Origin of the sequence: Streptomyces roseus (assembly GCF_001044425.1) — a bacterium.
Taxonomy (GTDB): domain Bacteria; phylum Actinomycetota; class Actinomycetes; order Streptomycetales; family Streptomycetaceae; genus Streptomyces; species Streptomyces roseus.
The window spans coordinates 1-48540 of the sequence record NZ_LFML01000061.1; the positions used below are offsets into that span (position 1 = coordinate 1).

Sequence of the window (48540 nt, forward strand, 5' to 3'; positions counted from 1 at the left end):
TTCGAGGAAAGGCGACAGACCCCGGCATGTCCGCATCCCGCACCACCTTCCTCCAGGGCCAGGCCGGCCAGGGCGCCGCACTCGCCCGGATCGCCGACCGCGTCCGCACCCGGCTCGCCTCCCCGGACTGCGCGGCCCTGCGCACCGCCCGGCGCCCCCTGTTCACCGGCATCGGCGCCTCCTACGCCGCCCTCGCGGTCCCCGTGCACCAGCTGCGCACGGCCGGGGTCGTCACCCAGCGCGTGCTGTCCAGCGAGATCGATACCGGCACCGCCGGCTTCGACACCGACTGCCTGATCGCCGTCTCCCAGGGCGGCCGCAGCCGCGAGACCGTCGCCGCCTTACGCAGCGCGGCACCCGGCATCACCAGGACCGCGCTGCTGGGCGTCGTCGCCTCGCCGCTCGGCGAGCTCGCCGACCTGACCGTCGACCTCGGCGACGAGCCCGACTCGCACGCCTCGACCGTCGGCTACACCGGGGCCGTCGTCGCCCTCGACCTGATCGCCGGGGCCCTCGCGGGCCGTGACCGGGACCCGTGGGCCGACATCGCCGAGCGGACGGCCGCGGTCCACCGGCAGGCCGCCGAGGTGGTCACGGGCCTGCGCGAACGCGGTGCCCGCTGCGCCGCCTCCGACGCGGTGGCGGCCGGGGCCTCGCGGGCCTCGGCCGAGGAGGGCGCGCTGCTGCTGCGCGAGGTGGCCCGGATGGCCGCGGCCGCCTGCGCCACCCGCAACTACCTGCACGGGGAGATGGAGTCCGCGGGCAACACCCTGCACCTCGTCCTCGGCGCCGGCCGGGAGATCGAACTGGCCCGCTCGCTTGCCGCCGCCGGGCACCTCACGCTGCTGGTGACCACGGCCCCGGCCCGGCCCTCGGACAGCCTGTTCGTGATCCGCCTCCCCGAGGTCCCGGACGCCGTCCGGGCGGTGCTGGAGGCGGTGGTGCTCCAGGAACTGGCCGCCCAGCTCGCCGCCGAGCGCGGCGTACCGATCGAGTCGTTCGTCTTCGCCCACGACGACACCAAGCTGGGCGGCCTCGACACGGCCCGCTTCCAGGTGGCCGCCTACGCCCCGGCGGGCGACGCCGCAAGGGCCCCGAGCCCCTGATTCCGCCATGGTCGGAAGTCAGGGGTGCTGCGGGGAATGCCGGGTCTGCCAGGCTGGTTGCCCCGTCACGAGATCGAAACCAGGGGAGCCCGGCATGACCGAGACCGTCACCCGCATCGAGTACACCCTGCCCGTGAACGATCCCGTGGCCGAGGACCGGGTCCAGCTCAGCCGGGACGAACTCTGGACGGGTCTGGTGGCCAAGGCCACCGACCCGCGCCCCTACGTACCGGCGATCACCGAGTGCACGGTCCTGTCGGAGAACCCGCAGGGCCTGGTCCGCGAGATAGCCCGCGACGGCGACCGCTTCCGGGAGACGGTGGTCTTCGACATCGGCCACCGCGTCAGCTTCCGCCGCGAGGACGAGAAGGCGGTCTGGACGATCGACAACGTCATCGACGAGGACCCGACCGGCGCCCTCACCCTGACGTTCAGCGGCGCGTTCGAGCGCGAGTTCGCCCCGTCCCGGCTCGCGGCGATGCGTGCGTCCATGGCGGAGACGGCCGCCCGCACCCTCGCCGTGATCCGCGAGTCCGCCGCCGCCTGAGACCGCCCCGGACCGCCTGAGATCATCCGCACATGGACTTGGTACTGAGCCGGCTCGCCGCCGTCGGGCCCTTCTTCACCGTCCCGTACGGGACGGAACCGCCGGGGGAGGGGTTCCGGCCGCTCAGCGAGCTGTACGGACCGGCGCTGGAGCCCTACGTGGCCGAGGTCGGGCGCCGGATCGGCAGCGGGCCGGGGCGCGTCGCGGCCTCGACCGCCCAGCTCGGGATCGCCGCCCGGCTGTGGTCGGTCGGGCTCGGCTGCGCCGCGCTGGGCGGCCGGGTGCCGGACCTGGGCGCCGACCGCGTGTGGTGGCGGCTGCCCGGGGCGGGGTCGCTGGAGCTGTGGCTGCCCGAGCCCGGCCGCGGGGACCTGCCGGCCGGGGCGCTCGGGGAGACGGTGCTCGGCAACCTCGCGGGCCTGGACGTGCGGCTGCGGCAGCGGTACGGGGTCTCGCCCAAGGTGTTGCGCGGCAACGCCGCGTCGGGTCTGGTCGGCGCGCTGCGGGTGCTGCTCGACCGGGTCCCGGGCGGCCCGGCGGTGTCCCTGGCCGCGGAACTGCTGGCCGAGGAGGGACCGCTGGGTGACGCCGGTGCCTTCGTCCACGAGGAGGGGCTCGGGGTGGCCTTCGTACGCCGCAGCTGCTGCCTCTACTACCGGGTCCCGGGCGGCGGCCTCTGCGGGGACTGCGTGCTGCGCACGCGATAGCCGGACGGGCCGCCGGGGAGCGGTCGGCTCCCCGGCGGCCCGTCCGGGTCGGTGCTTCAGGTCGTCGAAGCTCAGAACGTGAGGTTCCAGGCGTCGATCTTGCCGGTGTCCGCGCTGGCGTTGTCGTTCACGCGCAGCTTCCACAGGCCGTTCGCCACCTCGGAGGAGGCGTTGACCGTGAAGGTCTGGACGATGTTGTCGGTGCTGCCGCCGGACCGGTTGGTCAGGTTGTAGACGGTGCCGTCGGGGGCCACCAGGTCGACCCTGAGGTCACCGATGTAGGTGTGCTTGATGTCCACGCCCACCTTCAGGGTGGCCGGAGCGTTGCCGCTCACCCCGCTGACGGTGATCGGGCTCTCCACGGTCGCGTTGTCGTTGATCGCGAAGTCGGCGAGGTTCTCGAAGTACTTCCCGGGCGGCGGGGAGGAGCCCACCGCCTTCAGCGCGTCGACCTGGCCCTCGCCGAAGAACGAGTTGTTGGCCGCGGTGCCGGTGCACCGGCTGTCCGAGGGGCAGGCGATGTCGTTGGCCTGGGTGGCCAGCTTGTCGCGCAGCTGCGCCGGGGTGATGCCGGGGTTGGTGCTGGCGAGCAGGGCCGCGACGCCGACCACGTGCGGGGTGGCCATCGACGTACCGCTCTTGGTGCCGTACTTGCCGCCCGGAATGGTGGAGTAGACGTCGCTGCCCGGGGCGGCGACGTCGATGACGCCGGATCCGAAGTTGGAGAAGGAGGCCTTCGAGGTGCCGGAGCCGTTCGCCGCGACCGTGACCACGCCGGGGAGCTCGGTCGGGATGTCGAGGCAGGCGTTGGTGATGGTGCGCGTGACCGGCGTCGAGTCGTTCGGGCTCGCGGAGTCGGTCGTCTTGTGGGCGAGGTCGTAGTCCTCGTTGCCCGCCGCGGCGATCTGGAGGGAGCCCTTGCCCTCGGCGTACTCCTGGGCGCGCTTGACGCCCTCGATGATGGCGGCCTGGTCGATGTTGTCCGGGCAGTTGAACTGCCACGGGTCCGTGTAGTAGCTGTTGTTGGTGACCTTGAAGCCGTGGTCACCGGCCCAGACGAAGCCGCAGATCGTGTTCTCGGCGAAGAAGAACGAGTTGCCCGGCTCGGCGACGCGGACCGCGGAGATCTTCACGCCCGGGGCCACGCCGACGACGCCCTTGCCGTTCTTGGCGGCCGCGATGGTGCCCGCGACGTGCGTGCCGTGGCTGTCGACGTCCCGCCAGGCGCCGGCCCGGGTGTCCGGCTTGCCGTACGCGCACGAGACGGAGTCGGCCGCGTTGAAGTTCGGCGCCAGGTCCTGGTGCTGGTCGTCCACACCGGTGTCCAGGATGCCGACCTTCACGGAGGGCGAACCGGTGGTGACGGCCCAGGCCTGGTCCGCCTTGATCTGGCTCATGTCGGCGCGGACGGGCTCGCCGGCCGGGGTCGTCGACTGGGCCGGGTTGGCGGGCAGCGCCGGGTTGTAGGCGTCGGCCGGGACGTCCGAGGTACGGGTGGCCCCGACCTGCTGGACCCCGCTGACCCCGCGCATCGTCGCGGCGAAGCCGGCCGAGGCGGAGTGGGCGACGATCACGCCGATGGAGTCGAAGTTGGAGAAGACGGTGCCGCCGTTGGCGGCGACGGCGGCACGCACCGCCGAGCTGTCACCGGGGGCGGTGATCACGAGGTAGGCGCGGGTGCCGGCGGCCCAGGTCGCACTCTGGGAGGTCGGCGCCGCGGCGGCCTTGCCCGCAATCTTGGCGGGCGCGGCCGGGATGACCTTGCCGGAAGGGGAGACGGGGGCGGTGCCGGCGAGCGCGGCGGGGGCCCCGAAGGCGAGTGCGGCGCCGAGCGTGGCGGCGAGCACGAGGGTACGTCGGGGTCGGCTGGATATGTGGGGTATCAATGCGTCCTCCGAAGACGGCCCGGAGGTGCTCATGACACCTACCGGGCCGTACGAAACGAGTGGTGGACGCAAGATGTCAGACGCGTGCCCCGCTATGGAAGTACCTTTTACCGCACGACACTTAACGGCCCCGTGGCCGAAAACAGACCACGGGACCGTGTGGGGGCCGCGTGAAGGCGGTGTGAGGGCCGGCCGGCCCGGGCACCGTGGGGGCGAGCCCGGCCCGGCCGGCCCGTGACGGGCGCTCCGCTCAGACCGGTACGCCGTCCTTGGCGCCGGCCGGCGACGGCGCGGGCACGGTGGGGAGCTCCGCGCCGTGGCTGTCGTCGACCAGCGTGGTCTCGTCGAACTCCAGCCGTCCCGCGAGGACTTCGGTGGCCCGCTCGCGGTCGAACTCCTTGGTCCAGCTGCCGATGAGCACCGTCGCCACCGCGTTGCCCGCGAAGTTCGTCAGCGCCCGGGCCTCGCTCATGAACCGGTCGATGCCCACGATCAGCCCGACGCCGTCGACGAGTTCCGGCCGGTGCGACTGGAGTCCGCCGGCCAGCGTCGCGAGCCCGGCGCCGGTCACGCCCGCCGCGCCCTTCGAGGCGATGATCATGAACAGCAGCAGCGAGATCTGCTCGCCGATGGCCAGCGGCTTGCCCATGGCCTCCGCGATGAACAGCGAGGACATCGTCAGGTAGATCGCGGTCCCGTCCAGGTTGAAGGAGTAGCCCGTCGGCACCGTGATGCCGACCACCGGCTTCGAGACGCCCAGGTGCTCCATCTTCGCGATGAGCCGGGGCAGCGCCGACTCCGAGGAGGAGGTCGAGAGGATCAGCAGGAACTCGCGGCCCAGGTAGCGCAGCAGCGAGAACACGTTGAGCCCGGTGCACACCCGCAGCAGGGTGCCGAGCACCACGAACACGAACAGCAGGCAGGTGGTGTAGAAGCCGATCATGATGACGGCCAGTGACTTCAGGGCGTCGATGCCGGTCGCGCCGACCACCGCCGCCATCGCGCCGAACGCGCCCACCGGCGCCGCCCACATGATCATCGCCAGTACGCGGAAGACCAGCTTCTGCACGTGTCCGATCCCGCGCAGCAGCGGCTCGCCCGCCGTGCCCATCGCCTGGAGCGCGAACCCGCACAGCAGCGCCACGAGCAGGGTCTGGAGCACCTGCCCGCCGGTGAAGGCGGAGACCAGGGTGGTCGGGATGATCCCGAGCAGGAACTCGGGCGTGCTCTGCGCCCCGCCCGCCTTGGCCTGCGCCTCACCCGCGTGCTTGACGGCCTCGGTCAGGTGCAGTCCGCTCCCCGGCTCCAGCAGGTTCCCGACGAGGAGCCCGATGGCCAGGGCCACCGTGGACATGATCATGAAGTAGCCGAGGGCGAGGCCGCCCACGGCGCCGACCTTCGCGGCCTTGCGGACCGATCCGATGCCCAGCACGATCGTGCAGAAGATCACGGGCGAGATCATCATCTTGATGAGGTTCACGAAGCCGGTGCCCAGCGGCTTGAGCTCGACGGCCGTGCCGGGCGCGGCGAATCCCACGGCGATGCCGAGGAGCACCGCGGCGATCACCGCGATGTACAGGTAATGGGTCTTGTCGCGTCTGCCGGCCACGGCGTCCTCCTGGTGGTGAATACGTCCCGGGAGGACCATCGCCCGAGCCTGTGACCCCGGTCACCCTTGCGTTCATTGAGTTCACGGCCCGGTGCACACTGAGCGTTATGTTCCGTTTCCCCCGACCGCCGCGCAGCCTCGCCGGCCAGCTCTTCGCCATGCAGGTGCTGCTGGTCGCCGTGGTCGTGGCGGGCTGCGCGGTCTTCGCGTACGCCACCGCCCGCGGGCAGGCCGAGGAGGCCGCCCGGCGCCAGGCGGGGGCCGTGGCGCGCGCCGTCGCCGACTCCCCGTCCGTACGCGAGGCCGTACGCGGGGCCGCGGCCGGCCGGGACCCCTCGGCCGCGCTCCAGCCGTACGCCGAGCGGGTCCGCGTGGACTCCGGGGTGGACTTCGTGACGATCATGGCTCCCGACGGGCGGCGCTGGACCCACCCCGACCCCCGACGCATCGGCGAGCCGTTCCTCGGGAACACCGCCCCCGCCCTGCTCGGGGAGACCTTCAGCGAGACCTACACCGGCACCCTCGGGCCCTCCATCCGCGTGGTCACCCCGCTCATGGACGACGGCCGGGTCACCGGCATGGTCAGCGCCGGCATCACCGTCCGGGCGATCAGCGCCCGCCTCGCCGAGCAGCTCACCGTCCTCGCCTGGGTCGCGGCCGGTGCGCTCGCCCTCGGCGGAGCCGGTACGTACGTGGTCAACGCCCGGCTGCGCCGGCACACCCACGGCATGAACGCGGCGGAGCTCAGCCGGATGTACGACTACCACCAGGCGGCCCTGCACGGGGTCCGCGAGGGCCTGCTCATGCTCGACGGCCAGCGCCGCATCACCCTCATCAACGACGCCGGACGGGAGCTGCTCGGCCTGCGCGGGGACGTCCGGGGCACCGGCGCCGCCGACCTCGGACTGCCCGCCCCGCTCACCGGCGCCCTGCTCGCCGACCGGCCCCGCGTGGACGAGGTGCACCTGACCGCGGACCGGGTGCTCGTCCTCAACAGCTCGCCCGTCGCGGGCGGCGGCCGCCGCGGCACCGTGGTCACCCTCCGCGACCACACCGAACTCCAGTCGCTCACCGGCGAACTGGACCAGGAGCGCGGGTTCACCGAGGCGCTGCGCTCCCAGGCCCACGAGGCCGCCAACCGGCTGCACACCGTGGTCTCCCTCATCGAACTCGGCCGCGCGGACGAGGCGGTGGAGTTCGCCACCGCCGAACTCCAACTGGCCCAGGCCCTGACCGACGAGGTGGTCACCGGAGTCGGGGAGCCCGTCCTCGTGGCACTGCTGCTCGGCAAGGCCGCCCAGGCGCACGAACGCGGGGTCGAACTGGTCGTCACCCCCGACAGCCGCGCCGTCAGGGCCGGCACCGGGAACCTCCCGGCCCGGGACCTCGTCACCGTGCTCGGCAACCTCCTCGACAACGCCGTCGACGCCCTGACCGGCGTCCCCGGGGCCCGGATAGCCGTCACCGTCCGGCCCGACAAGGACGCACTGCTGCTCCGGGTCGCCGACAACGGCCCCGGGCTGCCCGCGGGCGCCGCCGCCGACGTGTTCCTGCGCGGCTGGTCGGGCAAGGGAGAAGGGCGCGGCCTCGGCCTCGCCCTGGTCCGGCAGGTGGCCCACCGCCACGGCGGGAGCGCGGAGGCCACCGAAGGACCGGGCGGGGGAGCCGAGTTCACCGTACGACTGCCCATGCGAAGGGAGCCGACGCCATGAGCGACGCGCACGGGGCGCCCGCGGGGCCCGCGGTACGGGTGCTGGTGGTCGAGGACGATCCCGTCGCCGCCGACGCGCACGCCCTCTACGTCGGCCGGGTGCCCGGCTTCACCGCCGTCGGCGCCGTCCATTCGCTGGCCGAGGCCACCCGCGTCCTGGAACGGACCCCGGTCGACCTGCTGCTGCTCGACCTCACCCTGCCCGACGGGCACGGGCTGCGCTTCGCCCGCCGGCTGCGGGCCTCCGGGCACCCGGTGGACGTGATCGTCGTGACCTCGGCGCGCGACCTGGCCGTGGTGCGCGAGAGCGTCTCGCTCGGGGTGGTCCAGTACGTCCTCAAACCGTTCGCCTTCCCGACCCTGCGCGAACGGCTGCTGCGGTACGCGGAGTTCCGGGCGACGGCGGGTGAGGCCGCCGGCCAGGACGACGTGGACCGGGCGCTCGCCGCCCTGCGCGCCCCGAGCCCCGCCGAGCTGCCGAAAGGACTGAGCGCGCCGACCCTGGAGCGGGTCGGCGCGCTGCTGCGGGCGGCGACCGCGGGGTTGACCGCCGCGGGGGCGGCCGAGGCGGCCGGGATCTCCCGGATCACGGCCCGCCGCTACCTGGAGCACCTGGTGGACACCGGCCGGGCGGACCGGACCCCCCGCTACGGGCAGGTCGGCCGCCCGGAACTGCACTACCGCTGGCTTGCCGCGGCGGCCGGGACCGGTTCCGTGTCGAAGGTGTAGAACTTCCGGTGGTCCAGCAGGTCGGCCGGGGTCACGTCGTTCCACGGCCGCATCGTGTCGTTCAGGTCGATCACGTTCGCGGTGCCCGCGGCCGGCAGGTACGTGGACTTCGGGTGGCGGGCCTGCCACTCGGCCCACAGCTTGTCGACGTAGGCGTGGTGCATCCAGAACACCGGGTCGTTGGGGGAGACCCCGGTGCCCATCTGGCCGCCGACCCAGACGTGCACCCGGTTGTGCAGGTTGGCGCCGCGCCAGCCCTCCAGGTGGTTGCGGAAGCCGTTCGAGGAGCTGTTCCACGGAGCCATGTCGTACACCGGCATGGAGAGGACGGACTCCACCTCGGCCTTGGTCGGCAGTTCGGCCACGCCCGAGCCGAGCGCGCGACGCAGGTAGGCGCGCCCGTCCACCCGTACGTTCACCTCCCACTTGCCGCCCGCGTAGGCGAAGGGCCCGTCGGTGACCTGTCCGTCGCGGGCCCGGCCGGTGCCGCCGAGGAAGTCGGGGGCCCAGAGGGAGGAGCGGGAGGTGCGGTCCGCGGTCCAGTCCCAGTAGGGGAGCGCCACCTTCGGGTCCACTTTCTGCAGCGCGGCCTCGAACTCCAGGAGGAAGCGGCGGTGCCAGGGGAGGAAGGAGGGGGAGCGGTGGCCCACCCGGTCGCCCGAGTCGGTGTCGCTCATGATGAACCCGTTGTGCGTGGTGACGAACCGGTCGTAGACACCGGTCCGCTTCAGTTCCAGCAGCGCGTTCGTGAAGGCGCGCTTCTCCTCGGGGGTGAGGGCGGCCTGGTTCTTGCGGACGGTCATGCCGTGCCTCCCATGGGCGCGAAGGGGGCGAGGACGGCGCCCTGGAGTTCACGCACCGCGGCGCGGGCCAGCGAGGCCGGATCGGCATACGTCTCGTAGTGGTTGACCACGCTGATCCAGGTGCCGTCGGCGTTGCGCATGACGTGCAGTTCGCGGCCGTCTATCCGGACGGTGGGCAGGCCGTCGTGGCCGCCCCCGTGGTGGCCGCCGTGGTGTCCGCCCCCGCTCTCGGCCGGGGTGATCCGTATGCGGCGGCCCTGGTACACCTCGTCGACCGTGCCGGCGGGTATGGAGGCGCGGGAGTCGGCGGCGGCCGCGTGCGCGGTGGCGCCCGCTGTGCCGAGGGCTGAGAGTGCGCCGGCTGCGGTGCCCAAGGCCTGCCGGCGGGTGATCTTGTTCATGGGCCGAAGAACTATCAGGGTGGCGCGAGCCGTTGACCGATATCCGGACATCGGCGGATAAGTTGCCCATAGAACCAATTGGTTGATCTTCCCGTCCGCACCGGCTCCGGCGGCTCGGACGGGAAGATCTTCGAGCGAAAGTCTACTCGACAGTAATTTATCCGGTCGCGCGCGGTCCCCTTCTCGTAACGATCAGTCACTTATAGTCCGAATATGGCTCTTCACGAGACGAAAGACGTAGGCGCCGGCGACGCGGACGAGGACGTGTTCACGACCGCGCTCAGCGGCGAGGTCCTCCCCAAGTACCGGATGCCCGACGAGCACGCGCCCACCGAAGTGGTCTACGAGCTGCTCAGCAACGAGCTCCTCCTCGACGGCAACGCGGCCCAGAACCTGGCCACCTTCTGCACCACCTGGTCCGACGACGGCGTGCACCGCCTGATGAACCAGTGCCTCGACAAGAACATGATCGACAAGGACGAGTACCCGCAGACCGCGGAGATCGAGGCCCGCTGCGTCAACATCCTGGCCGAACTCTGGAACGCGCCGGCGGGCGGCGCGGCCACCGGCTGCTCCACCACCGGCTCCAGCGAGGCCGCCATGCTCGGCGGCCTCGCCCTCAAATTCCGCTGGCGCGCCCGCCGCCAGGCCCAGGGCCTGCCCGCAGACCGGCCCAACCTGGTGTGCGGACCGGTCCAGGTCTGCTGGGAGAAGTTCGCCCGCTACTTCGACGTCGAACTGCGCCAGGTCCCGGTCGAGGCCGACGCCACCGGTCTGCGGCCCCACCAGCTCGCCCAGTACGTCGACGAGAACACCATCGGCGTGGTCGCCATCCTCGGGGTCACCTACACCTGCGACTACGAGCCCGTCGCCGAGATCGCCGCCGAACTCGACCGGATCCAGGCCGAGCACGGCTGGGACATCCCGATCCACGTGGACGGGGCCAGCGGCGGCTTCGTCGCACCCTTCCTCCACCCCGACGTGGTGTGGGACTTCCGGCTGCCGCGCGTGGCCTCCGTCAACGCCTCCGGGCACAAGTACGGGCTCGCGCCCCTCGGCGTCGGCTGGATCGTGTGGCGCACCGCCGACCTGCTGCCCAAGGAGCTCGTCTTCGACGTGTCCTACCTCGGCGGCGACATGCCGACCTTCGCGCTCAACTTCTCCCGCCCCGGCGGCGAGGTCATCGCCCAGTACTACCTGTTCCTGCGGCTGGGCCGGGGCGGCTACCGGCGGGTCCACGAGGCCTGCGTCGCCACCGCCCAGTACCTGGCGGGGGAGGTCGCCGCCATGGGCCCCTTCACCCTGCTCTACGACGGCCTCGGCGGCCTCCCCGCCGTCTCCTACCGGCTCACCGACCAGGCCGCCGCCGGGTTCAGCCTGTACGACCTCTCCGACCGGCTGCGGATGCGCGGCTGGCAGGTGCCCTCGTACCCGCTGCCGGCCGACCGCGACGACACCGTCATCCAGCGCGTGCTGATCCGGCACGGGGTCACCCGCGACCAGATCGCCCTCCTGGTCACGGACCTGCGCAACGCCGTGGAACACCTCACGGCGGCGCCCCCGCCGCCCCGGGCGACCGAACCCCGCTCGGGGTTCCACCACTAGAGGGTGTCCGCTCGGGGGGACCGGCCTCAGGCGTGCGCCGACCAGCGCATGCCGAGGGCGTCCAGGGCGGCGATGCGGTCCGGGGCGAGGGCCGAGGAGCGGGAGCGCTGGTTGGCGATCCAGGCACCGAGGCGCACCTCCCGGCCGCCGACCCGCTCCACATGCGTGCGCGGGACGCGCAGGTGCTGCTCGCGGCTGTGGAACTGGCGGGCCGCGGCCAGGTGTTCCGCCCACTTCTCGGCCTGCGTGCGCCGGGGGCGCGGCCGCTCGGCCTCGCTCGCCCCGGTCACCCCCAGCGTGTGCTCCAGCAGCCAGCGCTGCGCCCAGGTCAGCCGCTCCCACGCCAGCCGCTGCGTACGCACCCACCGGCCCAGGTCCTCACCCTGGACGACCACCTCGCCGGGGGCGAGCGGCAGACCGCCGCCCGCGTCGAGGTGGACGCGGGTCAGGTGGAAGGCGCGCTGCCAGGAGATCTCCCAGGCCGGGCACCAGGACGCGTCGATGGCCTCCAAGGCCTCCCTGCGCTCCTCCGGCAGGGCGCCGGGGCCCTCGCGGCGGGCGGCGGCCCGCTGGTTCTTGACCCACACCCCGACCGGCGCGCCGCGCCAGGTGGCCTCCGCCGGCGGCAGCAGGTGGCCGTGTTCCGCCGCCCAGCCGCGGGCCGCCGCGAGCCCCTCCTCGTACGCCACGTCGAAGTGGCTCCACACCATCCCGAGCTCGTCGAGCTGAGCGACCCGCTCACGGCCGAGGGCGCCCCGGCGGTGGGTGCGCCGTACGTCCGCGATCCACTGGCCGAGCGGGAACCGCTCGAGTCCGGGGGGCCAGGCCCCGGCGGCGGGCTCCGTACCGGTCCGGGCCTTCCCGGCCGGCACCTTGAACGCGAACGGCACCCGCAGGTCCCCCGCCCGGGCCGCGTAGATCCGGGCCGCCTCCACTCCGCGCCGCCAGTTCTCGTGCTCCGGATGCAGCACCCGCAGCCGGATGAACGCCGCCAGCAGGGCCGGGTCGCGCGGGGTGGAGAAGCTCAGCAGGGACCGCGCCCCGCTGCGCACCCCCGTCCCGGCCACGGCCTCGCCCCCGGCCCACGCCCGGCTCGGCGCCTGAGGCTGGGCCAGCGATTCGACCAGCCGGGTGTCGTGCGCCCGCAGCGCCTCCAGCAGCCGGGCCAGGTCACCGTACGCGCGCGAGGTCAGCATCGACTCGGCCGTCTCACCCGGCCCCAGCAGTACGGGGACCACCAGCGAGGCGACCTTCCCCTCGCCGGGGCGGATGCGCAGCGCCCGCCCGACGGCCTGGACCAGGTCCGGCATGGACCCCCGGACATCGGCCCAGAAAACGGAATCGCACTCCTTGGTGTCCACGCCCTCGCCCAGGACCCGCACACTGCCGAGGAAGGCCTTGTCGGCACCGTCCTCCGCCGCGAACCGCTCCAGCACCCGCCGCCGGTGCACCGCCGTGTGCTGCCCGCACAGCCAGTCCGCCCAGACCGTACGGGGGTACGCCGGCCCCGCCGCCCCGCCGGCGGCCCGCAGCCGCCCCGCGACCGCCGGCAGCCCGGCCGCGAAGGCCTCGGCCTCCCGCGTCAGATGGTGGAAGACGAGGGTCCGCCGGAACCCCTGGTCCGCGGCAGCCTTCACCAGCGCCGCCTGGAGGGCCGCCAGCCGCGGACCGCGCACGGAGTCGGAGCGCGCGTCGGCGCCCAGGAGCACGGCGGCCTGGAACCCCGGATCGCTGACGTCCACGCACACCACCCGGTACGGGGCGCAGATGCCGCGGTCGATGGCCTCCGCGAGGGTCAGGGTGTGGCAGCGCGCGCCGAAGGGGCCGGCGGGGTCGTCCTCCATCGACGCGACGAGCCCGCCCCGCCCGGGGCCGCCCTCCTCGCCCTCCTCCTCCGTGCCGTCCTGCCAGATCCGGGGCGTGGCCGTCATGTACAGCCGCCGGATGGAGGGGATCCGGGTGTTGTCGTGCACCACGGCCCAGGGCTTCCCGGTCCGCCCGGAGGTCCGGTGCGCCTCGTCGACCACGATCAGGTCCCAGCCCGGCAGCCCGGCGAGGTGGGCCTGCTCGATCGTGCCGAGCCCCAGGGAGGCGTACGTGGCGTACACCGTCACCCGCTGCCCCGACGGGCCGGCCAGGCGGGCCAGTTCGGCGGGGTCGGTCGTGGTCGGCATGCCGGCGTCGGCGGGGCGCAGGGAGCACACCGCGAGGGCGGCTCCGGTCCGGCCGCCCTCGCGCCAGGCCGCCGCCGTCTGTACGAGCAGGTCCAGCGAGGGTACGAGGACCAGGACCCGCCCGGCCCGCAGTTCCTCGGCGGAGCGGACGGCGACCAGGGACTTGCCGGAGCCGGTGGCCATGATCACCTGGGTCCGCAGTCCGGTCCCGGGCACCCGGCCGCCGGCGGGCAGTTCGAGGGCCCGCAGCACGGCGTCGACGGCCTCCCGCTGGTGCGGACGGAGCTCTTTCCTCGCCATGCCACGCTCCGTCCGCCGCTCCGTCCTGATCAGCCCTTTCGGCCCCAGACTCCATCCTGCACGAGGTATGAGGCATCCGGGGCCCTGGACGCGGAGGCAGAGCGGATCACATCTTGGCCCCGAAGTTCTGCGTCCACCAGGGGCCGCCAGGTCCCGAGTGGATGCCGACGCCTATGTCCTTGAAGGAGCAGTTGAGGATGTTGGCGCGGTGGCCCGGGCTCTTCATCCAGGAGTCCATGACCGAGGCCGCGGTCTGCTGGCCGCGCGCGATGTTCTCCCCGTACGTCGACCAGCGGTATCCGGCGGCCGTCGTCCGCTTCCCCGGGTCGGCGCCGTCGGGGTTGGTGTGGTCGAAGAAGTTCCGGGCCGCCATGTCGTCGGAGTGGCCCTGGGCGGCGTTCCGCAGCTGCGGGTCCTCCTTGAGGGGGCCGCAGCCGGCCGCCGCGCGCTCGGAGTTGACCAGCGCGATGACCTGGCCGGCGACACCCGAGGGGGCGGGTCCCGGCGCGGGCGCCGACGGGCGCGGGGCCGGCGCCTTGGACGTGGCCGGCTGGGCGCTCGGCGTCGGGCTCGCTGCGGACGGGCTGGGCGAGGCGGAGGCCGAGGGGGACGGGGAGGGCGAGGCCGAAGCGGAGGGCGAGGCCGATTCCGAGGGGGAGGCGAGGGGGGAGTCGGACGCCTTCAGCGCCGACACCGGGGCGGCGGGCGCGGCGCCGGTGTCCTGGTCGCCCGAGCCGGGGAACCCGCCGAGGTAGGCGAGGCCGCCGCCCGCCACGCACGCGGCGAGCACCGCGCCGCCGATCGCCCGGCGGCGGCCCCTGCGGCGCTTGCGCAGGGCGCTGCGGCCCCCGCCCGGGCCGGCGTCCGGTATGCCGCCCTGCCCGGAGACCGTGGGGGTGAGCTGCGTCGCGGTGTCGGCGAAGTCGGTGCCGGAGAAGCCGGTGTCGGAGAAGCCGGCGCCCTCGAAGCCGCCGCCGCCGCCCGTGCCGGCCGCGCCGTCGTACCCGTACGCCGGGGAGGCCGTGCCCGCGCCGCCGTCGTACGCGTACGCCGCGTCGGCCGGGGCGAAGCCCGCACCCGCCGCGACGGGGCCGGCTGCCGCGGCCGACCGTATGCCCGCCAGCAGCGCCATCGAGACCGGGACCAGGGCCAGGCCCGCCAGCAGCCCCTCCGCCGGAAGCAGTCCGTTCCACAGTCCCGCGCACCGCAGACACTCGCGCGCGTGCCGGGCTATTCGCTTGCGCCACAGCGTCGACGGCGCCCCGTCCCAGGTGCCCGTCAGCGCCCGCAGACCCTCGCACGGGGGCTGCGCGCCCAGCGCCCGCTCCACCACCCGGGCCGACTCCAGCTGCGCCTTCATCCGCTGCACCCGCACCGCCGTGTGCTGCGGGGACAGTTCGAGGGCCGCGGCCACCTCGGCACGGGTGAGCTCCCCGGCGCACTCCAGCCACCACAGCGACAGCAGCGCCCGGTCGTCTGTCTCCAGCCAGCGGGTGGCGCGGGCCGTCTCCCGCTGCTGGCCTTCGAGCTGGAGCCGCAGGACGGTCAGGTCGACGAAGTCGGCGCCCGGGTCGGCCAGTTCCCAGGCGGCTTCGAGCCCGCTCTCGCCGGGGGCGCTGTGCCGCGCCTGCCAGTGCGCCCGCACCCGGTTCATCGCGATCGCGACCAGCCAGGACCGGAAGCTGTCGTCCGACCGCAGGGTGCCCAGCCCGTCCAGCGCCCGCAGCATCGTGTCCTGCACCACGTCATCCACGTCGACGGAGCCGTTCAGGGCGCGTCCGACGACGTTGTAGACGAGCGGCAGATAGGTGCCGACCAGCTCGTCCTGCGCGCGGGGATCGCCCGCGCGGGCCGCTGCCACCAGCGCTGCCGTGTGCTGTTCAGTCATGTGAGGTTCCCTGTCCGTACCGGCGGTCGATGATGCCCGATACCTGGGAGACCGTCGAGCGCGGCCCGGATAACGGTTATCCGGGCGAAGACCCGAAGAGATTTCCCGGAAAGCCGGTGGGGGCGGTGTCGCGCCACTGTTTCACAGCAGCGGAGCGAGCGCCTCCGTGGCCGCGAGCAGGGCCGGGGCGTACGCCTCGATCTCCTCCCGGGAGACGAGGAAGGTCACGGTGGTGACGCTGACTCCGCCGATCGGGTGGCCGTCGGGGCCGAGGACGGCGGCGCCGATGCACCGGATCGTCGGCTCGTTCTCCTCGTCGTCCACGGCGAAGCCGCGGTCCCGGACCGCCTCCAGCTCCGCCAGCAGCGCCCCGGGTGTGGTCAGCGTCTTCGGCGTGCGGCGCGGCAGGCCCGCACTCTCGATCAGCGCCCGTACCTCCTCCTCGGGCAGGTGCGCCAAGATGCTCTTGCCGATCGCCGTGCTGTGCAGCGGCATCCGCATCCCGACCCGGGAGGCCGTCCGGAACGGCTGGTCGCCCTCCAGCTTCCGGATGTAGGTGAGCGACTGCCCGCTGTGCAGGGCCAGGTGGACCGTCTGGCCCACCGTCTCGCGCAGTACGCCGAGGATCCGCCCGATGCTGGCCGGCTCGCCCCCGCTGACCAGGGCGGACAGTGCGCGCAGCCGGGGGCCCGCCCCGTACCGCGATCCGCTCTGCGGGCGTACGAAGCCCTGCTCGGTCAGCGAGGCGAGGATCCGGAAGGCGCTCGACTTCGGCACGGCGGCGGCCGCCACCACGTCGGTGAGCCGGTGCGGTCCGCCCGGCGCGGCGACGGCCTCCAGGATCCGCATCGACTTCTCCAGCGCCGTGCCGGCGGCCGAGGTCCGGCCGCCGCGCGCGGGGCTCTCGGGTGCGGCCTCGGTGGGCCCGTCATCGGGCATGAGCTCTCCCGAGGCAGGGCGGGTGGGGGTAGGGTCTGCGACAGTGGTTCCACTACACGGTACCGCGTTCCACTACGTGGAACAAGTGGTGGATGTGACGCGGTGGAACCGATGGAGAGGGAGGGGTCCTTTGTCCTGCCACCCGTACGACGCGATAGCGGCCCAGCGGCTGCTGCCGGTCCTGCGCGAAGCCGACGCGGACGGAGCCGTCCGCCGGACCGCCGGCCTGCTGGCCGCCGGCTGCCGCGTGGTCGAGCTGACCACTTCCACCCCCGGGTGGGCGCAGGCCCTCGCCCGGACCGCGCCGCTCGCCGACGCGCACGGCCGGCCGGCCCTGATCGGCGTCGGCACCGTCACCACGGCCGGCCAGGCCGAGACCGCCCTCGACGCGGGCGCGGCCTTCCTGGTCTCCCCGTACCCGGCCCCCGGGGTCCGCGCGCTCGCCGACCGGCGCGGGGCGGTCTTCATCGAGGGCGGCTTCACCCCGGGCGAGATCGCCTCCGCCGTCCGGTCGGGGGGCGCTGCCAAGGTGTTCCCGGCCCACGTCGGCGGCCCGCAGTTCATCCGCTCCCTCAAGGCGGTGCTGCCCGGGGCGCTGTTCCTGCCGACCGGCGGCATCCGGCCCGCCGAGATCCTGGAGTGGCTCTCCGCCGGGGCCGCCGCCGTCGGCATCGGCGGCGGCCTCCCCGCCGATCCGGCCGAACTGGCCGCCGTGTTCGCCGATCTGGCCCGGCCGTGCTGCACCGGCTGCGCCCCCTCGGGGCGCTGAGGATGGCGCCCCCGGAGCCCGCGGCCCATACCGGGCAAGGCACGGGCCGCGGGAGCGGCTACGACGTGCTCGTCCTCGGTGAGGTCCTCGTCGAGATCCACACGGACACCCCCCTGCGGGAAGCCGCCGACGGCGCCCCGGCCCGCATCTCCTACTCCGGCGACGCCCTCAACGCGGCGGCCGCAGCCGCGGCCGCCGGGGCCCGGACCGCCCTGCTCACCGTCGTCGGCGACGACGAGCTCAGCGTCCCGCTGCTGCGCCGCGCGGCCGCGCTCGGCGTGGACGTCGCCCACGTACACCGCGCCCCACGCCCCAACGGCGCCTATCTGCTGGCCTCCGACACCGAGGGCGACCGGGAGTTCGTCTACTGGCGCGCCCACAGCGCCGGTTCCACCCTCTCCACCCCGCACATCGACTCCTGGCGGGAGCTGCTGACCGGCGCGCGGGCCCTCGTCACCAGCGGGATCACCGGCGCCCTGTCGGCGAGCAGCCGCGAGGCGGTCGTGGCCGCCGCCGAGACCGTCCACGGGGCCGGCGGGCACGTCTCGTACGACCCCAACTTCCGCCCCCGCCTGACCGGACGGGCCGCGGCCCGCGAGCTGCTGGCCCGGATGGCCCCGCTGGCCGGGCTGCTGAAGACCTCCTGCCCGGCCGACGCCGAGGCGCTGGTCGGCGCCGCGGACCCGAGGGAGGCCGCCGCCCGCTACCGCGCCCTGGGCGCCCGTACGGTCGTGGTGACCGCGGGCGCCGGCCGACTGCTGCTCGACGACGGGACGCGGGCGGAGTACCACCCCGTACCGGTCAACCCGGCTCCGGTGGACGCGACCGGCGCCGGGGACTGCTTCACCGGCACCGCCACCGCCCGGCTCGCCCTCGGCGACCCGCTGGCCGAGGCCGTCGCGTACGGCATGGCGGCGGCCTCGCTGTCAGTGTCCGGGCGCGGCGGCACGGGCCGCGTCCCCGCCTTCGCCGAGACGGCGGCCCTGGCCGCCGCCCACCCGCTGGGCGGCTTCCGGTAGCGCTCTCTCCTCTGCGGACGCCGTGGGCGAGGTCGACGGCGCGGGGTGGGGACGGCATGGGGCGTTCGTGGTGGGACGCCGCCGGACCGGAACGATTCCGCGGCCCGGCGGCGCCGGTCGGGTGGGCCGTGCGGCGGGCGCCGCGGCCGGTCAGCGGCCGTGCAGGCCCCGGTCGACGGCCGTCATCAGCTCTCCGTCGGCCGTGTCCGCGTCCAGGGACCAGAACATCGCGCCGCCCAGGCCGTTCTCGCGGATGTACTCCGTCTTGGTCCGCAGTACCTGCGGGTCGTCGTACGTCCACAGGGTGCTGCCGTCGAACAGCCAGGCGTGGCCTTCCCGGCGGTCACGGTAGACCTTGTACCTGCCCGAATCGGCCAGCTTCTTCAGCGCCTTGTAGTCCTCGTACCCGGCGGCCCAGGTCGCCGGCGCCGGGCCCGTCGCGGGCCGGCCCATGCCGTCCCCGCCTCCGGTGACTCCGGTCCAGCCCTGCCCGTAGAAGGGCATGCCCATGACCAGTTTCTCGGCCGGGGCCCCGCGGTGGCGCCAGGCCTCCACGGTGCCGGCGACGCTGAAGTCACCGCGGGCGCGCAGGGCGGACTGCTGGGCGGTGACCGGCTCGCCGGAGACGTGGAAGTCGTAGCCCTGGAGGTTCACGAAGTCGAGGTCGCGCATGATGCGGCGGACGTCGAAGCCCGCGTCGATCTTGGCGGGGGCGGTCGGGACGAACGCCGTCAGCTCGTACTTCTGCTTCCGCTTCTGGCTGCGCGCGTACGCGTCGAGCTGCGTACGGAACTCCTTGACCAGCGCGGCGAAGTTCTCCCTGTCCTCCGGCCGGTACGCGGTGTCCGTGTCACCGGCCGAGCCGGGCCATTCCCAGTCGAGGTCGATCCCGTCGAAGAGGCCGGCCGCCGCGCCGGCCCCGCCGCGGGCGCCGTCCTGCGGCAGGTTGCCCTTGATGTAAAGGTCGATGCACGACTGGACGAGGGCCTTGCGGGAGGCCGGGGTGAGCGCGGCGTCCGAGAAGTGCGTCGACCAGCTCCAACCGCCGAGGGAGAGAAGGACCTTGAGGCCGGGGTGCTTGGCCTTGAGCTCGCGCAGCTGGTTGAAGTTCCCGGCGAGCGGCTGCTCGGCGCTGTCGGCGACGCCGTCCACGGAGTTCGCGGCGTCGAGCGGGCGCACGTAGTCGGCCCAGGCGTCGGCCTCGCCCGGCACGTTGCCGGTGAAGCACCTGCCCTCCGCGCTGATGTTGCCGAAGGCGTAGTTGATGTGGGTGAGCTTGCCTGCGGTGCCGCTCGTCTCCAGGTCCTGGACCTGGAAGTCCCGTCCGTACACGCCCCATTGGGTGAAGTACCCGACCCGCTTGTATGAGCGGTCGTGCCCGCCGTCGGCCTGCGCGGCCGCGGCGGGTGCGAGGGCGGTGAGCAGGGAGAGGGAACAGGCGGCGACGGCCAGCCTGCCGGACATGCTGCGGCGCATGGGCTTCCTTTGCGGGGGCGGGAGCGGTGCGGGACGCGTGCGCGGTGCATGCCGGAAACTATTGGTCTGGACCATCTGGGTCAAGGGGGCGTGCGCAACCCGGCCGGGGCGGGGACGCGGTGACCGGCGGCGCCCCGCCACCCGTTGGGCTCCGCCATCCGGCTGGGCTCCGCCACCCCGCTGGACTCCGCCGCCCCGCCGGGCGCCCGAACTTCCACCCGCTTGACGCATCAATGCATTTGGAACTCCCGGCCGCTCCGTGTCAGAGTTTCCCCAGCGAAGGGGCGTAGCTCAGCTGGTCAGAGCGTCGGTCTCCAAAACCGCAGGCCGCAGGTTCGAATCCTGCCGCCCCTGCAAGCAGTACACGGCATCGGGCCCGTCCCCACGAAGGGGGCGGGCCCGACGCCGTTTCGTGATCGTCTGGCAGACTGGGGCGAACCACCCCAGGCGGTGCAGGACAGGAAACCGGTGCGAATCCGGTGCGGTCCCGCCACTGTGACCGGACCCCGCGCGGGTCCGGAAGTCAGACACTGACGCATCGCCTCTTCACGTCGACCAGGGGACGAGGATCCCCCGGAGAGGCTTCGCCATGCCGCGTTCCCGCGCCGTTCTGCGCGCCCTTGTCCCCCTCGCGCTCCTGATACCCCTGGCCGCCTGCGGCGGTACGCCCCCGGCCGGCGGCGGGGGCGCGGCCGGGGCGGCCGCGCCGGGGTTCCCGTACACCGTCACCAACTGCGGTGTCAGCAGCACCTACCAGGCCCCGCCCCGGCGGGCCGTCACCATGAACCAGCACGCCACCGAGATGCTGCTGGCCCTCGGCCTCCAGGACAGGATGGCCGCGACGGCGTACCTCGACGACTCCGTACTGCCGGCCTACCGGCCCGCCTACGACAGGATCAAGGTGCTCGCCGAGGAGTACCCCTCCAAGGAGGTCCTCCTCGGCGCCGACCCGGACTTCGTCTACGGCGGGTACGCGAGCGCCTTCGACAAGGCGCAGGGGCGCGACCGGGAGGGACTCGCCAAGGCCGGGATCAACTCCCGGCTCAGCGTGGAGTACTGCGGCACCGGCCCCGTCGGTCTCGAAGAGCTGAAGACCGAGATCACCGAGGTCGCGCGGACCTTCGGCGTGCCCGAACGCGGGGCGCGCCTCATCGAGGACGAACAGCGGCGCATCGACGCCGTCACCGCCCGCGTCAAGGACAAGGCCAAGCCGAACGTCTTCGTCTACGACTCCGGCGAGGGCACCGCCTTCACCTCGGGCGGAAACGGCATCGGCAACGAGATCGTCTCCCTCGCCGGCGGGACGAACACCTTCGCCGACCTGGGGGACACCTTCGGTGACGTGTCGTGGGAGAAGGTCATCGAGCGGCGGCCCGAGGTCGTCCTCGTCTACGACTACGGCGGCACCACCGTCGAAGCCAAGAAGCAGCGCCTGTTGAACGATCCCGCGCTGGCCGAGGTTCCCGCGATCAAGAACAAGCGGTTCGTGGTGCTGCCCCTGTCCTCGGCCGTCCTCGGCGTGCGCGTCGCCGAGGCCGTGGAGTCCCTGGGCCGCCAGCTCCACCCCGACGCCGCGTGAGCCGCCCCCGCACGCCCACCGCGGTGGTGCTCCTGTCCGCGGCGCTCCTCGCGTCCGCCGTCGCGGGCCTGGCCCTGGGACCGGTACGGATCGCCCCCGGCCAGGTCCTGGACATCGTGCTCGGCGGACCCGGGGCGCGCACCGGGGCGTTCGCCTCCATCGTGTGGGACGTGCGGATGCCGCGCGTACTGCTCGGGGCGGTCGTCGGAGCCGGGCTGGCCGTGGCCGGGACCGTCCTGCAGGCCCTCGTACGCAACCAGCTCGCCGATCCCTTCCTGCTGGGGGCCTCCTCCGGGGCTTCGCTGGGCGCGGTCCTCGTCATCGTCCTCGGGGCGGGAGCGGCGGGAACAGCGGGGGCGCTCGGCGGGATCGGCGCCCTGAGCGTTCCGGCCGCCGCGTTCGCCGGATCGATGGGCGCGCTCGTCGCCGTCTACGCCATGGCCCGGCGCGGCGGCACCATGACCACCGGGCGGCTGATCCTCGCCGGAGTCGCCGTCCAGTACGTCCTGTCCGCGCTCACCAGCCTGGTGCTGGTGCTCGCCGCGCACCCCGACCAGATACGGTCCGTCCTGTTCTGGACCCTGGGGGGCCTGGGCGGCGCCCGCTGGGACGAACTGGCCCTGCCCGCCACGGCCCTGCTCGTCGGCACCGCCCTGCTGACCGCGCTCGCCCGGCCGCTCGACCTGCTCCTGGCGGGGGAGGAGGGCGCGCGGACCCTCGGTCTGGACACCGGGCTTTTCCGCGCCGCCGTCTTCGTCCTGACCTCCCTCGTCATCGGCGTGCTCGTCGCCTACAGCGGCGCCATCGGCTTCGTCGGGCTGATGGTCCCGCACGCCGCCCGGATGGCCGTCGGCGCCGGGCACCGGGCGCTGCTGCCCGTGGCCGCGCTGGGCGGGGCCGTGTTCCTGACCCTGGCCGACCTGCTCGCCCGTACGGCCGCGGCGCCCGAGGAGATACCGGTCGGCGTGGTCACCGCGCTCGTCGGCGGACCGTTCTTCCTGTGGATGCTGCGCCGCTCCACGCGGGTCGAGGGGGTGGCCGGATGAGCGGCCGCCGGCCCGTGGAACTCGCCGTGGAGGCCGTGCGTTACTCCGTCGAAGGGCACACGCTGCTCCACGGGGTGGACCTCGCCGCCCGCCCCGGCGAGACGGTCGGAGTGGTCGGGCCCAACGGCAGCGGGAAGACCACGCTGCTGCGCTGCGTCTACGGCGCCCTGCGGCCCACCGCCGGCCGGGTGCTGCTGGACGGCGCGGACGCGGCGGGGCTGGGCGCCAAGGACCGGGCGCGCCGGGTCGCGGTGGTCCCGCAGGACGCCGCGGGCACCTTCGGACTGACCGTCCGCGAGGTGGTCGCGATGGGCCGCAGCCCGCACAAGCGGTTCTGGGAGCAGGACGGCCCCGACGACGTGCGCCGCGTCGCCGAGGCCCTGGAGACCGTGGGCGCGGGCGACTTCGCGGACCGCCCCTACGACGGGCTCTCCGGCGGGGAGCGGCAGCGCGCCCTGGTGGCCCGCGCCCTCGTCCAGGACCCGGGCCTGCTCGCCCTCGACGAGCCGACGAACCACCTGGACATCCGCTACCAGCTGGAGGTCCTCGGCCTGGTCCGCGCCCTGCCCGCCACCGCCCTGCTCGTACTGCACGACCTCAACCTGGCGGCCTCGTACTGCGACCGCCTGTACGTCCTGTCGGGCGGCCGGGTGGCGGCCTCGGGAACCCCGGCGCAGGTGCTGACCGAGGAGCTGCTGGCCGAGGTGTACGGGGTCCGCACCCGCGTCACCACCCACCCGGCCACCGCCGCCCCCAACATCGTCTACCTCCCGCCCGGCGGGCACCGGGCGGAAGGCGGAGGCCCCGGGCGGGCCGGCTAGCCGGCCGCCGGCTCCTGGTAGCCGTACGGGCGGGTGATGATCTCCATTCCGTGGCCCGACGGGTCGAGGAAGTAGACGCCGCGACCGCCATCGTTGTGGTTGATCTCGCCGGGACGCTTCATGTGGGGGTCGGCGAAGTACGGGATCCCGCCCGCCCGGATCCTCGCGAACGAGGCGTCGAACTCCTCCTCGGAGACGAGGAAGGCGTAGTGCTGGACGGCGAGGGAGTCGGCCGGGACGGTCGCGAAGTCGAGGGTGACGCCGTTGGCGGTCTCGACGGGGACGAACGGGCCCCACTCCGTCCCGACCTCAAGGCCGAGGACGTCCGCCAGGAAGGCGGCGGCCTCCCGGTTGTTCCGGGAGTGGACGATCGTGTGGTTCAGCTGGACTGACATGAGTGAATGCCTCCGCAAGGCACATCACGGGCACCTCCATGCCTCACCCGGTCGGTGACCGACACGCGATGCCGTGATCCCGATCCTAGGGGGTGGCCCGGTTGGGGTACACCGCCTTCACGTTGTCCTGTGCGGGGTGGGTGCGCCCCGCCGGGCCCGCCGCGAACGCCCGCAGCAGGTTCTCCGTGACCCGGGTGGTCAGCGCGCCCGCCTTCGCGTCGAGGCCGTGGTTGGCGCCGCTGCGGCCGTCGCCCGTCGCGTCCAGCGCCTCCACCCACCGCATGGTCCCGGTCGCGAAGACGCCCGCGCCGCTGGGTGTCGTGTAGTACGCCGTGTCCTGGTGGCTGGGCCGGCCCTCGCACACCACGGGGGAGTGGGCCAGTATCTCGATCGGGCGGGGCGTCGGGAAGCCGGTGTCGACCTTGTCGTACTCCACCCCCACCAGGTGGGCGAAGCGGTCCCCGGCTTTCACTCCGGTGCCCTCGAACAGCCAGTGGCCCGGCTGGGTCACCACGTACGGGGCGTCCACCGGGTAGCCGTCGTAGATCACGCCGAGCAGCGAGCTCTCCGGGTCGGCGCCCGGCGCCGAGCGGAAGTCGACGGTGGCAGGCTGTCCGCGCTTGAACCCGGGGTCCTGGTCGTAGGCGGACTTGTAGCAGACCACCGTGCGGTCCGGTCCGAGGCCGGAGGGCTCCAGCCGGATCCGGCGGAAGCAGCAGTTCGCGCCGAGGATCGCGATGTTGGTCCCGGCGTCCCGGGCGGCGGTGAAATGGGCCCGCTGTTCGGGCGACCAGTACTCGTCGTGTCCGAGGGACAGGACCGCCGCGGCCCCTTCCAGCAAGCGCTTCTCCCGGGCCACGTCGGTGGTCGTCGCGTAGGCGAGGGGTATGCCGAGCCGTTCGGCGAGGGCGAGCAGCGGAGCCTCGTAGACGAGGAACAGGCCCGCGCCGTCGTCGTACTCGTACGGCCGGTCGAACGTGACCGCGAGGGAGCGCGAGGCGTAGCCGCCGCTGGGGCCGTCATAACTGCCGTAGCCGCCCCACCGGTTGTACGCCTGCCAGGTCGCCACCGCGTTCACGACGACGGTACGGCCGGCGCTCGCCGCCGAGCGGACGGTCACCGGGACGAAGCGCTGGCCTTCGGCGCCCTGTGCGTCGAGCCGCAGCAGATAGCAGCCCTCGGGCCAGTTCTTGGTGTCCACGGTGGTGGTGCGGGGCCACCGGGCGGAGACCATCCGGGTCGCGGGATCCACCGTGTGCTCCGGCTGGCGCACGCCGGGCAGCGCCTCGGACCGCCACACCAGGCGGGCCCGGGCGCCGCCGTACCAGCCCATCCGATAGGCGGAGACGGTGAACCGGGGCGCGGTGGTGGATACGTGCAGGCCGAAGGACTCGCCGGGCAGCACGCTGACCTTGTCGGCGAAGCCCTCGATGGCCCGCGCGGGCCCCGCCTTGGTGACGTGCCAATCGGCGTGCCCCGGCTTGGCGTTCTCGGCCTTGACGTCGAAGCCGGCCGGTCCGCCCTTCCCCGCCGCCGCGTCGGGCGTCGCCGCCTTGCCCCCGTCCGTTCCCGCCGCCCCGTGGCCGGCTCCGCCCGCGCAGCCGGCCGCGGCCCCGAGTCCGGCGGCGGTGGCCGCTCCCGTCGCGAGCGCGAGGAACCGCCGCCTGTCCGCGCCGCCACCGTCGCCGGGCCCGGCTATGTGCTCCTGATCCATGGAGAGCACGTTATGTGACGCTTGAAGCCCTTCTCCTACCGGCCCGGCTGCCCGCCCAGGTCTTCCCTCACCCCAGCCGGACCACCACCTGCTGACCGGCCCCCGCCGCCGTGGTGAGGTCGCCGAATCCGAGGCGCAACCGGGTGCCCGTGTCCTGGGAGACCAGGCTCTGCGGCCGGGACAGCACCGCGGCCACGGGCCGGTTCCACAGCAGCGTCAGCGAGGTCAGGGCCCGCGCCGGGTCCGCGACGCAGAGCGTGGCCGTGCCGTCCGGTCTCTCCCGGACGGTCACCGAGCAGGGCCCTCCCGCCTCCAGCGGACCGGCTGACCCGGCCTGCCAGAAGTTGACCCCGGTGAAGCCCAGTGAGGGTACGGAGACGCCCTGTGCCGTCTCCGAGTTGGCGAGTACGGAGAGCCAGCCCGTGGCGGCGGCTCTCGCGGCGGTCTGCGCCGCCGTCGCCCCCGGCATCATCTGGTGGACGTAGCCGGCGCCGGCCGGGTCCGTGCCGTGGTCGTACCAGAGGCTGAGGTAGCGCCGGGTCAAGGCCGTGGTGGAGCCGACCCGGTTGATCTCGCTCCATCGGCCGGTGCGCGCCTCCCGCAGGCCTCTGAACGAACCCGGACCCGACATCACGTAGCCGCCGAAGCCCGCCAGATGAGCCCAGCCGGGGGAGGGGAAGGCCGCCGACCAGCCGAGGGCGGCCGGCTGGACGACGCCGCCCACGGTCAGGGCATGGGTGCCGGCCGCGCCCAGATTGCGGTTGTCGACGACCGTCTCGACCACGGTCCCGTCCGAGCAGCGGATCCCGGCCCCCAGGCAGACGATCGTGTCGTCGAGGAAGAACCAGGACTTGCGGGCGGTGAGCGTGCTGCCCAGGCCCCGCAGGTGCTGACCCAGTGAGGCGAACTCCCCGTCGGTCGTCCCGCCCACCCAGGCCGCGTCGGGCCGGGACGCCCCCCAGTCGCCTCCCGCCCCGTCGGCCAGCACCTTCCGCGACACCGTGGTCCCCGGCAGCCGGTACGGGTCCACCGTGGGCCAGAAGGCGTCGGAGTACTGGCCGTTGCCGTACGTGGCCCCCCACCAGGAGAGCATGCCGCTGCCCGTGTGCCAGCCGCGCAGGTTCTCCCCGTTGCCCGTCTCGTAGTGGGCGATCCGTTTCGAGGCCATGGACAGCGAAGCCGCCCAGCCGGGCCGGCGGTGCGTGGCCCGGTCCATGGACGCGAACAGCCGGTGTCCGACCGGCTCGGGCAGTGCGGTCACCGAGGTGTCGGACTCGGCCTCCGCCAGCCGGGCGAGCGAGGACAGGGGGAGCGACGCGTCCGCGAGCGGGCGGCTGTAGTAGTCCCGGGCCATCCAGCCCTTGACCAACGCCCGCCAGCGCGCCCGCTCGGAGGGGCTCGCGCCCTGCGCGAGGAGCAGGATCGCGGCGAGGACCGCGTGTCCCCGCGCGTGGTCGTCCTGTTGGACCTGGCGCGGATCGGCGACCATCAGCCCCCGGCTCACCGCCCGCCCCGACACGCCGTCCATGACCAGCCCGTTGAACAGGAACGGCGCCCAGGCCCGCTCCACCGCGTCGAAGGCGATCTGCGCCCCGGGATCCGTGACCTGCCAGGCGGTGCCCTTCAGGAGCGCGAACAGCATTCCCAGCCCGCCGAGCAGCACCGCCCCGTACGTGCCCGTGTACGGCACCCAGGTGTGCTGGACGAACGACCCGTCCCGGTAGAGCCCGTCGCCCGCGGTGACGTACGGGAACACCGGCGTGAGCGCGTCCCGTGCCAGGGCGATCTTCGCCGAGTCCCCGCCGACCACCCCGCGCAGCGCCAGGACCCGGCACAGGTCCACCCGGTTCGCCCCCGTACTGGTCCCGCTGTACGAGCCGACGACCGAATCCGGTACGAAGTGGTCGACGGCCGCGCAGAAACCGGCGAGTTGGGAGGCCGACAGCTCCTCGTACAGCAGCACGCACAGGTCCAGCAGGGCCTGCGGGGCACCGATCTGCCAGCAGTACCAGTTGCCGTACCGCACCTGGCCGGCGTGGTAGACGTCCGCGTGCAGATGGTCCAGCCCGGTCAGGAGGTCCGAGCGCAGACCGGGGTCCCCGGCGAGCCCGGTCCCGGGCCGCAGGTACGCCTCGGCCATCGTCCGCAGCCGGTAGTAGCTCTGCATCATCATCTCGGGGTCGGCGCCGTACCCCAGGTCGGGCCAGAGCGAGCCCGGCGCCGGAGCCATGGCCGAACGCCACCCCGCGGACAGGGCGCCGAGATCGGCGAGTCTCGACCGGAACGGCTCGGCCCCGGCCGGGACGTCGCCGCCCAGGAAGAGGCCGAGCCACACCGCCCGCATGGCGTCGTGGGTCCCGTCCGCCGGCGCGGCCCCCGCCCGCGCGGCGGGCGCTCCCAGCAGGAGTGCACCCCCGCCCGCGGCGGAGAGGAAGGCGCGCCGGCTCCACACGTCTGTCATCGCATGCTCCTTGTCCCGTCCCCGTCCACGTCCCGTACCGGCGCCCGCCGGCCCGTCACTCGCGCACGCGCAACACCTCAGGCCACGTGCTCCCGGTAGCGGTCGATCACCTCCCGCAGCACCTCGGCACCGTCTCGCGCCCACAGCCCCGGATGGAAGATCTCCACCTCGACCGGGCCCCGATGGCCGGCCGAGTCGGCCAGCTCCCGGAACGCCCTCAGGTCGATGCAGCCGTCGCCCAGCTGCCCGCGCCCGAGCAACACCCCGGCCGGCAGTGGGGTCACCCAGTCGGCCACCTGGACCGACACGATCCGCCCGCCCGCACCCGCCCGGCGCAGGTCGGCCGGCAGCCTCTCGTCCCACCACACGTGGTAGGAGTCGGCGACCACCCCCACCTGCTGCGCCGGGAACTGCTCGGCGATGTCCAGGGCCTGACCGAGCGTGGAGACCACGCAGCGGTCCGAGGCGAACATCGGATGCAGGGGCTCGATCCCCAGCCGTACCCCGTGATCGGCCGCCCACGGGGCGAGCTCGCCCAGCACGTCGACGATCCGCCGCCGCGCCCCCACCAGGTCCCGGTCGCCTTCGGGCAGGCCCCCCGAGACCAGGACCAGGGCTTCGGCGCCCAGCTCGGCGGCCTCCGCGACGGCCCGCCGGTTGTCTTCGAGGGCCGTGGCCCGCCCGGCAGGATCGGCGGCGGTGAAGAACCCGCCGCGACACAGCGAGCTGACCCGCAGCCCCGCCCCGGCGACCAGCTTCGCCGTCTCGCGCAGCCCGAACTCCCGCACCGGATCCCGCCACAGCCCGACGGCACCCACCCCGGCCGCGACGCACCCGTCGACCAGTTCCGGCATCGACCACTGCCGGATGGTCTCCTGGTTGAGGCTGAACCGGGCCGGGGCCGCCCCGGCGCTCACGAGGCCACCCCATACACCGCGAGGAGCCGGCGCATCCGTGCCTCGGCGAGCTCGGGGTCGGGGAACAGACCCAGCATGTCGGCCTGTTCGTACGCCGTGGCCAGGTGGGGGAGCGTCCTGGCCGACTGGAACCCGCCCAGCATCGTGAAGTGCTCCTGGTACCCCGCCAGCCAGGCCAGCAGCACCACCCCCGTCTTGTAGTGACGGGTCGGCGGCGCGAACAGGTGCCGCGACAACGCCACCGTCGGATCCAGCACCTCACGGAAACCGGCCCGGTCGTCCCGGTCCAGGGCGAGTCCAGCCCGGGCGGCCAGCGGGGCGATCGGGTCGAAGACGCCCAGCAGCGCGTCGCTTCCCGGTTCCCCCGCCCCCTGTCCGGCGATCAGTTCGGGATAGTGGTAGTCGTCGCCGGTGTAGCAGCGCACGCCCGGCGGGAGCCTGCGCCGGATGTCCTTCTCCCGCTCCGCGTCCAGCAGTGAGACCTTGACCCCGTCCACCTTCTCCGGGCAGTCGGCGATCACCTTCAAGAACACCTCGGTCGCCTCGTCGAGGTCGGTGTGGCCCCAGTAGCCGGCCAGCTCCGGGTCGAACATCGGCCCCAGCCAGTGCAGTACGACCGGTCGGGCGCTCTGCCGCAGCAGCCTCCCGTACACCTGCGGATAGTCCTCCGGGCCGCGCGCCGCGGCCGCCAGGGCGCGGGAGGCCATCAGCACGGCCCCCGACCCGCAGTCCTCGACGTGCGCGAGCTGTTCCTCGTAGGCGGCGGTGATCGCGGACAGCGTGTGCCCGCCGCCCGGGGCGAGCTGATCGGTGCCCGCGCCGCAGACGATCCGGCCGCCCACCGCCCGGGCCTCGGCGGCCGACCTGCGGATCAGCTCCGCCGCGGCCGGCCAGTCCAGCCCCATCCCGCGCTGCGCCGTGTCCATCGCTTCCGCCACGCCGAGGCCCTGGGCCCACAACCGGTGCCGGAAGGCCAGGGTCGCCTCCCAGTCCACCGCCGGACCCGCCTGAGCAGCGGGACCGCCGGCGCAGGCGGCGAGCGGATCGGCGACCACGTGCGCCGCCGCGTAGAACCGGCGGCTGCGCGCCGGCCGGCAGACCAGCGGCGCGAGGGGGGCGGTACAGGGCCGGTGCAGCCGGTATCCGCCGTCTGCGGCCGGAAGCCGGATGCTCACAGGACCACCTCCGGCACCGGCAGCCGCCGGCCCTCCGCGGAGGACCGCAGCCCCAGCTCGGCGAGCTGTACCCCGCGCGCGCCGGCCAAGAGGTCCCACTGCCAAGGCTCGTCGAGCACGACATGGCGCAGGAACAGCTCCCACTGGGCCTTGAAACCGTTGTCGAACGGGCCGTTGTCCGGGACCTCCTGCCATTGCGCGCGGAACGGCTCCGGCTGCGGCAGATCCGGATTCCACACCGGCTTCGGCGTCGCCCCCCGGTGCTGGATGCGGCAGCCGCGCAGCCCGGCGACCGCCGACCCCTGTGTCCCGTCCACCTGGAACTCCACCAGTTCGTCACGGTGGACCCGCACCGTCCAGGAGGAGTTGATCTGTGCGACGGCGCCGCCCTCCAGCTCGAAGACGCCGTACGCGGCGTCGTCCGCCGTCGCCTCGTACGGCTTGCCTTCCTCGTCCCAGCGGCGCCCGATGTGCGTACGGGCCAGTGCCTGCACCGTGCGGATCCGGCCGAAGAGCTCGTGGAGCAGGTAGTCCCAGTGCGGGAACATGTCGGCGACGATGCCCCCGCCGTCCTGGGCCCGGTAGTTCCAGGACGGCCGCTGGGCCGGCTGCCAGTCCCCTTCGAACACCCAGTACCCGAACTCACCGCGCACGGAGAGGATCTCGCCGAAGAAGCCGCCTTCGACCAGTCGCCTCAGTTTCAGCAGCCCCGGCAGGAACAGCTTGTCCTGGACCACCCCGTGCTTGACCCCGGCCTCCGCCGCCAGGCGGGCCAGCTCCAGTGAGGAGGCGAAGCTCAGAGCCGTCGGTTTCTCGCAGTAGACGTGTTTGCCCGCTGCCACGGCCCGCCGCACCGCGGCCTCGCGGGCTCCGGTGACCTGCGCGTCGAAGTAGATCTCGACCTCGGGATCGGCCAGCACGGCCGACAGGTCCGTGCTGAGGTGCTCCAGTCCGTGCTTTTCGGCGATGGCGCGCAGCGCCGGCTCGCGGCGCCCGACCAGCACCGGCTCGGGCCACAGCACCCGGCCGTCGCCCAGGTCCAGCCCACCCTGCTCGCGCAGGGCGAGCAGCGAGCGGACCAGGTGCTGGCGGTATCCCATCCGCCCGGTCACGCCGTTCATCGCGATCTTGATCGTCCTGCGCTCCATGATGGCCCCTCCTTGATGCTCGCCGTCCGGCAACGCGATAGAAAGCGCTTTCTCCTCCATCACGCTAAGGCCGGGATCGATTCCTGCGCAACACACGTTCGGGTGATAGAAAGCGCTTTCTCCACCGGGGAGCATGGGGGTGCACACCCGGATGAGACGATGACCGGGGACGAGCAGGAGGGGCGGAAAGATGGCGGTGACTCTCGCCGAGGTCGCGGCGCACGCGGGCGTGTCGCCCGCGACGGTCTCGCGCGTGCTCAACGGCGGATACCCGGTGGCCGGCGGCACCCGGACCCGGGTGGAACAGGCCGTCGAAGAGCTCGGCTACGTGGCCAACGGCCCCGCCCGCGCCCTCGCGGCCGCCACCTCCGACCTGGTCGGCGTCCTCGTCCACGACGTGGCGGACAGCTTCTTCGGCATCCTCGCCGGATCCCTGCAGGGCGCCCTCGCCCCGACCGGTCACGGCGACCCCCGCCGGCTCGCCGTGGTCTGCAACACCGAGGGCGCCCCCGCGGCCGAACTCGCCTACCTCACCCTGCTGGAGGGCCAGCGCGCGGGCGGGGTGGTCCTGACCGGCGGCGCGGTGGAGGAACCCGGGCACACCGGCGCCCTCACCGCCCGCGTCACCCGAATGGCGGCTTCCGGCGCCCCCGTCGTCCTGTGCGGGCGGCCCCCGCTCCCCGTTCCCGCCGCACTGCCCGTGGCCACCGTCATGTTCGACGACCGCGGCGGCGCCTTCCGCCTCGCCGAACACCTGCTGGCGCTGGGCCACCGGCGCATCGCGTACGTCGCCGGCCCGCCCGGGCTGAGCACCACCCGAGAGCGGCTCGCCGGCCACCGCGAGGCGCTGGGGCTGCACGATCCCGCCCTGCCCGAAGCCTGCGAGCCGCTCACCGTGCACGCCGGATTCGAGCGCTCCGCCGGCTACGACGCCACCCGCGAGCTGTTGCGCCGAGGGGCCCCCTTCACCGCCGTCGCCGCGGCCAACGACACCGTCGCCACCGGAGTGGCGGCGGCCCTGCGCGAGGCCGGACTGCGCATCCCCGGGGACGTCTCCGTCGCCGGCTTCGACGACCTCCCCGTCTGCGTGGACACCGCCCCCGCGCTCACCACCGTCCGCGTGCCGCTGCGGGAAGCCGGCGTACTCGCCGCGCAACTGGTCACCGGCCGCAAGCCGCTGCCCCCGGGCGGCATCACCACCCTGCCCACCGAACTCATGGTGCGCGGCTCCACCGCGCCGCCCCCCGCCGGAGGGAGCCGCCCGTGAGGTACGCCTTCTCGACGCTCGGCCTGCCCGGCGCGCCGCTCGACCGCAGCGCCGCCCTCGCCGCCGCCCACGGCTACGAGGGCCTCGAACTGCGCGCCCACCCCGAGGAGCCCCTGCACCCCGACAGCCCGAGGACGGACCGGGCGGCAGCTCTGCGCACCCTCACCGCCGCCGGAGTGGCGGTCCTCGGGATCGCGGGATACGCCCGGGTGGCCGCCCCCGGCGCGGACGGGCCGGCCCTCGCCGAACTGCACGCCCTGGTCCGGCTCGCCGCCGACCTCGAAGCCCCGTACGTCCGGGTGTTCCCCGGCGGCACGGGGCTGCCCGAGCCCGCCGCCGACGCCCATGCCGTCCGCCGGCTGGCCGCCGCCGCCCCCTTCGCCGAGCGGCACGGGGTGCGGATCCTGCTGGAGACGCACGATTCGCACCGGACCGGAGCCGCCGCCGCGCGCGTGCTGGACCGGGTCGGGCAGGGGGGCGCGGGCGCGCTGTGGGACGTACTGCACACCTGGCTCGCAGGCGAGTCCCCGGCCGAGTCCCGCCGGGCGCTGGAGCGGCACCTGGGCTACGTACAGGTGAAGGACGTGGCGTCGGCGCACCGGCTCACCCCTCTCGGGCTCGGCGCCGGAGCGCTGCCGCTCGCCGAGGCGGTGGCCGCCGCGCCGCGGGACGGCTGGCTCTGCTGGGAGTACGAGAAACGCTGGTATCCCGGCGCCGCCGAACTGCCGGGGCAGCTCGCGGCCGGCCGGGAGTACCTGGAGCGGCTCGTGGCGAGGGGAGGGGCGGCGGGGGCTCAGGCCGAGTAGGCGAGCCGGCCCCGGTCCACGGCGTAGCGGAAGTCCAGCCCCAGCGCGTACCGCTCCAGCTCCTCGACCGCCGTCGCCGCGAGCCGGTCCAGCTCGCCGCCCAGGGAACCGGCCACATGCGGGGTGAGCAGCACGTTCGGCAGGTTGTACAGCGGGGACCCGGCGGGCAGCACCTCGGGCTCGGTGTGGTCGAGCACGGCGTGCAGCCGGCCCGCGACCAGTTCCTCGGTCAGCGCCACGGTGTCGACGAGCGAACCCCGCGCGGTGTTGACGAGCGTGGCACCGTCCGGCATCAACGCCAGCCCGGCCGCGTCCAGCAGGTGGTGGGTCTGCGGCAGGGCGGGGGCGTGCAGGCTCACCACGTCGCTGCGGCGCAGCAGTTCGTCGAGCGCGCAGGACTCGCCGCCCAGGGCGGCGAGCTCGCCGGGGTCGGCGTACGGATCGTGCACGAGCACCCGCAGGTCGAAGGGGCGCAGCAGTTCCATCACCCGTCGGCCGATGAGCGAGGCACCGACGATGCCGACCGTGCGGTGGTAGTTGCCGACGGCCGGGTAGCGGCGCAGCAGGTCGATGGGGCCGCGCGCCGCCCGGTAGGCGTGGGCGGACTCCAGGACCCGCTTGTTGGCGAACAGGATCGCGGCGAGCGTGTACTCGGCGACCGGCACGGCATTGGCGGCGGCCGCGCTGGAGACCAGCAGCCCGCGCTCCCAGCAGGCCTCCGTCACATGGTGTTTGACGCTGCCGGCGGCGTGCACCACGGCCCGCAGCCGCGGCATCCGCTCCAGCGCCCCGGCGTCGAGGGGCGGGCAGCCCCAGCCGGTCAGCAGCACCTCGGCGTCCGCGAGGCGGCGGCCGAGCTCGGGCTCCTCGTGGTCGAACCCGGTCAGCAGCAGATCGGTGTCCACGTCGGCGACCCGGACCAGCTCGGGCAGCATGCGGCCGCTGAGGACGGCGGCCCGGGTGCCGGGGCTCATGGCCAGGACGGTGGCGGGGCGGCGCCGGGGACCGCTCTCGGCGGAGTGGAGGCGGTGGGTCACTTGACGGCTCCTGCGGTGAGACCCGAGCGCCAGAACCGCTGCAGACCCAGGAAGGCCAGCACGAGCGGGATGACGGCGACGAGTGAACCGGTGATCACCAGGGGATAGAGCTCGGGCTGCTGGTAGACGCTGCGGTTCCACATGAACAGGCCCAGACTGACGGGGTAGAGCCGCTCGTCGTTGAGCATGGTCAGCGCGCCGTAGAAGTTGTTCCAGATCGCCGTGAAGGTGAACAGGAAGATGGTCACAAACCCCGGCCACAGCATGGGGAACGACACGTGCGCGAAGAGGCGCAGTTCACCCGCGCCGTCGACGCGGGCGGCGGCGAGCACCTCGTCGGGGACGTAGCCCTCGGCGAACACCCGGGCCAGGTACACGCCGAAGGGGTTGACCAGGGCGGGCACCAGATAGGCCCAGTACGTGTTCACGGCGCCGGCGGCCGAGGCCATCAGGTAGAGCGGCAGCTGGAGGACGGTGGCGGGTACGAGGATCCCGGCGAGGACGACGCCGAAGAGCTTCTCCTTGTGCCGGAACTCGTAGGCGTGGAAGGCGTAACCGCAGGCCACGCTGATGAGGGCGGAGAGGGTGGAGCCGACGACGGTGTAGAGGAGGCTGTTGGCGAGCCAGCGGCCGAAGATGCCGTCGTCGTACGCGAAGACCTCGCCGAGGTTGGTGAGGAGGCTGAAGTCGCCCGGGGCGTAGGGGTCGGTGGCGAAGAGGTCCCGGCGGTTCTTGGTGGCGGCCAGCACCAGCCAGGCGAGGGGCATCAGCGTGTAGGCCGCGACGAGGAGGAGGACGGCGTTGACGGCGGTACGGGAGAGCAGGGCGCCGCCGCGTGCCGTACGGGCAGGAGCGGCGGGCGCTGCCCGGCGCGGGGCGGGGGGCGCGGGGGCCCCAGCGGGGGCCGCAGCCGTGGCCGCAGCGGAGCCCGGCCGCGTGGCCGCGGTCGCCGCCCCGGGGACGGCGGGCGAGGGGGTCATGCGGACCTCCAGCGGTTGCCCTGCTTGGTGACGACGTACGAGGCGGCGCCGGCGACCAGGGCGAGGAGCAGCGCGCTCGCGGCCGCCAGCCCGTAGTCGTGGCCCTTGAAGGCGGCGCTGAAGACGTACATGGTCGGGGACCAGGACTCGCCCATCTCGGTGGCCCGCAGCTGGAGCAACTGCGGGGCGTCGAAGAGCTGGACGGCGCCGACGCAGGTGAACAGGACGGTCAGGACGAGGGTCGGCCGGATGCTCGGCACCTTGACCTGGAAGGCGATGCGCACGGCTCCGGCGCCGTCCATCCTGGCGGCCTCCAGGGTCTCGCGGGGGACGGCCTGGAGCCCGGCGAAGAAGATGATCATGTTGTAGCCCATCCACTGCCAGGCGGAGATGTTGACGACGGAGAGCAATGCCTCGTCGCGGCCGAAGAAGTTCCAGGTGATCCCCGCGGAGTCGAGGACGTCGAGGACGGGGCTGAGGCCGGGTGTGTAGAGGTAGAGCCAGATCATCGCGGCGGTCAGGCCGGGGACCGCGTGCGGCAGGTAGAAGGCGATCTGGAAGAACCGCCGGGCACGGGCGAGGGCGGAGTCCAGCAGCAGGGCGAGGACGAGGGCGCCGCCGACCATGACGGGGATGTAGAGCAGGCAGTAGAGGGCGACGTGGCGGAACGAGGCGAGGAAGAGGGGATCGGACAGGGCCTTGGTGTAGTTCCCGATTCCGCTGAAGACCTGCCGGGCCCCGCCGAATCCCAGTCCGGACCGCTCCTCGTGGAAGAGGCTGAGCCAGGCGGCGTACCCGATGGGGGCGAGGGTCACGAGCCCGAAGAGGAGGAAGAAGGGGGCCATGAAGGCGGCGGCCGCCGCACCCGCGGCGCCGGCGCCGCGGCCGGGGGCCGTGCCCCGGCCGGGGGAGGTGGGCGGGGTGGTCGATGCCGTGGGGCGCGCGGGGGCGGCCATCAGTTGGCCACGGCCACGGCCAGGGCCAGGCCGCGGTCCTTGATGGCCTTCTCCGCGGCCGACTGGCCCTCGGCCAGGGCCTTGACCAGGTCCGCGCCGGCCGCGTTCTGCGCCGAGTTGACCTGGAGGTGGACCGGCCCCCAGGTCCAGCCCGGCACGATGGTCGCCGCCGCCTCGCCGGCCAGGCCGTACGGGTCCTGCCCTTCGAAGTACGCCGTGTCGAACAGCTTCGCAGCCTCGGTCCGCATCTCGGCGTTGGCCGGCAGGGCGCTGCTGGGCGCCTTCAGCGAGCTGAGCCGTGCCTTGATCGCCTCCGGGTCGGTGGTGACCCACTTGATGAACTCCGCGGCGGCCTTGGTCTGCTTGCTGCCCTTCGGCACGATGTACGAGGTGCCGCCGTACATGCCGGTGGCGGGCTTCCCGTCCCAGGTGGGAAGGGGCGCGATGCCCCACTTCCCCTTGAGGTCGGGGTAGTTCGCGAGGAACGTGCCCGCCGTCCAGGCGGCCCCGATGACGGTGGCGACCTGCCCGGACGAACGTTCCTTCGCCTCGCCCTCGCCCCACAGCGGGGTCTTCGACGCCACCCCGGAGGCCATCAGGCCGTTCCAGTACTCCGCCACCTTCATCGACGCGGGGTCGTTGACGGCCACCTTCCACTTCTCGCCCTCGGTCCCGTACCACCGCGCGCCCGCCTGCCAGGACAGTCCCGCCAGCACCGCCGGGTCGCCGCCGCCGAAGTTCGTGATCTTCACGGAGGGGTCGGCCGCGTGGATCTTCTCCGCGGCCGCCTTGTACTGGTCCCACGTCTTCGGCACGGCCACCCCGTGCTTCTCGAAGATGTCCTTGCGGTAGAAGAGTTCGAGCGGGGTGACGTCGAACGGCACGGCCCAGGTCCTGCCGCCCAGCTTCACCAGCGACTGGACCGCCGCCGGGAACTTCTCCGAGACCAGCTTCCCCGAGGTCCCGCTCAGGTCCTCCAGATTGCCCCCGCTCGCGAACTCCGGGAGCGCCGAGTAGTCCATCGTCGCCACGTCCGGCGCGTTGCCGCCCTTGACCGCGTTGGCCAGCTTCGCCGCTCCGTCCGGGCCGCCCGGCACTGCCGAGAACCTCACCTGGATGTCCGGGTGCGTCCGGTTGAACGCGTCCGCCGTCTGCTGGGCCCCCGCGGACGAGGACCAGTAGGTGACGGTGACCGGCTGTTGCGGGGAACCACCGGCCGCCCCGGCCCCGCCCGGCTCGGCCTCCCCGCCACACGCGGTGGCGAGCAGGGCGAGGGCGGCGACCGAGGCGGTCAGGGTGAGTCGGGGCATGCGGGAGGAAGGGAAGCTGCGCGACATGGAGTGGCTCCTGCGGTCGACCGCGAACGGCGGCGGATGGGAGAACGCGGCCCATCTTTTGTGCGAACAGGCACACCGTCAAGAGCGAATGCACAACTCGATCGAAATGATCGCCCGGGGACTCCGTTCCCGTTCCTTATGAGCGGATCGTCAAGCGCGGGAGCAGGTCCACGTGCTGCCGTGGACCGTCGTCCTGCGCCTGCCCCCCGCCCGCCGCCGTCAGCCGTTCCAGCAGCAGTCCCGCCGCCCGCGCCCCCACCTCGCGCTTGGCGGGCGCTACCGCCGAGAGCGGTACGTCGGCCAGCCCGGCCACCTCGTCGTCGTACGTGATCACCGCAAGGTCTTCCGGCACCCGCACCCCGCGCGCCTGGAGCCGCGGGATCAGCATGATCGCGTCGGTGTCGCTGTGGATCAGGGCGGCGCTCACCCCGCCCGCCGTCACCGCCTCGCACAGGTACTCCAGCGTCCGCGCGAACAGGTCCGCTTCCGAGAGCGGGCCCGGCCCGGCCGCCGGCCACGGAGGTGCCGGCTCCAGGCCGAGCGCCTCCACCGCCGCCTCGTACCCCGCCCTCAGCCGAGGTGTCGTCGGCGTCGCGCGGCCGGCCAGCGCGATCCGCCGGTGCCCCCGCACCACCAGGTGCTGCACGGCCGCCGCCGCGCCGTGCGCGTGGTCGGAGGCCACCCGGTCCAGGGCCGCCGCCGGATGCCCGGGCGGGGCCCACCGCTCCACGAGCACCGTCGGAACCGGCAGCTCCGCCGCCCACGTCCCCTCGCCCGGACCCGGCGAGCCGGCGTCCCAGTTCGGGGTGAGCAGCAGTCCGTCCGCCCCGGTGGACAGCAGCCGGTCGGCCTGCGTCCGGTCCTCGCCCGGCAGGTACCGGGTCAGACCCACGGTAAGCCGTGCGCCCCACGCCTCGACCACCTCGCGGGCTCCGCGCACGACATCGGCGTAGTAGTACTCCGTGGTCGGTACGACCATTCCGATCACGAGCCCCTCGGCCCCCGCCGGGGCCGTCACCCGGCCCGCCATCGAAGCGGAGGCGACGGCGGATGCCGGGTCGAGGGCCGAGGCCGCAGCCGTCGCCGCGCCCCTCGCCGGGGCCGTCGGAGCGCCCGGCCGCCCGGTCTCCACCCGGCTGATCACCCCGTGCATCCGGTGGATCTCACCGCGCGCCGCCATCGCCTCGATGTCGCGCCGCAGGGTGACCGGCGAAACGCCCAGCTCCCGCGCCAGGTCCGCCACGCGCAGGCTGCCCCGCGCCCGGACGAGAGCGAGCACTTGCGCCTGGCGCTGATCCACATGTGGTCTCACGGATCTCCTACCCCTTGCGGTCTTGCGACGGCATCCCTGTCCGAGCCGTGTCCCCGCCATCATAGAGAACCGAACCGATCGATTCGATCGATTCCGATCAACCGGTCATTGACGGGGCGCGCGCCGCGTTCATATATTCGGCGGCGTCCCGCACCTCACGGCATCACGACCCTCTTCCGGGAGTCAGCGCATGCTCACGTACGACCAGGACGGATTCCGGCGCGCAGGGCGCCCCCACCGCATCGTCTCGGGGGCCCTGCACTACTTCCGGGTCCATCCGGAGCTGTGGGAGGACCGGCTGCGGCGACTGCGCGCCCTCGGGGCCAACACCGTCGACACGTACGTCCCCTGGAACTTCCACGAGAGCGCCCCGGGCAAGGCCGACTTCACCGGCCCGCGCGACCTCGGCCGCTTCCTGCGCACCGCCCAGGACCTCGGCCTCGACGCCATCGTCCGCCCCGGCCCGTACATCTGCGCCGAATGGGACTTCGGCGGCCTGCCCGCCCGGCTGCTCGCCGTCGACGGCCTCCACCTGCGCTGCTCCGACCCGCGCTTCCAGGCCGAAGTCGACGGCTGGTTCGACCTCGTCGTCCCCGAGCTGCTGCCCCTGCTCGCGAGCCGCGGCGGTCCGGTCGCCGCCGTCCAGATCGAGAACGAGTACGGCTCGTACGGCAACGACGCCCGCTACCGCGCCCACGTGGAACGGGCACTGACCGAACGCGGTGTCGACTGCCTGCTGTTCACCGCCGACGGGCCCGAGGACGCCATGCTCCAGGGCGGCACGGTCCCCGGCCGCCTCGCCACCGCCACCTTCGGCGCGCGGCCCGCCGAACGCCTCGCCCACCTGCGCCGCTACCAGCGGACCGGCCCGCTCGCCGCCATGGAGTTCTGGATCGGCTGGTTCGACCACTGGGGGGAGGACCACCACGTCCGGGCCGTCGACGACGCGGCGCGCTCCCTCGACGAACTCCTCGCCACCGGAGCCTCCGTCAACCTCTACATGGCCCACGGCGGTACCAACTTCGGCTTCTGGGCCGGCGCCAACCATACCGGGTCCCGCCCCGCGGACCCCGGCTACCAGCCCACCGTCACCAGCTACGACTACGACGCCCCCATCGGCGAGGCCGGCGAACTCACCCCCAAGTTCCACGCGTTCCGCGAGGTCATCGGCAAGTACGTGCCCCTGCCCGACGGCCCGCTGCCCGAGCCGCCGCCCCGCATCACCCCCGCCCTCGCCGTCCCGGCCGGCGCCGCCGTGCTCCTGGACCACCTCGACGTGCTCGGGGGAGAGCCGGCGGCGCGCGCCGCGCCCGAGTCCATGGAGAAGATGGGCCAGTCACACGGCATGATCCACTACCGCACCACCATCACCGGACCGCGCCCCGCGATGCCCGTCCGGATCGACGGCCTCGGCGACCGCGCGTACGTCTTCGCCGACGGCGAGCCCCTCGGCGTCCTCGACCGCAACCGGCCCGACGAGGGGCTCGACCTGGCCGTCGGCGGGGCAGGAGTGGTGCTCGACGTCCTCGTGCGGGCCCAGGGCCGGGTCAACTACGGGCCGCTGCTCGACGACCGCAAGGGCATCTGGCGCGGCGTCCGCCACGGCCACCAGCAGTTGTTCGAGTGGGAGATCCGGCCGCTCCCGCTGAGCGACCTCGCCGGCCTCGGCTGGTCGCCGGAGGCCGGCGCACCCCCGCACGACGGGTACCGCCCGGCCTTCCACCGTTTCACCCACACCCTCCCGGGCGCCCGCGCCGACGGATTCGTCGACGTCTCCGGCTGGAGCACCGGCCTCGTCTGGCTGAACGGCTTCCTCCTCGGCCACTACGACACCCCGCGCGGTCCGCAGCGCACCCTCTACGCCCCCGCCCCCCTCTGGCGGACCGGCCGCAACGAGATCGTGCTCCTCGAACTGGAGCGCCCCGGGGCCGACCTGCCGCTGCGCGACCGCCCCGACCTCGGCCGCCCCACCGTCGTCACCCTCGACTGAACCGGCGACCCCGACACTCCCGTCCCGGCCCCGTCCCGACCGCATCCAGGCGGACCCCGGAGAGCCCCCGCGAGCCCCCGCGCACGTCCCGACCCTCCCCTGAGAGAAGCTCTTCCCGTGAAGCGAACGAGCACCCGCCTGGCCGACGGCCGCGAGATCCTGTACTACGACGCCGATGACGGCGCGGCCCGCGCCGTCCCCGACACCCGCCCCCTCGACGCGTCCGCCACCTCCTCCGAGGTACGCCGCGACCCGCTGCTCGGCGACGCCGTCGTCATCGCCTCCCACCGCCAGGCCCGCACCTACCACCCGCCCGCCGACGCCTGCCCGCTGTGCCCCTCCACCGAGGGGCGCGCGAGCGAGATCCCGGCCCCCGACTACGACGTCGTCGTCTTCGAGAACCGCTTCCCCTCCCTCGCCGGCGACACCGGCCGCTGCGAGGTCATCTGCTTCACCCCCGACCACCTGACCTCCTTCGCCGAACTCGACGAGGAGCGTGCCGCGCTCGTCCTGGCCGCCTGGACCGACCGCACCGCGGAGCTCTCCGCCCACGCCGGGATCCGGCAGGTCTACTGCTTCGAGAACCGCGGCGCCGAGATCGGCGTGACCCTCGCGCACCCGCACGGCCAGATCTACGCCTTCCCCTTCATCACCCCGCGCACGACCCGCATGCTCGCCACCGTCGCCGCCCACCGCGCGCGCACCGGCGGCAACCTCTTCGAGGAGGTGCTCGCCGCCGAACGCGCCGAGGGCACCCGGATCGTGCTCGAAGGGGAGCACTGGACCGCCTTCGTGCCCTACGCCGCCCGCTGGCCGTACGAGGTCCACCTCCATCCGCACCGCCGCACCGCCGACCTCACCACCCTGGACGACGCGGCCCGCGCCGAGTTCCCCGGCCTCTACCTGGACCTGCTGCGCCGCTTCGACCGGCTCTTCGGCTCGTCCGCGCCCACCCCGTACATCTCCGCCTGGCACCAGGCCCCCGTTTCCGGCGAGGGCCGCGCCGACTTCGCGCTCCACCTGGAACTCTTCACGGTCCGGCGCACCGCCGACAAGCTCAAGTACCTGGCGGGCACCGAATCCGGGATGGAGGCGTACATGAACGACGTCCGGCCCGAGGACGCGGCCGCGCGGCTGCGGGAGGTGGCCGACCGATGAGCACGGCGGCGGACGGATTCCACCGGCTGTACGGAGCCGCGCCCGAGGGGGTCTGGGCGGCCCCCGGCCGGGTCAACCTGATCGGCGAGCACACGGACTACAACGACGGCTTCGTCCTGCCCTTCGCCCTCCCGCACCGCACCGAGGTCGCGGCGGCCCGCCGCCCCGACCGGACCCTGCGGATCCACTCCGACGACGTCCCGTCGGGCGTGGTCGCCGTCCACCTCGACCACCTCGACCCGGCCCGCCCGCCCGAGGGCCCGCGGAGCTGGGCCGCCTACCCCGCCGGAGCCGCCTGGGCGCTGCTGGACGCGGGTCTGCCGCTCGGCGGCGCCGACCTGCACATCCGCTCCGACGTGCCCACCGGAGCCGGACTCTCCTCCTCCGCCGCCCTGGAGGTGGCCACCGCCCTCGCCCTCACCGACCTGTACGGGATCCCGCTCACCCGGCCCGAACTGGCCGCGCTCGCCCGCCGCGCCGAGAACGCCTACGTCGGTGTGCCCTGCGGGGTGATGGACCAGATGGCCTCGGGCTGCGCCAGCGCGGGCCACGCCCTCCACCTCGACACCCGCACCCTCGAACAGCGGCACATCCCCTTCGACTGCGCCGCCGCCGGACTGCGCCTGCTGGTCATCGACACCCGCGTCAAGCACGCCCTCGGCGACGGGGCGTACGCCGAGCGCCTCGCCTCCTGCCACGGCGCGGCGGCCGAGCTCGGGCTGCCCGCCCTGCGCGACCTCCCGTACGAGGACCTGGAGGCCGCGTTGGCCCGCCTCCGCGACCCGGTCCGGCGCCGACGCGTCCGGCACGTGGTCACCGAGAACGAACGGGTCGGACGGGTGGAGCACCTGCTGCGCACCGGACGGCTGCGCGAGACGGGCCCGCTGCTGAGCGAGGGCCACGCCTCGCTGCGCGACGACTACGAGGTGTCCTGCCCCGAGCTGGACCTGGCCGTCGCCACCGCCGAGGCGGCCGGCGCGTACGGGGCCCGGATGACCGGCGGCGGCTTCGGCGGCTCGGCGCTGGCCCTGATCGACGCGGACGCCGAGGCGGCCGTGACCCGCGCGGTGACGGAGGCCTTCGCCGCGGCCGGCTTCGAACCGCCGCACGTGACGCCGGCCGCCCCGGCCGCCGGAGCCGAACGCGTCCTGTGAGCGGGGAGCCCCTCGCCGGGCGGGCCTACCCGAAGGGCGTGCGGCCCGTGGCCGCCGGCTTCCGCGCGGTGGACGAGGGCCGGGCCATCGGCAAGACTCTCGCCGATCCCTTCTGACGTTCGGAGGAACGAAACGCATGCGCTACATCCCGCTGGGAAGTTCAGGTCTCCAGGTCTCCGCCGTCGGCCTCGGCTGCAACAACTTCGGCGGCCGCCTCGACGCGCAGGCCACCCGCGCCGTCGTCGACGCCGCCCTCGACGCGGGGATCACCCTCTTCGACACGGCCGACATCTACGGCGGGCGCGGCGGCTCCGAGCGCCACCTCGGCCAGGCCCTCAAGGGCCGCCGCGACCAGGTCGTCCTCGCCACCAAGTTCGGTTACGCGGGCATGTCCATGGAGTACGGGCCCGCCGCCGGAGCCCTCGGCGGCCGCGCGTACATCCGGCGGGCCGTCGAGGAGTCGCTGCGCCGCCTGGACACCGACCACATCGACCTCTACCAGCTGCACAGCCCCGACCCGGCGACCCCCGTCGCCGAGACGCTCGCCGCGCTCACCGAGCTCGTCGCCGAGGGCAAGGTCCGCTACGTCGGCCACTCCAACTTCAGCGGCTGGCAGCTCGCCGAAGCCGCCCACGTCGCCCGCGAGACGGGGGCGGTGCCCTTCGTGTCGGCGCAGAACGAGTGGTCGCTGCTCCAGCGGTCCGCGGAGCGGGAGCTGGTTCCGGCCGCCGTGCACTACGGCCTCGGAGTGCTCCCGTACTTCCCGCTCGCCAACGGCCTGCTGACCGGCAAGATCCGCCGGGGTGCGGCCGTCCCGGCCGGTTCCCGGCTGGAGGGCCGCGACGGCTACGTCACCGAGGAGCGGCTCGACACCGTCGAGGCCCTTGCGGCCGTCGCCGACAAGTACGGCCGCAGCATCCTCGAACTCGCCATCGGCTGGCTGTCCGCGCAGCCCGGCTGCTCGTCCGTCATCGCGGGCGCCACCTCGCCGGAGCAGGTACGGGCCAACGCGGCCGTCGCCGACCGCCCGCTGGAGCGCGAACTGCTGGCGGAGATCGACGCGATCGCCGCCGCCGAGGCCTGATCGGGGCTCAGGCGGGGGCGCCCGTCAGGACCTCGACCCTGCCCGTGTCGAGGGAGTAGTACGCGCCGACGACGCCCAGGGCGCCCTTCTCCACGAGGGGCCCCAGGTCGGCGTTGGTCCGCAGACCCTCCGCCGTCACCTCGATCTGGTGGTGGGTCATGGTGTCGACGGGGTCCGCGCCGGGGTTCTTCGCCGTCAGCTCGTACGCCGGCACCATCGCCTTCGCGAGCGCCTCCAGATTGCCGGGCAGCGGCTTTCCGGCCTTCAGCGACGTGTACGCGGCCTCGACCGCCCCGCAGCGCTGGTGGCCGAGGACGACGACCAGCGGGGTCCCGCCCGTCAGGGGCCCGTACTCGACGGAGCCGGTCACCACCGGCCCGATCGCCTGCCCGCCCGTGCGCAGGACGTACAGGTCCCCGAGCCCCGTGTCGAAGATCAGCTCGGGCGCCACCCGGGAGTCGATGCAGGCCAGGACCACCCCGAAGGGGTCCTGCGCCTCGGCGACCAGCTCGCGCCGCTCCGGATCGCGGTCGGGGTGGTCAAGCTTGCCGCTCACCCAGCGCTTGTTGCCCTCCATCAGGCGGGCGTACGCGGCCTGCGGGGTGGCCGGCCGCGGCTGCGGGGCCGCGGTCGTCACCTTGCGCACGGGCGCGGCCGAGCACCCCGAGAGGGCGCCGGCGGCGGCCGCGAGGCCCGCGGTGAGCACGGCCCTGCGAGCCGGAAGTCCTGCTGTGCGCATCGGTCGTATCCCTCGGTGCGGCTCCGACGCGTCCGTACGCCGTGACGAGCGCGATTGTTCAGCGCACGGGGGTGACGGGGCGGCAGGCGCACGCGTCCGCCGCCCCGATTGCCACGGACGGCCCAGGCCCGCGGGCCGCGCGCACGGCCCGGTCGCGGCGCCCACGCCCGCGGCCCGCGCTCAGGACACGATGTCCTTGCGCGCGAAACCGCGGAACGCGAGCGCGAACAGCACCAGCGCGTACGACACCGACACCGCCGTCCCCTTGATCATCCCGCCCCACTCCAGGTGGGGCTGGAGCGCGTCGGCCCACGCGAACTGCCAGTGCGCGGGCAGGAACTCCCGCCACGAGCCGAGCGCCGTCACCGCGTCCAGCACATTGCCGACGATCGTCAGGCCGACCGCCCCGCCCACCGCGCCCAGGGGCGCGTCCGTCCGCGTCGACAGCCAGAACGCCAGTCCAGCCGTGACCAGCTGCGACACGAAGACGAACGCCACCACCAGCGCGAGCCGCGGCACGCTCTGCGCGGCCGTCAGCGAGCCGCCCGCGGGCAGCTTCAGGGACCCCCACCCGTACGCGGCCGTGCCCGCCGCCAGCGCCACCACCGGCAGCAGCACCATCGCCGCCAGGCTGAAGCCCAGCGCCACCACCAGCTTGCTCCACAGCAGCCGGGCCCTGGGCACCGGCGAGGCCAGCAGGTACCGCAGTGACGACCAGCTCGCCTCCGAGGCCACCGTGTCCCCGCAGAACAGCGCCACCGGCACCACCAGCAGGAACCCGGCCGACACGAAAAGACACGTGGCCGCGAAGTTCACCCCCGAGGCCGTCGCGGTGTCGATGAGCGTGATCCGCCCGTCCCTGCCGCCCCGGCCGTCCTGCCCGCCGCCCACCGCGAACGCGATGATCATGATGAAGGGCAGCGCGGCCAGCACCCCGCCCATCACCAGCGTCCGCCTCCGCCGCCACTGCCGCAGCGCCTCCACGCGCAGCGGCAGCGTACGGTTCGCCCGGTAGCCGGGGGCCACCTCGGTCACGGTGCTCACCGTGCTCATGCCGCACCTCCGATCAGGGTGAGGAACGCGTCCTCCAGCCGGCGGTGCGGACCCACGGCGCTCACCGGCACCTCCAGCCGCACCAGTTCGGCGATCAGAGCGGCGGCCGTCGCGCCCTCCAGCCGTACGAGCAGCCCGTCGTCGGCGGCCGTCACCGCACCCACTCCCTCCAGCGCGGCCACCTTCGCCACGGTTCCTTCGTCCACCGGCCCGGCCAGTGCCACCAGCAGCGTGTCCCCACCGCCCGTGATCTCCGCGACCTCGCCCGCCCGGACCAGCCGCCCGCGGTCCATGACCACCAGGTGCGTGCAGGTCTGTTCGACCTCCGACAGCAGGTGGCTGGAGACGATGACCGTCCGCCCGCCCGCCGCGTACCGGATCATCACGTCCCGCATCTCGCGGATCTGCGGCGGGTCCAGACCGTTCGTCGGCTCGTCGAGGATCAGCAGATCCGGCATGCCGAGCATGGCCTGCGCGATCGCGAGGCGCTGGCGCATGCCCTGCGAGTACGTGCGCACCGCGCGCTCCAGCGCGTCGCCGAGCCCGGCGATCTCCAGGGCCTGCGCCATGTGCGCGTCCTCGGCCGGGCGGCCGGTGGCCTGCCAGTACAGCTCCAGGTTGGCCCGCCCCGACAGGTGCGGCAGGAAGCCGGCCCCCTCGACGAACGCCCCGACCCGCGACAGCACCGGCGCTCCGGCCCGCACGGCGTGCCCGAACACCCGGATCTCGCCCTCGTCCGGCGAGATCAGCCCCATCAGCATCCGCAGGGTGGTGGTCTTCCCGGCGCCGTTGGGCCCGAGCAGCCCCAGGACCTGCCCCTTCTCCACCCGGAACGACAGGTCCCGCACGGCGTACCGGTCCTGCGCCCCGGCGTACCGCTTCGTCAGCCCCGTGATCTCCAGTGGTACGTCGGCCAGCGCGGGCTCGGGCTGCGGTACGCCGGCCCGCGCCCCCGCCCTCTCCCGGCCGGTCCTGCGTACCCCCAGCAGCGCCGCGGCCAGCAGCGCGGCGCCCAGCGGCAGCCCCCAAGCCCACGCCGGCAGCCCCGCCGAGGCCGTCCGGACCCCGTCGGCCACCGGCACGGCCAGGGAGCCCGGCACCGAGACCGTGTACGTGGCCGGTGCGGCCGGGGAGGCGTAGCCGAGGTCGGTGGCGGCGACGACCAGCCGCAGCCGGTGTCCCGCCTCGACGGCGTGGTCGACGGCGGGCAGCCGCAGCTCCACCGCCGCCCCCTGCCGCGCGTTCTCCACCCGCACCGGGGCGACCAGCTGACTGGGCAGCACCTGCTGGCGCCCGTCGGGTCCGACGTCGTACACCTTGCCGAACAGGACGGCCGAGCCGTCCGCAGCCGTGGACCTCACGTTCAGGGTGACGGTCGGGGTCCCGGTGATCCGCACCTCCCGGGCCAGCGGCTCCGAGTCGAACCGGGCGTACTGCCCGGGGAAGTCCAGCGACAGCCCGGCCCCGAGGGCCGCGAGCTGCCCGCCGATCCCGGGCAGGGAGGACAAGGCGGGCGGGGCGCCGCCCGCAGGATTGGCGAAGCTCTGCTCACGGCCGGCCAGGGCGAACTGACGGGGGCCGGCCGTCAGGCCGGGATAGCGCTCGCCGCTCGCGCCGCGCAGCTGCACCGCACCGTCGGTGGAATCGATGCCGCCGGAGCGCGAGACGCGGAAGACCGGGCCGGTGCCCGCGCCCTGGTCGTCCTTCAGGTAGCGGTCGAACCAGGCGGCCACCCGGTCCTCGACGCGGCCCGCCTCGCGCATGCCGCCGTCGTGCCCGCCGGCCGCCCAGTCCACCGAGACGGGCGCGCCGTTCGCCGCGATGGCCCTCGCCATGGCGTCGGCCTGGTCCAGCGGGAACAGGGAGTCCTCCTGGCCCTGCACGATCAGCGTCGGCACCTTGATCCGGTCCCCGACCGCCGACGGGCTGCGCGTCTCCAGCAGCGCGCGGGCCTCGGCATCGGGCTTCCCGGCCACCGCGACCCGCTCGTACATGGCGCACAGCTCGGGCTGGAACCGCCCGCAGGCGGTGGCGCCGGCGTCGGCCGGGGCGGGAGCGGGGCCCGGGGCGGGGGCGGTCGCCGTGCCGGGGGCGGTCGCCGAGCCGGGGACGCTCCCGGGCCGCATCCCGTCGGCCGAACCGGTGGTGAAGAACAGTCCGGCCCACAGCTTCTTGAAGACGCCCTGCGGGAAGAGCGAGTCGGCGAGGTTCCAGTACGTGATCTGCGGGGCGATCGCGTCGACCCGCTCGTCGTATCCGGCCGCGAGCAGCGAGATCGCCCCGCCGTACGAGGCCCCGGCGACGCCGACGCGGGGATCGCCGTCCCCGTCGAGCTCCACCTCCGGCCGGCGCGCGAGCCAGTCCACGAGCCGGGACACGTCCTTGACCTCGTAGTCGGGGTCGTTCAGCCCGATCCGGCCGCCGGAGCGGCCGAAGCCGCGCGCCGACCAGGTCAGGACGGCGTACCCGTCGCGGGCCAGCCGCTCGGCCTGCGCGCGGACGTCGTCCTTGCTGCCGCCGAAACCGTGCCCGAGGAGCACCGCGGGCCGCTTCTTCCCGCCCCCGGTCGTGAAGTACGAGGTGTCGATGGCCGCGCCGGGCATCTCCACCATGCTGTCCGTGCGGTGCACGGCCGGCGCGCCGCCGGACGCGGCGGCGGTCCAGGTACCGGCCCCGGCGACGACGGCGAGCGCGGCGGCCCCCGCCAGCAGGCGGGTGCGGCGGCGCCGTGGCAGCCGCGGC

General features: G+C 74.0%; 39 protein-coding genes, 1 tRNA gene and 1 riboswitch. Of the genes, 18 read left to right on the forward strand and 22 right to left on the reverse strand.

The genetic code is table 11. From position 1 onward, the window contains the following. Positions 1–26: 26 nt before the first annotated feature. From ACS04_RS16020 to ACS04_RS16030, 3 genes are all read left to right on the forward strand, one after another. The gene (locus tag ACS04_RS16020) at positions 27–1106 is read left to right on the forward strand and encodes an SIS domain-containing protein (RefSeq protein ID WP_048477291.1); all 1080 of its coding nucleotides are present in this window, start codon (positions 27–29) and stop codon (positions 1104–1106) included. Positions 1107–1200: 94 nt separating this feature from the next. Continuing rightward, complete coding sequence (locus ACS04_RS16025; RefSeq protein WP_048477292.1) at positions 1201–1653, forward strand: SRPBCC family protein; 453 nt, start codon at positions 1201–1203, stop codon at positions 1651–1653. A gap of 32 nt (positions 1654–1685) precedes the next feature. Next, positions 1686–2360: a (2Fe-2S)-binding protein gene (locus ACS04_RS16030; RefSeq protein ID WP_048477293.1), complete on the forward strand. Its 675-nt coding sequence runs from the start codon at positions 1686–1688 to the stop codon at positions 2358–2360. A gap of 71 nt (positions 2361–2431) precedes the next feature. Here ACS04_RS16030 and ACS04_RS16035 read toward each other — a convergent pair whose 3' ends face one another. Continuing rightward, the gene (locus tag ACS04_RS16035; protein WP_048477294.1) at positions 2432–4207 is read right to left on the reverse strand and encodes a S8 family peptidase; all 1776 of its coding nucleotides are present in this window, start codon (positions 4205–4207) and stop codon (positions 2432–2434) included. Positions 4208–4496: 289 nt separating this feature from the next. Beyond that, positions 4497–5894 (reverse strand): cation:dicarboxylate symporter family transporter, encoded by a 1398-nt coding sequence (locus ACS04_RS16040; RefSeq protein WP_048477295.1) that lies wholly within the window; start codon positions 5892–5894, stop codon positions 4497–4499. Positions 5895–5962: 68 nt separating this feature from the next. Here ACS04_RS16040 and ACS04_RS16045 point away from each other — a divergent pair, with 68 nt between their 5' ends. Together ACS04_RS16045 and ACS04_RS16050 are read left to right on the forward strand one after the other, a co-directional pair. Further along, on the forward strand, positions 5963–7567 hold the full coding sequence (locus ACS04_RS16045; RefSeq protein WP_048477296.1) for a sensor histidine kinase: 1605 nt from the start codon (positions 5963–5965) through the stop codon (positions 7565–7567). Further along, a complete protein-coding gene (locus ACS04_RS16050; protein ID WP_048477297.1) occupies positions 7564–8295 on the forward strand; it encodes a response regulator in 732 nt (243 codons plus the stop codon). The genes ACS04_RS16045 and ACS04_RS16050 overlap by 4 nt, the downstream gene beginning before the upstream one ends. On the opposite strand, the gene melC2 is transcribed toward ACS04_RS16050, so the two are convergent. Together melC2 and melC1 are read right to left on the reverse strand one after the other, a co-directional pair. Further along, positions 8244–9098, reverse strand: coding sequence for a tyrosinase MelC2 (gene melC2, locus ACS04_RS16055; protein WP_048477298.1), 855 nt, complete (start codon positions 9096–9098; stop codon positions 8244–8246). The two genes, ACS04_RS16050 and melC2, sit on opposite strands and share 52 nt — an antisense overlap. Further along, positions 9095–9499 (reverse strand): apotyrosinase chaperone MelC1, encoded by a 405-nt coding sequence (gene melC1, locus ACS04_RS16060; RefSeq protein ID WP_048477299.1) that lies wholly within the window; start codon positions 9497–9499, stop codon positions 9095–9097. The genes melC2 and melC1 overlap by 4 nt, the downstream gene beginning before the upstream one ends. A 213-nt stretch (positions 9500–9712) precedes the next feature. Between melC1 and gad the strand changes: the two genes are divergently transcribed. Then, a complete protein-coding gene (gene gad, locus ACS04_RS16065; RefSeq protein WP_048477300.1) occupies positions 9713–11104 on the forward strand; it encodes a glutamate decarboxylase in 1392 nt (463 codons plus the stop codon). Between the two features lie 26 nt (positions 11105–11130). On the opposite strand, the gene ACS04_RS16070 is transcribed toward gad, so the two are convergent. From ACS04_RS16070 to ACS04_RS16080, 3 genes are all read right to left on the reverse strand, one after another. Then, positions 11131–13578, reverse strand: a complete 2448-nt coding sequence (locus tag ACS04_RS16070; RefSeq protein WP_078864827.1) for a DEAD/DEAH box helicase — start codon at positions 13576–13578, stop codon at positions 11131–11133. Between the two features lie 106 nt (positions 13579–13684). Then, a complete protein-coding gene (locus ACS04_RS16075; protein ID WP_048477301.1) occupies positions 13685–15466 on the reverse strand; it encodes a sigma-70 family RNA polymerase sigma factor in 1782 nt (593 codons plus the stop codon). 141 nt (positions 15467–15607) lie between these two features. Further along, positions 15608–16405 (reverse strand): IclR family transcriptional regulator, encoded by a 798-nt coding sequence (locus ACS04_RS16080; protein WP_053080796.1) that lies wholly within the window; start codon positions 16403–16405, stop codon positions 15608–15610. A 130-nt stretch (positions 16406–16535) separates the two neighbouring features. Between ACS04_RS16080 and ACS04_RS16085 the strand changes: the two genes are divergently transcribed. Together ACS04_RS16085 and ACS04_RS16090 are read left to right on the forward strand one after the other, a co-directional pair. After that, complete coding sequence (locus tag ACS04_RS16085; protein ID WP_048477302.1) at positions 16536–17174, forward strand: bifunctional 4-hydroxy-2-oxoglutarate aldolase/2-dehydro-3-deoxy-phosphogluconate aldolase; 639 nt, start codon at positions 16536–16538, stop codon at positions 17172–17174. Between the two features lie 2 nt (positions 17175–17176). After that, the gene (locus ACS04_RS16090) at positions 17177–18193 is read left to right on the forward strand and encodes a sugar kinase (protein WP_048477344.1); all 1017 of its coding nucleotides are present in this window, start codon (positions 17177–17179) and stop codon (positions 18191–18193) included. 150 nt (positions 18194–18343) lie between these two features. On the opposite strand, the gene ACS04_RS16095 is transcribed toward ACS04_RS16090, so the two are convergent. Then, the gene (locus ACS04_RS16095; RefSeq protein ID WP_048477303.1) at positions 18344–19669 is read right to left on the reverse strand and encodes a glycoside hydrolase family 18 protein; all 1326 of its coding nucleotides are present in this window, start codon (positions 19667–19669) and stop codon (positions 18344–18346) included. A 280-nt stretch (positions 19670–19949) separates the two neighbouring features. On the opposite strand from ACS04_RS16095, the gene ACS04_RS16100 reads away from it, so the two are divergent. From ACS04_RS16100 to ACS04_RS16115, 4 genes are all read left to right on the forward strand, one after another. Next, positions 19950–20023: transfer RNA gene (locus tag ACS04_RS16100), tRNA-Trp, on the forward strand. Between the two features lie 104 nt (positions 20024–20127). Then, positions 20128–20202, forward strand: a riboswitch (cobalamin riboswitch). A 56-nt stretch (positions 20203–20258) separates the two neighbouring features. Further along, positions 20259–21248 carry an ABC transporter substrate-binding protein gene (locus ACS04_RS16105; RefSeq protein WP_048477304.1) on the forward strand — a complete coding sequence of 330 codons (990 nt, stop codon included), beginning with the start codon at positions 20259–20261 and terminating at the stop codon, positions 21246–21248. After that, positions 21245–22294, forward strand: coding sequence for a FecCD family ABC transporter permease (locus tag ACS04_RS16110; protein ID WP_048477305.1), 1050 nt, complete (start codon positions 21245–21247; stop codon positions 22292–22294). The genes ACS04_RS16105 and ACS04_RS16110 overlap by 4 nt, the downstream gene beginning before the upstream one ends. Then, positions 22291–23115, forward strand: a complete 825-nt coding sequence (locus ACS04_RS16115; protein ID WP_048477306.1) for an ABC transporter ATP-binding protein — start codon at positions 22291–22293, stop codon at positions 23113–23115. Before ACS04_RS16110 ends, ACS04_RS16115 begins: the two co-directional genes overlap by 4 nt. On the opposite strand, the gene ACS04_RS16120 is transcribed toward ACS04_RS16115, so the two are convergent. The 6 genes from ACS04_RS16120 to ACS04_RS16145 form a co-directional block, all read right to left on the reverse strand. Further along, positions 23112–23510: a VOC family protein gene (locus tag ACS04_RS16120; RefSeq protein ID WP_048477307.1), complete on the reverse strand. Its 399-nt coding sequence runs from the start codon at positions 23508–23510 to the stop codon at positions 23112–23114. The two genes, ACS04_RS16115 and ACS04_RS16120, sit on opposite strands and share 4 nt — an antisense overlap. An 85-nt stretch (positions 23511–23595) precedes the next feature. Continuing rightward, positions 23596–25224 (reverse strand): N,N-dimethylformamidase beta subunit family domain-containing protein, encoded by a 1629-nt coding sequence (locus ACS04_RS16125; RefSeq protein WP_048477308.1) that lies wholly within the window; start codon positions 25222–25224, stop codon positions 23596–23598. A gap of 67 nt (positions 25225–25291) precedes the next feature. Further along, the gene (locus ACS04_RS16130; protein ID WP_048477309.1) at positions 25292–27685 is read right to left on the reverse strand and encodes a polysaccharide lyase 8 family protein; all 2394 of its coding nucleotides are present in this window, start codon (positions 27683–27685) and stop codon (positions 25292–25294) included. Between the two features lie 77 nt (positions 27686–27762). After that, the gene (locus tag ACS04_RS16135) at positions 27763–28539 is read right to left on the reverse strand and encodes a sugar phosphate isomerase/epimerase family protein (protein ID WP_078864836.1); all 777 of its coding nucleotides are present in this window, start codon (positions 28537–28539) and stop codon (positions 27763–27765) included. Positions 28540–28598: 59 nt separating this feature from the next. Next, the gene (locus tag ACS04_RS16140; RefSeq protein WP_048477311.1) at positions 28599–29777 is read right to left on the reverse strand and encodes a dihydrodipicolinate synthase family protein; all 1179 of its coding nucleotides are present in this window, start codon (positions 29775–29777) and stop codon (positions 28599–28601) included. Further along, the gene (locus tag ACS04_RS16145; RefSeq protein WP_048477312.1) at positions 29774–30925 is read right to left on the reverse strand and encodes a Gfo/Idh/MocA family protein; all 1152 of its coding nucleotides are present in this window, start codon (positions 30923–30925) and stop codon (positions 29774–29776) included. The genes ACS04_RS16140 and ACS04_RS16145 overlap by 4 nt, the downstream gene beginning before the upstream one ends. A gap of 190 nt (positions 30926–31115) precedes the next feature. On the opposite strand from ACS04_RS16145, the gene ACS04_RS16150 reads away from it, so the two are divergent. Both ACS04_RS16150 and ACS04_RS16155 read left to right on the forward strand, forming a co-directional pair. Beyond that, positions 31116–32192 (forward strand): LacI family DNA-binding transcriptional regulator, encoded by a 1077-nt coding sequence (locus ACS04_RS16150; RefSeq protein ID WP_048477313.1) that lies wholly within the window; start codon positions 31116–31118, stop codon positions 32190–32192. Next, a complete protein-coding gene (locus tag ACS04_RS16155) occupies positions 32189–32998 on the forward strand; it encodes a sugar phosphate isomerase/epimerase family protein (RefSeq protein WP_048477314.1) in 810 nt (269 codons plus the stop codon). Before ACS04_RS16150 ends, ACS04_RS16155 begins: the two co-directional genes overlap by 4 nt. Here ACS04_RS16155 and ACS04_RS16160 read toward each other — a convergent pair. The 5 genes from ACS04_RS16160 to ACS04_RS16180 all read right to left on the reverse strand — a co-directional run bounded on the left by ACS04_RS16160 (position 32986) and on the right by ACS04_RS16180 (position 38620). Beyond that, positions 32986–33972 (reverse strand): hydroxyacid dehydrogenase, encoded by a 987-nt coding sequence (locus tag ACS04_RS16160; RefSeq protein WP_048477345.1) that lies wholly within the window; start codon positions 33970–33972, stop codon positions 32986–32988. The two genes, ACS04_RS16155 and ACS04_RS16160, sit on opposite strands and share 13 nt — an antisense overlap. 59 nt (positions 33973–34031) lie before the next feature. Next, positions 34032–34802 carry a carbohydrate ABC transporter permease gene (locus tag ACS04_RS16165; RefSeq protein WP_048477346.1) on the reverse strand — a complete coding sequence of 257 codons (771 nt, stop codon included), beginning with the start codon at positions 34800–34802 and terminating at the stop codon, positions 34032–34034. A 209-nt stretch (positions 34803–35011) separates the two neighbouring features. Next, positions 35012–35971, reverse strand: a complete 960-nt coding sequence (locus ACS04_RS16170; protein ID WP_398022165.1) for a carbohydrate ABC transporter permease — start codon at positions 35969–35971, stop codon at positions 35012–35014. After that, positions 35971–37308: an ABC transporter substrate-binding protein gene (locus tag ACS04_RS16175; RefSeq protein WP_048477315.1), complete on the reverse strand. Its 1338-nt coding sequence runs from the start codon at positions 37306–37308 to the stop codon at positions 35971–35973. Before ACS04_RS16175 ends, ACS04_RS16170 begins: the two co-directional genes overlap by 1 nt. A 136-nt stretch (positions 37309–37444) precedes the next feature. Next, positions 37445–38620 carry a substrate-binding domain-containing protein gene (locus ACS04_RS16180; protein WP_048477316.1) on the reverse strand — a complete coding sequence of 392 codons (1176 nt, stop codon included), beginning with the start codon at positions 38618–38620 and terminating at the stop codon, positions 37445–37447. 190 nt (positions 38621–38810) lie between these two features. Here ACS04_RS16180 and ACS04_RS16185 point away from each other — a divergent pair, with 190 nt between their 5' ends. The 4 genes from ACS04_RS16185 to ACS04_RS16200 all read left to right on the forward strand — a co-directional run bounded on the left by ACS04_RS16185 (position 38811) and on the right by ACS04_RS16200 (position 44006). After that, positions 38811–40610: a glycoside hydrolase family 35 protein gene (locus ACS04_RS16185; RefSeq protein ID WP_048477317.1), complete on the forward strand. Its 1800-nt coding sequence runs from the start codon at positions 38811–38813 to the stop codon at positions 40608–40610. A 117-nt stretch (positions 40611–40727) separates the two neighbouring features. Beyond that, positions 40728–41768 carry a galactose-1-phosphate uridylyltransferase gene (gene galT / locus ACS04_RS16190; protein WP_048477318.1) on the forward strand — a complete coding sequence of 347 codons (1041 nt, stop codon included), beginning with the start codon at positions 40728–40730 and terminating at the stop codon, positions 41766–41768. Further along, on the forward strand, positions 41765–42922 hold the full coding sequence (galK, locus tag ACS04_RS16195) for a galactokinase (protein WP_048477319.1): 1158 nt from the start codon (positions 41765–41767) through the stop codon (positions 42920–42922). Before galT ends, galK begins: the two co-directional genes overlap by 4 nt. 136 nt (positions 42923–43058) lie before the next feature. Further along, positions 43059–44006, forward strand: a complete 948-nt coding sequence (locus ACS04_RS16200) for an aldo/keto reductase (RefSeq protein WP_048477320.1) — start codon at positions 43059–43061, stop codon at positions 44004–44006. A gap of 7 nt (positions 44007–44013) precedes the next feature. Here the strand turns inward: ACS04_RS16200 and ACS04_RS16205 are convergent, their stop codons facing one another. From ACS04_RS16205 to ACS04_RS16215, 3 genes are all read right to left on the reverse strand, one after another. Next, on the reverse strand, positions 44014–44745 hold the full coding sequence (locus ACS04_RS16205) for a carbonic anhydrase (RefSeq protein WP_209441704.1): 732 nt from the start codon (positions 44743–44745) through the stop codon (positions 44014–44016). A gap of 180 nt (positions 44746–44925) precedes the next feature. Beyond that, positions 44926–45798 (reverse strand): ABC transporter permease, encoded by an 873-nt coding sequence (locus ACS04_RS16210; protein ID WP_048477321.1) that lies wholly within the window; start codon positions 45796–45798, stop codon positions 44926–44928. Next, the gene (locus ACS04_RS16215; RefSeq protein WP_063839276.1) at positions 45795–48533 is read right to left on the reverse strand and encodes an alpha/beta fold hydrolase; all 2739 of its coding nucleotides are present in this window, start codon (positions 48531–48533) and stop codon (positions 45795–45797) included. The genes ACS04_RS16210 and ACS04_RS16215 overlap by 4 nt, the downstream gene beginning before the upstream one ends. Positions 48534–48540 lie beyond the last annotated feature (7 nt).

Bases quoted from the DNA above. Each gene is read 5' to 3' on its own strand.
- ACS04_RS16025 (WP_048477292.1), top strand. From the start codon at position 1,201: ATGACCGAGACCGTCACCCGCATCGAGTACACCCTGCCCGTGAACGAT.
- melC1 (WP_048477299.1), bottom strand. From the start codon at position 9,499: ATGAACAAGATCACCCGCCGGCAGGCCTTGGGCACCGCAGCCGGCGCA.
- ACS04_RS16165 (WP_048477346.1), bottom strand. From the start codon at position 34,802: ATGCCCCTCGCCTGGCTGGTGCTGGCCGCCACCAAGAACCGCCGGGAC.
- ACS04_RS16185 (WP_048477317.1), top strand. From the start codon at position 38,811: ATGCTCACGTACGACCAGGACGGATTCCGGCGCGCAGGGCGCCCCCAC.
- ACS04_RS16205 (WP_209441704.1), bottom strand. From the start codon at position 44,745: ATGCGCACAGCAGGACTTCCGGCTCGCAGGGCCGTGCTCACCGCGGGC.
- ACS04_RS16030 (WP_048477293.1), top strand. From the start codon at position 1,686: ATGGACTTGGTACTGAGCCGGCTCGCCGCCGTCGGGCCCTTCTTCACC.
- ACS04_RS16040 (WP_048477295.1), bottom strand. From the start codon at position 5,894: ATGGTCCTCCCGGGACGTATTCACCACCAGGAGGACGCCGTGGCCGGC.
- ACS04_RS16160 (WP_048477345.1), bottom strand. From the start codon at position 33,972: ATGAGCCCCGGCACCCGGGCCGCCGTCCTCAGCGGCCGCATGCTGCCC.
- ACS04_RS16070 (WP_078864827.1), bottom strand. From the start codon at position 13,578: ATGGCGAGGAAAGAGCTCCGTCCGCACCAGCGGGAGGCCGTCGACGCC.
- ACS04_RS16105 (WP_048477304.1), top strand. From the start codon at position 20,259: ATGCCGCGTTCCCGCGCCGTTCTGCGCGCCCTTGTCCCCCTCGCGCTC.
- ACS04_RS16130 (WP_048477309.1), bottom strand. From the start codon at position 27,685: ATGACAGACGTGTGGAGCCGGCGCGCCTTCCTCTCCGCCGCGGGCGGG.
- ACS04_RS16045 (WP_048477296.1), top strand. From the start codon at position 5,963: ATGTTCCGTTTCCCCCGACCGCCGCGCAGCCTCGCCGGCCAGCTCTTC.
- melC2 (WP_048477298.1), bottom strand. From the start codon at position 9,098: ATGACCGTCCGCAAGAACCAGGCCGCCCTCACCCCCGAGGAGAAGCGC.
- ACS04_RS16090 (WP_048477344.1), top strand. From the start codon at position 17,177: ATGGCGCCCCCGGAGCCCGCGGCCCATACCGGGCAAGGCACGGGCCGC.
- ACS04_RS16125 (WP_048477308.1), bottom strand. From the start codon at position 25,224: ATGGATCAGGAGCACATAGCCGGGCCCGGCGACGGTGGCGGCGCGGAC.
- ACS04_RS16050 (WP_048477297.1), top strand. From the start codon at position 7,564: ATGAGCGACGCGCACGGGGCGCCCGCGGGGCCCGCGGTACGGGTGCTG.
- ACS04_RS16175 (WP_048477315.1), bottom strand. From the start codon at position 37,308: ATGTCGCGCAGCTTCCCTTCCTCCCGCATGCCCCGACTCACCCTGACC.
- galK (WP_048477319.1), top strand. From the start codon at position 41,765: ATGAGCACGGCGGCGGACGGATTCCACCGGCTGTACGGAGCCGCGCCC.
- ACS04_RS16095 (WP_048477303.1), bottom strand. From the start codon at position 19,669: ATGCGCCGCAGCATGTCCGGCAGGCTGGCCGTCGCCGCCTGTTCCCTC.
- ACS04_RS16075 (WP_048477301.1), bottom strand. From the start codon at position 15,466: ATGACTGAACAGCACACGGCAGCGCTGGTGGCAGCGGCCCGCGCGGGC.
- ACS04_RS16080 (WP_053080796.1), bottom strand. From the start codon at position 16,405: ATGCCCGATGACGGGCCCACCGAGGCCGCACCCGAGAGCCCCGCGCGC.
- ACS04_RS16120 (WP_048477307.1), bottom strand. From the start codon at position 23,510: ATGTCAGTCCAGCTGAACCACACGATCGTCCACTCCCGGAACAACCGG.
- ACS04_RS16200 (WP_048477320.1), top strand. From the start codon at position 43,059: ATGCGCTACATCCCGCTGGGAAGTTCAGGTCTCCAGGTCTCCGCCGTC.
- ACS04_RS16145 (WP_048477312.1), bottom strand. From the start codon at position 30,925: ATGGAGCGCAGGACGATCAAGATCGCGATGAACGGCGTGACCGGGCGG.
- ACS04_RS16135 (WP_078864836.1), bottom strand. From the start codon at position 28,539: ATGCCGGAACTGGTCGACGGGTGCGTCGCGGCCGGGGTGGGTGCCGTC.
- ACS04_RS16115 (WP_048477306.1), top strand. From the start codon at position 22,291: ATGAGCGGCCGCCGGCCCGTGGAACTCGCCGTGGAGGCCGTGCGTTAC.
- ACS04_RS16170 (WP_398022165.1), bottom strand. From the start codon at position 35,971: ATGGCCGCCCCCGCGCGCCCCACGGCATCGACCACCCCGCCCACCTCC.
- ACS04_RS16020 (WP_048477291.1), top strand. From the start codon at position 27: ATGTCCGCATCCCGCACCACCTTCCTCCAGGGCCAGGCCGGCCAGGGC.
- ACS04_RS16210 (WP_048477321.1), bottom strand. From the start codon at position 45,798: ATGAGCACGGTGAGCACCGTGACCGAGGTGGCCCCCGGCTACCGGGCG.
- ACS04_RS16150 (WP_048477313.1), top strand. From the start codon at position 31,116: ATGGCGGTGACTCTCGCCGAGGTCGCGGCGCACGCGGGCGTGTCGCCC.
- gad (WP_048477300.1), top strand. From the start codon at position 9,713: ATGGCTCTTCACGAGACGAAAGACGTAGGCGCCGGCGACGCGGACGAG.